The following is a 57,671-nucleotide window of genomic DNA, read 5'->3' on the forward strand; positions in this document are numbered from 1 at the left end:
CCCGGTTTGCCGCGCCGCAGGCAGAAGTTTTAAAGCCTGCGGCGCCTTGAGTTGAGCAGGTGGCCAGTCTGGGCGACGCGATACGGCACCACCGCCCTGGCGTCGGAAGACGTTATGGGAGCGCGAGGGGGTAACCCCCTCGCATTGTCTTTTGCCTGCTTAATTCGCCCAAGGCTCCAAAACGCACCCGGCCCCCGGCTTCAACGTCGCCGTCTGGCGCGACAGCACCAACACCCGCGCCGTCACGCTTTTGGCCGTTTCGTCGCTGGAGATGGTGACCATCCCCATGCCCGACTCGAAATCGTCGCGGCACTGGTTCAGCGGACGCCCCTCGATAAAGTGGCACGCGCAGGCCACCCGCGCCCCCACCGATGCCCCCGCCACCGCATTGCCGTGAACGGAGGGCCAGAACCAAGCCAGCACCGCCAGACCGATCACCAGAAGCAGGCCGATGATTCGCCCCGTCCAGCCGCGCCACAGCTTCGTGACATCGGGGCGCCATTGGCTCAGGCGGCGCAGGATACGGGCGATCTGGGCCATCGGGGTGATATGTCTGGGCTTTATGGTTGCCATTGGCTCTGGCCTTGCGCATGGGGTGGGGCCCATGGTGATGCGCCCTCGATCTTGGATGTCCCTTATCGCGCCGCTGGCGCTGCTGCCAGCCCTGATGGCATGCCATTCACAGGGCCAGCCCCCCTTGCCGCCCGAAGCGCTTGCGGCGGTGAACGATCACCCCGGCGCCCCGCGCGAGCCGCTGGCCCGCGCCGTGGACGCCTTGTTCACCGAGCGCGATCTGGGCGAAACCCGCGCGTTGCTGGTGATGTACAAGGGCCGCATCGTGGCGGAGCGCTATGCCCCCGGCTATGGTCCGGACACCCGGCTGATCGGCTGGTCGATGTCGAAAAGCGTGACGGGCGTGCTGGTCGGCCTGCTGGTGGCCGATGGGCGGCTGCGGCTGGATGAGGCGATTCCCGTGCCCGCATGGCAACGCCCCGGCGACCCGCGCGGCGAGATCACCTTGCGCCAGCTGCTGCAGATGCGTTCCGGCCTGCGCCATCGCGAATCGGGCGATCCGGTGCGCGATACCGACACCGTCCGCATGCTCTTCACCGATGGGCGCGACGATATGGCCGCCTATGCCGAGGCCCAGCCGCTGGAGCATGAGCCCGGCAGCACATGGGTCTATTCCACCGCGACGGCGATCATCCTCTCCGACATCGCCACCCGCGCCCTGACCGACAGCCGCGATCCGCGCATCCGCCGCGAGACCATGGCCGATTACCTCCACACCCGCCTGTTCGAGCCTTTGGGCATGCGCTCGGCGGTGGCCGAGTACGACGCGGCGGGCACGCTGGAGGGCGGCAGCATGATCCACGCCACCGCGCGCGACTGGGCCAAGTTCGGCGAGTTCCTGCGTCTGGGCGGCACCGTGCAGGGCGCCCGCATCGTGCCCAGCGACTGGGTGAGCTTCATGACCACGCCTTCGCCGCGCAATCCGGGCTATGGCGCGCAGATCTGGCTGAACCGCCCGCAGGTGGATGGGCATAGCGAGCTGCTTCCCGGCCGCGCGCCCAAGAGCATGTTCGCGGCGATCGGGCATCTGGGGCAGTATATTCTCGTCTTGCCCGATCAGCAGCTGACGGTGGTGCGGCTGGGCAAATCCTCCACTCAGGAGCGGGTGCCCCTGATGTCCCGGTTGGGGGATATCGTGGCGCTTTATGTCGGGTCTGAGGGTTGAAGAAGGTCTGAAGGGTAGAATGCGAGGGTCATAACCCTCGCGCTCCCTTTCATGTCTGCGTTGCGCTTCGGGTTCGGCGGCAGAGCAAGGTTGCTGCGCCGCAGGCATGAAGGTTAAAGCCTGCTGCGCTTTCGGTGGCGCAGGTGGAGAGCCTGAGCGCAAGGATCGGGTGCCGTTGCCGTTTCGTCGGAAGACGTTCTGGGAGCGCGAGGGGGTAACCCCCTCGCATTTCTGCCTTCAAATCCCCTTCAAAATATCCTCGGCCATCTCTCCCTCTTCATCCACATGCCCTTCCGGATCGGGATGAATCAGGATTTCCACATCGGGGAAATGCGCTTTCAGCTTGGCCTCGATCTCGTCCATCACCTTATGGGCGTGAGTCACCGTCATCTGGCCATCCACCCACACATGGAACTGCACGAAATCCTGATTGCCGCTGGTGCGGGTGCGCAGATCATGGACGCCGCGCAGCTCGGGATGCATGGCCAGCACCTCGACGAAGCGGGCCTTTTTGTCCTCGGGCCATTCGTGGTCCATCAGCTGCTCGATGGCTTCCTGACTGGCTTTCCATGCGCCCCAGCCCAGCCACAGGGCGATGCCGAGGCCGAACAGCGGATCGGCGCGGGTGAAACCGGCATATTGGTCCAGCGCCAGCGCGACGATCACCGCGATGTTGAGGATCAGGTCCGACTGATAGTGCAGATGGTCGGTGGCAATCGCGATGGAGCGGGTTTGGGCCAGCACATGGCGCTGCCACGCCAGCAGGGCCAGCGTGCCGACAATCGCCACCGCCGAAACGAGGATGCCCTCTCCGGCCTCTCCGGTTCGCCCGCCCGCGATCAGCTGCTGCACCGAATGAATCGCCAGCACCACGGCGGACACGCCGATCAGCACCACCTGAAACAGGGCGGAAAGCGCCTCGGCCTTGCCATGGCCGAAGCGGTGGTTGTCGTCCGCCGGTTGCCCGGCCACCCAGACGCCGGCCAGCGTCGCCACCGAAGCCACCAGATCGAGCGCCGTATCGGCCAGACTGCCCAGCATCGCCGCGGAGCCGGTGCTCCATGCGCCATAGCCCTTGATCGCCACCAGCACGCTGGCCATGGTGATCGAGGCCAGCGCGGCGCTGCGGTTCAGCGCTGCGGAATCATGCGTGCCGCTCACGGATAGAGCAGCGTGCTGGTCCAGCCGGTTCCCACACGGGTGAAGCGGCGGCGTTCGTGGAGGCGGAAGGCGCGGTCCATCCAGAATTCGATCGCGGTGGGGGCCAGGCAGAAGCCGGTCCAGTGGGGCGGGCGGGGCACGGGGCCGATCAGATGGCGCGCGGTCACCTTGGCGATGTCGGCAAGGAAGGTGGCGCGCGAGGGCAGCGGCGCGGACTGGTCGCTGGCCAGCGCGCCCAGCTGCGAATCGCGGCTGCGGCTGGCGAAATAGGCGTCGGCCATGGCGTCTGGCACCTGGGTGATGGTGCCCTCGATGCGGATCTGGCGGCGCAGGCTCTTCCAGTGGAACAGCATCGCGGCCTTGGGGTTGGCCAGCAGCTCGCCGCCCTTGCGGCTGTGGGTGTTGGTGTAGAAGACGAAGCCGCCATCCGGCCCCAGCAGGTCCGGCCCGTGATCCTTCAGCAGCACCATGCGCACAGAGGGAAAGCCATCGGGCGTGGCGGTGGCCAGCGCCACGGCTTCGGGATCGGCGGGTTCGCGCTCCGCGGCCAGGGCGAACCACTGGTCGAACAGGGCGAAGGGGTTGTCCTGCGCGATTTCCTCGTGCTGCTGGCTGGCGTCCACGCTGTGTCTTCCTGTTGCGGCGGAGCCCCCGGCGCCCACCTGTAGGGCGGGTTCCCCGCCCTTGAAGCCTCGCATTAAACGGGTGGCCCCGGCATGAAAAGGCAGAAAGGCCCATTCCTGAACGCACTATCTTGCAGCTTGGCGCTCACGCTCCTAGCTAGGGCTTTATGGCAAAAGACCCTTACGCAACGCTGGGCGTGGCCCGCAACGCCAGCGAGAAGGACATCAAGTCCGCCTATCGCAAGCTGGCCAAAGAGCTGCACCCGGACACCAACAAGGACAATCCGCGCGCCGCGGAGCGGTTCAGTGACGTCACCTCCGCCTATGATCTGCTGTCCGACAAGGACAAGCGCGCCCGTTTCGACCGGGGCGAGATCGATGGCGACGGCAATCCGGCCTATGGCGGCTTCGGCGGCGGCGGTGGCGGCGGCCATGGCGGTTTCCGCCCCGAGGACTTTGGCGGCTTCGGTGGTTTCGGCGCCGGGGCCGAAGGCGTCGATCTGGGCAGCATGTTCGATGGGCTGTTCGGCGGGCGCGGTGGTTTCGGTGGTGGCGGGGCCGGTTTCGGCGGGGCGCAGCAGCGTCAGGCGCCGCGCGGCGGGAATATGGCCTATCGTCTGGCCGTTTCGCTGCCCGATGCCGCGCTGGGCACCAGCCAGCGGCTGACGCTGTCGGACGGCAAGCCCATCGATGTGAAGCTGCCCAAGGGCGTGGAAGAAGGGATGCAGATCCGCCTTGCGGGCAAGGGCCAGCAGGGCCCGGGCGGCTATGGCGACGCCATCATCACCGTCACCATCCAGCCCCACCCCTGGTTCAAGCGCGATGGCGATAATGTGCTGCTCGACCTGCCTGTGTCGCTGGCCGAGGCCATCGCGGGCGCCAAGGTGAAGGTGCCCACGGTGGAGGGCGCGGTGGTGCTGACGGTGGCGCCCGGTTCTTCCTCGGGCCGCGTGCTGCGCCTGAAGGGCAAGGGCTTCACCCGCAAGGATGGCACGCGTGGCGATCAGCTGGTGCGACTGGACATCGCCCTGCCCGCCGCCGACAGCCCGGCGGCGCAGGATCTGGCCGCAAGGCTGGAAGGCTGGGCCGACCCGCAGGAACCGCGAGCCCGCTTCGGGCTTTAAAACCGGTATGACCCCGCGCAACGACACCTCCGATACCGGCAGCGATGTTCGTGGTGGGGGCGGTAACGGGGCCAGTAACGGGGGGCGCTCGCTGTCGGATCACCTGCAATCGGTGGAGCGTCGCGTCGGCCCCACCGGCATGGAGGTGATCCGCCGCGTGGTGACCGGCGTGTGGAATGACGGCTTCATCCATGCCGGCAATCTTGCCTATATGACGATGCTGACGCTGTTCCCCTTCTTCATCGTCATGTCCGCCGTCTTCTCGATGATCGGCGAGCAGCGGGAACGGGCCGCCTCCGTCCATGCCTTCATGACCGCTCTGCCCCATGTGGTGCGTCAGGCGCTGGAGCCGGTGGCCAGCGGCGTGATCGAGGCGCGCAAGGGCTGGCTGCTGTGGGCGGGCGGTCTGGTGGCGCTGTGGACCGTCTCCAGCCTGATCGAGACCATCCGCGATATTCTGCGCCGCGCCTATGGCATGCAGGCCACGCAGCCCTTCTGGCGCTATCGCCTGTTGGGTGGAGGGCTGGTGATGCTGGCGGTGGTGCTGCTGCTGGTCTCGCTCTATCTGCAGGTGGCGATGGATGCCAGCGCCTCCATCGTGACCGAGCGGCTTACCCCGCTGGCGCAGCATGGGCTCCGGCTGGTGCAGATGCCGATTGCCCGTCTGCTGCCCGCCGTCATCCTCTTCGGCGCGATGTATCTGCTGTTCTACATGCTGGCGCCCGGCCATTACCGCCGCAGCACCTATCCCAAATGGCCCGGCGCCGCGCTGGTCACCCTGTGGTGGGGCGTGGTCAGCACCGTGCTGCCCGTGCTGCTGCGAGTGTTGCTTAAATACGACCTTACCTACGGCAGCCTTGCCGGCGTGATGATCTCGCTTTTCTTTTTCTGGCTCGTCGGCTTAGGGATCGTTACAGGAGCCGAGTTGAACGCGGCGCTGGCCTTGCCGGCAGAGCGCGACATGATCGGACAGTCAGACGACCGCGCCCGGCGCGGCCAATAGAATGCAGGGAAGATTAAGAATGAGCGGATTGATGCAGGGCAAGCGCGGCCTGATCATGGGGCTGGCCAATGACAAGTCGCTGGCATGGGGCATCGCCAAGAAGCTGCACGAACAAGGGGCCGATCTGGCCTTCTCCTACCAGGGCGATGCCCTGGCCAAGCGCGTGCGCCCGCTGGCCGAACAGCTGGGCAGCGATTTCCTGATCGATTGCGACGTGGCCGACATGGACGCGCTGGACACGGCCTTCGACGAGCTGAAGGCCCGCTGGGAGACGATCGATTTCGTCGTCCACGCCATCGGCTTCTCGGACAAGACCCAGCTGCGCGGGCGTTACTATGACACCACGCTCGACAACTTCCTGATGACGATGAACATCTCGGCCTACTCGCTGGTCGCCGTGACCAAGCGCGCGCGTGAGATGATGCCCAATGGCGGCTCGATCCTGACGCTGACCTATTACGGCGCCGAGAAGGTCGTGCCCCACTACAATGTGATGGGCGTGGCCAAGGCCGCTCTGGAAACCAGCGTGAAGTATCTGGCCAATGATTGCGGGCCGGAGAACATCCGCGTCAACGCGATTTCCGCCGGGCCGATCCAGACGCTGGCCGCGCGCGGCATCGGCGATTTCTCCTACATCATGAAGTGGAATGAGCTGAACTCGCCGCTGCGTCGCAATGTGACGATCGAGGATGTGGGTGGATCGGCGCTGTATTTCCTGTCGGATCTGGCCTCGGGCGTGACCGGCGAGATCCATCATGTCGACGCCGGATACAATCTGGTGGGCATGAAGCAGGAAGATGCTCCGGATATTTCGCTGATTTAAAGCGTTTAAGGGAAGGTGCGAGGGGGTTACCCCCTCGCGCTCCCATGACGTCTCCCGACGAAAAGGCAGCGGTTCCCCATTGTTGCACCACGGCTCTTCGGCAGCAACATTATGTCGCTTTCCGTCGCTATGGTTCCTGCTACAATTTAACGCGATGACCACGCCCTATCATCCGCCGGTGAAGCGCTCGGTCGAGATTGCCGGGCACAAGACCTCGATCAGCCTCGAGCCCCTGTTCTGGGAATGGCTGCGCCGCGAAGCCCATGATCTGGGCCTGCCCCTCAACGCTCTGGTCGCCCGCATCGATGCCGAACGCATCGCCGCGCCCCGACCCCCCGGCCTCGCCGGAGCCGTGCGCCTGTGGCTGGCGCAACGCGCCGTTGCGAAGATGAGCGATAGCGCCGTGCCTGATTTCAACCCCGTTCAGTTGATCGACGGCACATAGCGCCTCATCAGGCGTTGCCTCACAAAGCATTCGCCCCGCACGATATTTTTGAGGAGGAGAAACCCCATGAAGTCTCTGGTTCCCGCCCTTGCCGCCGCCGTGCTGATCCTGCCCGTCCTTGCCACGGACGCCGATGCGCGCCCAGCGCACCGCCAGCGCGTCTACAAGGTCTGCCGCCATTCGAGCGGCACCACCGGTCTGGTCGCGGGCGGCGTGGCTGGCGCCGTGGTGGGCGGCAAGGTGATCGGCGGTGGTGTGGCCGGGCCGCTGGTTGGCGCGGCAGCGGGCGCTCTGGGTGGCCGCGCCATCGACCGTTCGATGACGGCCAAGAAGCGTTGCCGTTATTATCGTCGATAACGGTTTGAGGATTATTAAGGTGCGAGGGGGTTACCCCCTCGCGCTCCCATAACGTCTTCCGACGAGAGGGCAGCGGCATACGATTGGCGCGCCCAGCCTCTCCACCTGCGTAACGAAAAGGCGCCGCAGGCATGAAGCCCCCGGCGCCTTTATCTCGTTTGAAAGCCTGCGGCGCAGCGACCTCAGCGCTTCGGCCGAACCCTTGGCGCAACGCAGACATGAAAGGGAGCGCGAGGGTTATGACCCTCGCACTGATCCTTTTATCCCTTAATCGCTGCCAACCCGCTCGATATCCGCGCCGAGCAGGGCCAGCTTCTCCTCCAACCGCTCATAACCGCGATCAAGGTGATAGATGCGCGACACCTGCGTCTCGCCCTCGGCGGCGAGGCCGGCGATGATCAGGCTCATGGAGGCGCGCAGATCGGTGGCCATCACCTGGGCACCGGTCAGCTTGGGCACGCCCTGCACGATGGCGGTGCGGCCCTGCGTCGAGATGTTGGCGCCCATGCGGGCCAGTTCGGGCACATGCATGTAGCGATTCTCGAAGATGGTCTCGGTCAGCACGCTGGTGCCTTCGGCGCGGCAGAGCATGGCCATCAGCTGCGCCTGCATATCGGTGGCGAAGCCGGGATAGGGCGCGGTGGAAAGCGTAACGGGCCGCAGCGGACCATCGGCGGCGACCTTGATGCCCCCGGCCACGCCCTCGACATGCACGCCGGCATCGCGCAGGGCCTGAAGGGTGCTTTCCATCTCCTCGATGCGGGCGCCCTTCAGCTCCACCTCACCGCCGGTGATGGCGGCGGCGCAGGCGTAGGAGCCGGCCTCGATGCGGTCCGGCATCACCATATAGGTTGCGCCATGCAGGCGGCTGACACCATGGATGGTGAGGTCCGAGCTGCCGATGCCCTCGATCTGCGCGCCCATGGCGACCAGCAGGTTGCAGAGGTCGACGATCTCGGGCTCACGCGCGGCATTGTGCAGGATGCAGGTGCCGCTGGCCAGCGCGGCGGCCATCAGCGCGTTCTCGGTGGCGCCCACGGAGACCACGGGGAAGGTGTAGCGCCCGCCGGGCAACCCGCCATCGGGGGCGATCGCGCGGACGTAGCCGGCGGTCAATTCGATCGTCGCGCCAAAGGCTTCCAGCGCTTTCAGGTGCAAATCGATGGGGCGGTTGCCGATGGCGCAGCCACCGGGCAGCGAAACCGTCGCCTCACCGGCGCGGGCCAGCAGCGGGCCCAGCACCAGAATCGAGGCGCGCATCTTGCGGACCAGCTCATAGGGCGCGGTGGTGGCGGTCAGGCGCGTGGCGGCCAGGGTCATCACCCGCCCGAAATCCTCGGGGCGGCTGCCCGCGATGGTGGTGGAGACACCGAACTGGTTCAGCAGATGCTGGAACGAATCGATGTCCGCCAGACGCGGCAGATTGCGCAGCGTCAGCGGTTCGTCCGTCAGCAGCGCGCAGGGCAGCAGGGTCAGAGCCGAATTCTTGGCGCCCGAAACGGGCACCGCGCCCGACAGGCGTTTTTGCCCGTGAATGATGATCTTGTCCATTTCGGCCCTTTAGCTTGTTTGCTTGCCGCCCGCAAATGCCCAACAACCATCGCAAGCCAGACACATCTTCGCGCTGAAATGCTTGCGCTGCATCGCAGCATCCGATTTAACACGTAATACACATTCATGTGGCAGCAGGGGTTTCATGACCAGCCAAGCATCGATCAAGCCCGTACGCAAAGCCGTTTTTCCGGTCGCAGGACTGGGCACGCGCTTTCTTCCCGCCACCAAGGCAATCCCGAAGGAAATGCTGCCGATCATCGATCGCCCGCTGATCCAATACGCCGTCGATGAGGCGCGCGAGGCGGGCATCGAGCAACTGATCTTCGTGACCGGCCGCGGCAAGACCGCCATCGTCGAGCATTTCGATACCGCTTTCGAACTCGAAGCCACCATGACCGGTCGCGGCAAGTCGCTGACGCCGCTGGAGCCTTCGCGCATTCAGCCGGGCAACCTCGTCACCGTGCGCCAGCAGGTGCCGCTGGGCCTGGGCCATGCCATCTGGTGCGCGCGCGCCATCATCGGCAACGATCCCTTCGCCATCTTCCTGCCCGACGAGCTGATGATCGGCGAGCCGGGCTGCATGAAGCAGATGGTCGATGCCTATAACAAGGTCGGCGGCAACTTCGTCAGCGTGCTGGAAGTGCCGCATGACGAGGTGTCCTCCTATGGCGTGATCGCCCCGGGCGCCAAGCCCGAAGGCTTCGATGGCGCGCTGACCGAGGTGAAGGGCCTCGTCGAGAAGCCCAAGAAGGAAGAGGCGCCCTCGAACCTGATCGTTTCGGGCCGCTACATCCTGCAGCCCGAGGTGATCGACATCCTCACCACGCAGGAAAAGGGCGCGGGCGGCGAGATCCAGCTGACCGACGCCATGGCCAAGCTGATCGGTAACCAGGCCTTCCATGCCGTGACCTTCGGCGGCAAGCGCTACGACTGCGGTTCGAAGACGGGCTTTGTCGAGGCGACGCTGGCTCTGGCCCTTGAGCGCCCGGATATGGCCGATGAGGTCCGCGCTGTGGCGAAGCGGTTGCTGGGGCTGTAATCGCCCTTTCGGCTTTGCAGCATCGATACGGAAAAGGGGGGGCTTCGGCTCCCCTTTTTGGTTTTGGGGTTCCGTTAAAAAGGACGGTTGAAGGGAAGTAAGAAAATGCGAGGGGGTTACCCCCTCGCGCTCCCATAACGTCTTCCGACGAGAGGGTAGGGGCGCCGAAGCGGTGGCGCCCAGCTTCTCCACCTGCACAAGGCGCCGCAGGCAGTGGAATCGTTGCGGAGGGCTGTGCCGGGGATTTTCAAGCCTGCGGCGCAGCGACATTAGTTCTGTGGCCGAACCCGAAGCGCGCCGAGGACATTAAAGGGAGCGCGAGGGTTATGACCCTCGCATTTTCCCTTCTTGAGAACCCCACAAAAACAAAGAGCGACTGTTTCCAGCCGCTCTTTGCCGCATCCTCTCCAAGATGCTGTTGCCTTGGGGGCTCTTGCCCCTTCTCAGGCCGTTTTATTCGTCGTCAGCTTCGTCGTGAGCGCCATGGTCCGCGATCTTCTCGGCGGAGGCCAGCGTGGTCATGTCGGCCACGCCGCCCTGCATGAAGGGGATCGGGTTCACGGCAGAACCTTCGACGCGCACTTCGTAATGCAGGTGGGGGCCGGTCGAGCGACCGGTGGTGCCCACGAAACCAATGATATCGCCCTTGTGAACGGCCTGCCCGGCCACCACGTTCAGGCGCGAAAGGTGGCCATAGCGCGTTTCGATCGAGCCGCCATGCTCCAGATCGATGCACAGGCCATAGCCGCCGAACCAGTCGGCGCGGCCCACAACGCCGTCAGCCGTGGCGTGAACGGGGGTGCCGACGGGGTTGGCCAGATCGACGCCGGTGTGAGCGCGGCGACCGCCCAGAACGGGGTGCCAGCGCAGGCCAAAGTTGCTGGTCATGCGCAGATTGTCGACGGGCATGCGCGAGGGGATCGAAACCTTGTGGTTCATGCCGACAAGGTTGTTGCTGCCGAAACCGGGGATCGAGGTCGAGGTGGCGACGGCGGGGCGGGCGAATTCGGTGGTCTGGCCGCTGCGGTCCATCTGGCGCCAGCTGGCGAAGAGCTGGCGGAATTCGGTGTCGCCCTTGTCGGCCTGAGCCGTGACGGGCTGTGCGGTGCGGAGGGGAGCGGCGATATCGGCGTTGGCGCTGTTGGCCAAGGCGGGCGTCGCCAGCAGAGATGCGATGGAGGCGGCGGTAAGCGCGCCAGAACGCATCGTCTTGAGAACCATTTTAGCGATCACCCGTCACACACCTTGAACTGCTTTGGCACGCCGATCCCGTTTGGCGCGACAAAAATGACCCATACCGCAAGCCGAACACCTGCGGCGCTGTTTCTTGGAGTTTGGTCGGAACCCCCCGCCAACTCGTTTGTATGGTTAGCGTGACCGATTCCTAAACCGCAAGCGCCATATACATTTCGCGCGGTAAACCGGCAGCATCGCGCGCCGAGTCGTTGAACGGTGGCTTAACGGAACCCCGGAAATAGCGCCCAACCAGCATCTGCCAGCATGATTCGAGCCCCATGCCTTGTGCGTCGCACCATGCCTTGAGGTGAATCACCCCACAGCGCACATGGCGAATTTCATCCGCAAGAATACGTGTAAGGATGCGCGCGCCGGTCAAATCGCCGCTGGCCGCCACGCGCTCCAGCGTCGCCGGAGTCACATCCAGCCCACGCGCTTCAAGCACCATCGGCACCACCGCCAGCCGCGCCGCAACATCGTGCCGCGTGGCATCCGCCGCTTCCCACAGGCCATCATGCGCGGGCAGATCGCCATAGGTCGCGCCCATGCTGGCCAGATGGCGCTGGATGATCGCGAAATGCAGCGCTTCGTCAGCGGCCACGCGCAGAAAGTCTGAGGTGAAGGCCTCGCCCATCTGCGCGCCGAACCGGCCCGCCATATCCAGAGCCAGATCGATCGCCACAAATTCGATATGCGCAATGGCGTGCCACAGCGCGATCCGGCCCTTTTCGGACCCGCCCTTGCGGCGCTTGGGCATGCGGCCCGGGGGCAGCAGTTCGGGCTGGTCAGGCCGGGCCGGGCGTTCCGGCATTGCGTTTGGAAACTCGAACGCCAGCCGCCCCAGGCGCCAGTCGCGCGCCACCTTGCGCGTCGCCATCAATTTGGCGCGCGGGTCGGCGGTGGACAGGGCGGCGTGGATCGCATCGCCTAGAGTGGGTTGAGTCATGGTTTTGCGGGTAGAGGGAAGAAACAGGAAAAGAAAGATGCGAGGGTCATCACCCTCGCGCTCCCTTTACTGTCTACGTTGCGCATCGGGTTCGGCCTTGCGCCCGGATTGCCGCGCCGCAGGCTTTCAATCACCAGCGCAGTCCGGCGTTCAAATCATGCCTGCCTGCGGCGCTTTGGCGGTGCAGGTGGAGAGGCTGGACGCCACGATGCGGAACCACGACCGCATCGTCGGGAGACGTAAAGGGAGCGCGAGGGGGTAACCCCCTCGCATCTTCCCTTCTTACTTCCCCTGCACGGCCTTCAAAACTTCTTCCGCATGGCCTTTGACCTTCACCTTGTTCCAGACCTGCTCGATCCGGCCATCAGACCCTACCAGATAGGTGGTGCGAACCATGCCCATATAGGTGCGGCCATAGTTCACCTTCTCGGTCCAGATCCCCAGCGCATCGGACAAGCCGCCCTCTTCCGCATCGCTGGCCAGAGGCGCCGTCAGCCCGTGCTTTTCGGCGAACTTCACATGCTTCTTGGGCGGATCCTTGGAAACGCCCAGCAGCGCCGCGCCCGCCGCCTCGAACTGGGCGGCCAGCTCCGAGAAATCCTTGTTCTCGGTGGTGCAGCCGGGGGTATCGTCCTTGGGGTAGAAGAAGACGACCAGCTTGCGTCCGGCGAAATCCGAGGGACGCAGGGTGGAGCCATCGGGGGCGGTCAGGGCGATATCGGGGAAGGCGTCGCCGGGGCCGGGCAGATCAGTCATGGGGTTCGATCTCCAGAGTTTCGCCAAAGATGCCGCGCCAGGCGGCGGCGGTGTCGCTGCGCGCCTGTTGCATGGCTTCGGTCAACGCCTGCCAATCGCGCAGGTTGCAGGCTGTGGCAAGCGCCATGCGGGCGGCCTCGCCGGGGAGCTGGGCATCCGGCGCGATCAGGCGAGAGGCCACCAGCAGCCGCGCCATGGCGGCATGGGCCTGCGCCAGTTCGGGGGGCAGCAGGCCGGCCTCGATCAGCCCGGCCAACGCCTCGCCAAGGCGCGGCGTCAGGGCCTTGCCCTCCCGCAATTGCAGCGTGTGGATCAGGAACTCCACATCGACCAGACCGCCGCGCAGCAGCTTCATATCGACGGGCCCGCGCGGCTGCTTGTGCTCGGCCATCTTCTGGCGCATCGCCAGAATATCGGCGGTCAGCGTCGGCGCGGGCGGGCGGGTCAGCACGCCATGGATGATGCCGGAAAGCCTTGCGCGCGCTTCGTCCGATCCGAACAATGGCCGGGCGCGACACAGGGCCATATGCTCCCAGGTCCAGGCCTGTTCGCGCTGATAGATCGCGAAACTCTCGAAGCTGACGGCGAGCGGGCCTTGGGTGCCTTGCGGGCGCAGGCGGGTGTCCACCTCATAGAGCGCGCCTTCCGCCGTGGGCACGGAGAGCGCCGCGCTGATCCGCTGCGCCAGCCGGTTGAAATAGAGCGTGGCGCCCAGTGGGCGGCGCCCGTCGCTTTCGGCGGCATAATCGCCGGTGAAGAGATAGACGATGTCGAGATCGCTGGCGTGAGTCAGTGCCTCGCCGCCCAGACGGCCAAGGCCGAGAATCACCAGTTCGGCCCCGGCGATGCGGCCATGGACAGCCTCGAACTCGGCGATGGTGGCGTCGGCCAGCACCTGAATCGCGGCCTGCGCTACATGGGAGAGCGAGGCGGCGATGGCGAAGGGATCATGCGCGCCCTCGATCAGCTGCACGCCAAGCGCGAAGCGGCGCTCGCCCACCTTGCGGCGCACGCGGTCGAGGATGCGCTGGTAATCGTCGCCCGCCTCGCTGGAGGAGAAGTCGGCGATCAGCGAGTCCACCCCGCCGGGCAGGTTGAGCGCGCTGGCATCGATCAGCGTGTCGAGCAGATCGGCGCGGCGCGCCAGCTCCTCGGCCAGCGGCGGGGCCAGCGCCAGAATCCGCGCCAGCGCATCGAGCAGGGCGGGCCGCGCCTCCAGCAGGCGGAAGAGATTGACCGCGCTGGGCAGGCTGGCGATCAGGCGCTCCCAGCGGTTAAAGGCCTTGTCGGGCTCAGGCGCCTTGGCCAGAGCGGAGAGCAAACGCGGCTGCACCGCATCGAGCGCCGCCAGCGCGGCCTCGGAGCGCAGGGCGCGCATCGTCCCGCCGCGCCAGCCGTCGATCCGCGCGGCGAGGCCTGCCGGATCGCTGAAGCCCAGCGCGGCAAGGCTGGATTCCAGCGCCAGACCGATGGGGGCCTCCACCGCGCCGCCGCCACCGCCGAGGCCTCGGCCAACCGGGCTGCCCGCCTCGATCAGGGCATCGTAGCGGGTGCCGACGGTTTCGGTGATGTCGCGCAGTTCCGCGATCAGCGCCGCGCCATCGGGCAGGCCATCCAGCTTTGCCACGGCATCGATGGCGGCCATATCGCGCGGCAGGGCATGGGTCTGCAGATCGCTGACCATCTGCAGGCGATGCTCGATGGTGCGCAGGCGATCATAAGAATCGCCCAGAATTTGTGCATCGCCCGAATCGATGATCCCCGCCGCCGCCAGAGCATCCAGCGCCGCGCGCGTGCCCCTTTCCCGCAGCGCGGGATTGCGGCCGCCGTGAATCAGCTGATGGCCCTGCGCGAAGAACTCCACCTCGCGGATGCCGCCGCGCGCGCGCTTCAGATCGAAGCCGGGGCCCACGATCGAAACCTTGCCATGTTCGGCGCGGATGCGGCGGGTGAGGCGGCCGATCTCGGCAATGGCGCCGAAATCGAGGCTCTTGCGCCAGACGAAGGGGCGGATTTGCGCCAGAAACTGCTCGCCCAGCGGCACATCGCCCGAGGCCGAGCGCGCGCGGATAAAGGCGGCGCGCTCCCACGCCAGCGCGCTGCTCTCATAATGGCTGAGCGCGGCATCGGCGGAGATCGCCAGCGGGCTGACCTCGCTGGCCGGGCGCAGCCGCAGATCGACACGGAAGACATAACCCTCGCCATCCATATGCGAGAGGATGCGCACGATCTGCCGCGCATAATTCTGCGCCGCCTCGCCGGGGTCTTCACGCGGGCGGCGGGGCAGGGTCTCGGGATCGAAGAGCAGAATCGGATCGATATCGGAGGAATAGTTCAGTTCCTTCGCGCCATGCTTGCCCAGCGCCAGCGCGAACATGCCCGCAGGCCGCGCATCGGGCACGCGGGTGGTGATCGCATGGTTGATCGCCGCATCCAGCGACAGGTCGGCCAGAGCGGATAGCTCCCCCGTCACCCGGGCCAGCGGGAACGCTCCGGCCAGATCGCCGATTCCCAACGCCAGGGCCGTCGCCAGCCGCCGCCGCCGTAGCGCTGCCGGCACATCGGGCGCGCCTTCTCCGGCCAGTGCCGCCGCCGCCAGAGCGCCTTCGCCATCTCCGGCTTCAAGCAGCGCGGCAATATCGGGCAGGCGGTCCAAGGCGCGGGAAAGAAAGGGGCTGAAGGCTTGGGCGCGCTCAAGGGCGCCGGTCCAGTCAGGGGAAAATTCAGGCATTCACGCATCCACTCTCAATCGCTTTGCCCGGTTCATGCTCCGCCCTGTCTCCACGTGCAAGGGTCTGGCATGGGATGCGATCAGCGGCTATGGGCCCGCCCATGACCCAATGGCGCTTCCCCCCCGAATGGCACATGCAGGACTGGCTGTGGATCGGCTTCCCGCATGATGGCGATGAATGGCCCGGCTTCCTTGAGCAGGCCCAGGTGCAGATGGCGGCCTTCGCCAGCGCGGTGGCCGAAAGCGGCCAGCAGGTCCGCCTGCTGGTCCGCAACGAGGCCAATGAGGCCCGCGCCCGCGCCCTGTGCAGCGAAAAGGTGCAGATCGAGCGCCGCACCTATGGCGACGTCTGGCTGCGTGACACCGGCCCGCTGGTGATGACCAATTCCGCTGGCGGCCGCATCGCCAAGCGCTTTGGCTTCAACGGCTGGGGCGGCAAATATCTGATGGACGGCGACCAGACCATCGGCGCCGAAATCGCCGCCGACGCCGGGCTGGAGATCGAAACCGCCGACTGGATCCTTGAAGGCGGCGCCATCGATGCGGACGGCACCGGTCTGGTCGTCACCACCGAGCAGTGCCTGCTCAACCCCAATCGCAACCCGCATCTGTCGCGCGAAGACCTTGAAATGCGCCTGCAGCGTGACCTCGGCTTCAACCGCGTGCTGTGGCTGGGCGAAGGCCTGATCAACGATCACACCGACGGCCATGTCGACAACCTTGCCCGCTTCGTGGCCCACAATGTGCTGGCCCTGCCCAAGGCCACCGGCGAGAATGACCCCAACGCCCATATCTACGCCGATGCCCGCGCCCGCGCGGAAGGCGCCGGCGTGGTGGTGAAGAGCATCCCCTCGCCGGGCCGCGTCGAGCGCGATGGCCGCATCGAGCCCGCCAGCTATATGAACTTCGCCATCACCTCGCGCCTTGTTGTGGTGCCCATCTACGGCACGCCGCATGACGCGGACGGCGTGGCCGCCATCGCGGAACTCTTCCCCGGCCGCGACACGGTGGGCATCATGGCCGATGCGATTCTGGCGGGCGGCGGCTCCTTCCACTGCTCCAGCCAGCAGATGCCGCGCATTTAACGCTTTCTTATCAGGTCGAGGCCCATGGTGATCCCATGAGCTTCAACCTCTCACGCCTCAACGCCGACGCCCTGATCGAGGGCCTGCGCGCTGCTGTCGTGCTGGGTTGCGCCGCCGCCCTGGCCTTTGCCGGGCTGGCCGCGCACGCCTGAAGCCGCAGACTTAGACGGAGGGCCAGCGCGGAAGCTCCCACATTTTCCGCGCTGGCCTGATTTTTTCAGAAATTAAGGAAAATGCGAGGGGGTTACCCCCTCGCGCTCCCATGCCGTCTTCCGACGCAAGGGCGGTTGTGCCCTATCGTGGTGCGCGAACTCTCCACCAGCGCAGCGAAAAGGCGCCGCAGGCAGGAAGCCCCGGCGCCTTTCCTATCGTTTATGCCTGCGGCGCAGCGACCTGGCTCTATGGCCGAACCCGATGCGCAACGCAGACATGTAAAGGGAGCGCGAGGGTGATGACCCTCGCACTTAACCCTTTTGACCCCTTAATACATATGCTGCCCGCCATTGAGCGACAGGGTGGAGCCGGTCACGAACCCGGCATCCTCGGCGCAGAGGAACGCCACGGCGCGCGCGATTTCCTTGGCCTGCCCCAGACGCCCAACCGGAATCTTGGCGACGATCTTTTCCAGCACGGCCTCAGGCACGGCGGCAACCATATCGGTGTCGATATAGCCCGGCGCGATGGCGTTGACGGTGACGCCGAACTTGGCGCCTTCCTGCGCTAGGGCCTTGGTGAAGCCATGGATGCCCGATTTGGCAGCGGCATAGTTGACCTGACCGTACTGCCCGGCCTGACCGTTGATCGAGCCGATGTTGACGATGCGGCCCCATTTGCGATCACGCATGCCGGGGAAGGTGGCCTTGGCCATGTTGAAGCAACCGCCGAGGTTGATGCGCATCACCTCGTTCCAGTCGTCGAAGCTCATCTTGTGCAGCACGGCGTCGCGGGTGATGCCGGCGTTGTTGACCACCACATCGACGGGGCCGAGGTCGGCCTCCACCTTCTTCACGCCTTCCAGCGTGGCGTCATGATCGCCCACGTCCCATTTGTAAGCCGCGATGCCGGTGGCGTCGGTGAAGGCCTTGGCCTTCTCGTCATTGCCTGCGTAATTGGCTGCGACCGTGTAACCCAGATCCTTGAGCGCGAGGCTGATTGCCTTGCCGATGCCGCGCGTGCCGCCCGTGACGATGGCGATTCTGGTCATAAAGTCTCCCAATGCGTGAAGCGTGATCGACGTCCCGGCCCAGGGCGAGTGAGGTGGGCGGGCGGGCGACAGAGGGTCGCCTCATCTGTGATCCTAGATCAGTGGCGCGGTGAATCAATAACCGATTCACGCCGGGAAACAAATTGTTGAATATTGCAACTATTTGACATTGCAGTGCAAAATAAAGAACTTCGCACCTGCAGCATGGGGATGTGTGTTCCCATCCGGTTTGTTTTAAAACCGGAATTGCGTTCCGACATAGACGGCCTGGCTGTCAGACTTGCCGTCGGGCGACATGCTTTTTATCCGGTCGCGATCCTGCGAGTAGCGCACGCCTGCTGTCACATCGAAATTGCGGGAGACGCGGTAGCTGCCGCCGACATCCACGCTCTGCTCGCCAAGCGTTTCCAGCGTGCGGGGCGCGCGCCCGGCCCGCTCCTTGTCGTCCAGCTGCACGTGAGGGGCCAGACGCGAGACGGTGGCCGCCGCCGAATTGTCCGCCTGCGTATAGGCGGAGAGGTCGGGCATCTCGGCGCCGCGCCGGGAATCGCGCGCGATATCCTTGGGCAGATCCTTGGGCAGGGTGAAATTGGCGCTGGCCGGGGTGAAGCCCTGATAGCCATGCGCCAGACCCAGATTGTAGGCGGTGGAGGCCAGATGCAGCACCGGCGGCGTGGGCGCGGAATAGGCCGGGCTGCGGATGGCGGGCCCGCGCACCACGATGGCATGGGCGGTGGCTTCATCCACGCGCACCGCCACCGTCACCGAGCGGTCGGGGCGGGCGGAGAGGCCTGCGGGCGTATAACGGAACAGCGGCGGGCCGCCGGAACGCGATGCCAGCGCACGGGTCAGATGCGGGTCGGTCTGCGCCGGGGCAAAGCCGCCGCCGCTCTGTTTCAGCACGCTCTGGTTGATGCCCAGGCCGGGCAGGGCGGCTTCCAGCTTGCTGGAATAGGCCAGCACGGCGCTGGGCAGCGCCAGCACGAAGACGGCGATGCCCATCACCAGCGCGGGAGACGAGCTGTTGCCCTCCAGCCTGCTGCCTGCGGGGAGTCGTGTCTGCATGGTGGCCATGGACGAGGGGCCCGAACCTTCTTTCATGAAAACGAAAGGCGAATCTTGAACGTAAAAGCGCGTGCTGCGCGCGATGCCGTAGATCTGCGCTATAGCTGCACATCATGGCATCGCCAAGCTGAACCCATGATGGCCGGGAAAGGTCCACAGGGCCGATATTCAGCACAGGTTCACGGCTGGAAAGGCGAGAAGGCGGTGCGGCCCCCGCTGCCGGGGCTTGCCGCCGGGGCGGGGGCAGCTATAGAGGCCAGAACGCCTGCGCGCTGACATGACGCAAATGTCGGCGCGTTCGGCATGTATGGCGGGCGGGTCTACGGCCGGTTGCAAGGATTTGGTATGACGACGGGATTGGTGGAAGTGAAGAAAGCTGGTCGCGCGTCGCGTGCGGGCCTGCGCGCCGCAGTTGTGGCGCTGGGCGTTCTGGCGCTGGCTGGTTGCAGCCATGGTCCGCTGCATATCAAGCATCACCGTGCCCGTCCGGGCCGTCTGGCCCTGCCGCCCACGAATGTGACGACGATCGGCGTCAACAGCTTCCTGTGGCGCGCCAGCCTCGACGTGCTCAGCTTCATGCCGCTGGTGCAGACCGACAGCAATGGCGGCGTGATCGTGACCGACTGGTATTCCAACCCCAGCAACCCCGGTGAGCGCATGAAGGTCACCGTGACCATTCTGGACAAGGATCTGCGGTCTGACGCGCTGCGCGTGGCCGCCAGCCGTCAGGTCAACCAGGGCGGGGCCTGGGTGGATGCGCCGGTGAAGGCCGCCACCGTGCAGCAGCTGGAAGATGTGATCCTGACCAAGGCGCGCGATCTGCGCCGTGGCACCATTCAGCAGTAATTTCGCCGGTTACCGCCTCTTCCCCGCCCGTCGCTGTTTCGCGTGAGGCGGAAAGGGGCGGGCGGCATGAAGGAAGAAGCAGTTACCATGAGCGAGCGTTTCGAAGCCAACACCGCTGACACCCATTGGCAGCGCGTGTGGGACGAGGCCCAGTCCTTCAAGGCCGACGACAGCTCGCCCAAGCCGCGCAGCTATGTGCTTGAGATGTTTCCCTATCCTTCGGGGCGCATCCATATCGGCCATGTGCGCAACTACACGATGGGCGATGTGCTGGCCCGTTACAAGCGGATGCAGGGCTTCGAGGTGCTGCACCCCATGGGCTGGGATGCTTTCGGCATGCCCGCCGAGAATGCCGCCATGGAAAAGGGCGTCCACCCCGGCGGTTGGACCCGCGACAACATCGCCAACATGAAGGCGCAGTTGAAGCGCCTGGGCTTCGCGCTCGACTGGAGCCGCGAGCTGGCGACCTGTGAGCCCGACTATTACGGGCAGGAGCAGGCGCTGTTCCTCGATCTCTACGCTGCTGGTTTGGTCTACCGCAAGGAATCGACGGTCAACTGGGACCCGATCGACCAGACCGTGCTGGCCAACGAACAGGTGATCGACGGGCGCGGCTGGCGCAGCGGCGCGATGGTCGAGAAGCGCAAGCTGTCGCAGTGGTTCCTGAAGATCACTGATTTCGCCGATGAACTGCTCGAAGGTCTGGGCTCGCTGGAGCATTGGCCCGAGAAGGTGAAGCTGATGCAGGAGAACTGGATCGGCAAATCGCAGGGCCTGCAGTTCAGCTTCCACCTCTCGAATGGCGCCGGGCTGGATGTTTACACCACCCGCCCGGACACAATCTTTGGCGCCAGCTTTGTCGCCGTGGCCGCCGATCACCCGGTGGCGCAGGGCGTGGCCGAGCATAATGCCGAAGCCGCCGCCTTCATCGAGCTGTGCAAGCAGGGCGGCACCACCGCCGCCGAGCTGGAAACCGCCGAAAAGCTGGGCTTCGACACCGGCATCACCGCGCGCCATCCCTTCACCGGGGCCGAGCTGCCGGTCTTCATCGCCAATTTCGTGCTGATGGAATATGGCACCGGCGCCGTGATGGCCGTGCCGGGCCATGACCAGCGCGATTTCGAATTCGCCACCAAATACAGCCTGCCGATCCTGCGCGTCGTCGCCGCCAGGGCCGAGGAGGCCGACAAGCCCTTCGGTAAGGAAGCCGAGGCCGGTGACGGCATTCTGGTGAACTCGGACTTCCTCAACGGCCTGTCGGTGGCCGAAGCCAAGAAGGCGATCATCGCGCGCATCGAGGCCAATGGCTCGGGCGAGGGCAAGACTGTGTGGCGCCTGCGCGACTGGGGCGTTTCGCGCCAGCGCTATTGGGGCACGCCGATCCCCTTCATCCATTGCGAGATCTGCGGCGTGGTCCCCGTGCCCAAGAAGCAGCTGCCCGTGGTGCTGCCCGAGGATGTGGATTTCGCCACGCCCGGCAATCCGCTGGCGCGTCACGCCACCTGGAAGCATGTCGATTGCCCGCAATGCGGCCATGCGGCGCGGCGCGAGACCGATACGCTGGACACCTTCGTGGACTCCAGCTGGTACTTCCTGCGCTTCGCCAGCCAGCCGAGCGATGCGCCCTTCGATCCGGCCGAGATCGCCCGCTGGTTGCCGGTCGGCCAGTATATCGGCGGTATCGAGCATGCGATCCTGCATCTGCTCTACGCCCGTTTCTGGACTCGCGCCCTCTCGCGCATCAGCAAGATCGAGGTGAAGGAGCCCTTCGCCAGCCTGTTCACGCAGGGCATGGTGACGCATGAGACCTACAGCCGCGTCGATCCCGCCAATGGCCAGCCCGTGTGGTTCAGCCCCCGCGAGGTGGAGCGCAGCGGCGAGGGCGCCACGCTGAAATCCGATGGCGGCGCGGTGGAGATTGGCCGCGTCATCAAGATGTCGAAGTCGAAGAAGAACGTGGTCGATCCCGATGAGATCGTCGCCACTTACGGCGCCGATGCGATCCGCTGGTTCATGCTCTCCGACAGCCCGCCCGAGCGCGATCTGCCCTGGAGCGAGGCCGGCATCGAGGGCTGCGCCCGCTTCGTGCAGCGCCTGTGGCGACTGTTCGGCCAGTATGACGCCAGCGCCTCGGGCGAGGACAAGGCGGTGGAGCGCAAGATCCACCAGACCGTCCATGCCGCCGCGCAGGACATTGAATCGCTGGGCTTCAACAAGGCCGTGGCGCGCATCTACGAGCTGACCGGCGCGGTGGAAAAGGCGGCGCCCAGCGCCAGCCGCAACAATGGCATCAAGGCCGTGCTGCTGCTGATCGCCCCGATGATGCCGCATCTGGCCGAAGAGGCCTGGGCCAAGATTGGCGAGGGCCTGATTGCCGATGCCGCCTGGCCCGAAGTCGATCCGGCGCTGCTGGTCGATGATGAGGTCACCGTGGCCATTCAGGTCAAGGGCAAGCTGCGCGACACCGTCACCGTCGCCAAGGGCACCTCCAAGGAGGAGCTGGAAAGGCTGGCGCGGGCGTCGGAAAAGGTGCAGCGTGCGCTGGAAGGCGCCGAGATCAAGAAGGTGATCGTGGTGCCCGACCGTCTCGTCAATCTGGTGGCCTGAACCTTATGAAGCGCTTTCTGGCTCTCGCCCTGATCGCCGCGCCGCTGCTTAGCGGCTGCGGGCTGCATCCGCTCTATGAGGGGGGCAGCCATGCGGCGGTCTCGCAGGGGCTCGACGATGTCGATGTGCCGGCGATTCCGGGGCAGAAGGGCTGGCTGATGCGCAACGCGCTTGAGGACCGGATGCACCCCACCGGCAACCGTGAGGGCGCCAAGCGCTTCCGCCTCGATGTGCGGCTGGATGACAAGCTGGAGGGCCTTGGCCTGCTGGCCAACGATTCGGTGGGCCGCGAAAGGCGCACCCTGCGCGCGCGCTATCAGCTGGTGGACACCGCCACGGGCGAGATCCTGCTCGATGCCACCGCCGGTTCGGATGCGGGCATCGATGTGGTTTCCAGCGAATATGCCACCGTGGCCGCCGAGCAGAGCGCTTTGGAGAACCTGACCCGCGTGGTGGCCGATCGTATCGTCACCTCGCTGGCGGTGCGGCTGCGCAAGGGCGATATCGAGGCTGATCCCAAGCCCGCCAACAACGCTTCAGACCCCAAGCGCTGAGCGCGCGATGAAGCTGACGCAGAAGGATTTTCCTGCTCAAGCCGCCCGCGCGGTGCGTGATTGCAGCGTGTTCTTCTTCTGCGGTTCGGATGAAGCGAGCGTGCAGGATGCCGCCACGCGCATCCTGCACCTGCTGCCCGACCCCGGCGAAAGGGTGGAGTTCACCGGCGCGGAGCTGCGCCGCGACACCGCGCGGCTGGGGGACGAGGCTCGTTCCACCTCTTTGTTCGGAGACCGGCGCTACCTCTGGGTCCGCGCCTCGGGCGATGAGGCGCATGATGCGCTGGAGGTGCTGGTGGGCGGCGAGCGGCTCTGGCCGGTGATCGTTCAGGCACCTGGCGCCACCGACAAGGGCAAATGCGCGAAGCTGCTGGAAAAGCGCGACGACGCCGTGGTGGCCATGTTCTATCCGCCCGATCTGCGTTCCGTCACCGCATCGGTACGCGGCATGGCCAGCGCGGCGGGTCTGCGCATGGCCAATGACCTTGCCGAGCGAATCGCCGCCGCCAGCGGGCTGGATACGCGCCTTGCTCAGTCCGAAGTCACCAAACTGGCACTTTTTCTCGACGCCAGCCCGGAAAGGCCGCGTGACGCCGATATGGCCTCCTTCGCCGCCATTGGCGCTACCACCGAGGATGACGGGCTTAATCCCATCGTCAACGCCGTGCTGGGCGGCGATGTGGCGCGGCTGGGTGGCGAACTGAAGCGCATGGGTGAGATCGGTCTTAACCCCGTTGGTGTATTGCTGGCGGTGGAGCGCCGCGCTTCGCAATTGGCGGGCCTTGCCGCCCGCATGGGGCCGCAGGGTGATGCCCGCAGCTTTATCGAGGGTGAAAAGGCCGCCCGCCGCGTCTTCTGGAAGGATGCTGATGATTTAACGCGACAATTATCGCGCTGGCATGGTCCCACTTTGGAACGTTTGGTCGACAGGCTGCTGATTCTTCACCGCCAATTGTTAACGAACAGTCAGCAAGCAGATCTGCTTTTGGCCCAGGGTTTGGCTGAAATAACAAGGGCTGCCGCGCGAAAGCGATGAATTGCTTTGTAGCTGCGACATGAGTTTACAACTCTGTCAGATGCGTCTTGCTGCAGCGCAATGAAACCAGTAGTGTTCCTTATGAGCAGCCGGGGGGCAAGTTCACCCTTATCTTTCAGCTGCCGACATGCTTTCCCCCTACCGGCAGGAGCGATCATGTCTGGAGCCACGATCAAGATGAACGCACCTGTCGCACGTCTGGGAGGTTCGCTGCGCAAGCGGGCGAAGGCGCGTGCCCGCGCCGCCCGCATGCCCTTGATGCCATCGCTCCAGCGCCGCCGCCTGCAATGCTACGGCCTGCTGATGGTGGCCGATATGGCCGCGCTCTTCGTGGGCTTCGCGCTCACCGGCTTTGCCTATAACGCGCGCGCCGGGCTGATCGAATCGCTGATGCTGGCCCAGCTGGTGCTGCCCGTCTTCCTGACCGTGGCGCTCTACAACGACGGCTATTCGATCAAGTCGCTGCGCAGCACCGAAAGAAGCGTGACCTCCGCGCTGATGGCGCTGATGGTCTCGGCGGCGGTGGTGCTGTTCATCACCTTCTATGCGCGCAGCACGGCGGATTATTCGCGAACCGGCTTTACGCTCGGCGTGCTGGCCAGCGTGCTGACTCTGGGCTGGGAGCGTCTGCAGATGCGCCGCGTGGTGCGCTGGCGCTGCGGCTCCTCGGTCATCAACGAGCTGGTGATCGACGACGATGGCCCCGCCATAAGCGTGCCCGGCGCCTATCACGTCTCCGCCCGCAGCTTCAACCTCGAGCCCTCGCTGAGCGACCCCGCCGCGCTGGACCGCATCGGTCTGGTGATGCGCAACGCCGACCGCGTGATCGTCAGCGCCCCGGCCGAGCGCCGCGTGGAATGGAGCATCATCCTGAAAGGCGCCAATGTCGCGGGCGAGGTCATCGATGACAGCGTGATGCGTCTGGGCGCCAATGGCGCGCGCATCGCCGCCGGTCATGGGGTGTTGCAGGTCTCGGTGGGCCCGCTGGGGCTGCGCAGCCGCATCACGAAGCGCCTGCTGGACCTTTCCATCGCCGGTGCGGCTGTGCTGGCGCTTTCGCCCCTGCTGCTGGCCGTGGCGCTGGCGATCAAGCTGGAGGACGGCGGCCCGGTCTTCTTCTTCCAGCGCCGTGTGGGGCGCGGCAACCGCTTCTTCCCGATCATGAAGTTCCGCTCGATGACGGAGAACAAGGTCGGCAAGGATGGCGGGCAGTCGGCCTCCAAGGATGACAAGCGCATCACCCGCATCGGCAAGCTGATCCGCTCGACCTCGATCGACGAGCTGCCCCAGCTGTTCAACGTGCTGCGCGGGGACATGAGCCTTGTCGGCCCGCGTCCCCACGCCACCGGCTCGCTGGCGGGCGACAAGCTGTTCTGGGAAGTGGACGTGCGCTACTGGCAGCGCCATGCGCTGAAGCCGGGCCTGACCGGGCTGGCGCAGATCCGCGGCCTGCGCGGGGCGACGGACCGGGAAGAAGATCTCTCCGGCCGGTTGAACGCCGACCTTGAGTATCTGGCGGGCTGGTCGCTGTGGCGCGATATGTGGATCATCGTGGCGACCTTCCGGGTGTTGGTGCACGATAAGGCTTATTGAGCTTTTTCCGGATTTAAGAAGAAGAGAAGATGCGAGGGCCATCGCCCTCGCGCTCCCTTTCGTGTCTGCGTTGCGTTTTGACCTATCGGTTGTGCGCGCATTGACAGGGGGGGCTGGGGTTTGGAGCGCCACGGCAGCGTATTTCTCTGGATCGGTTGCCTGCGGCGCTTCTGGATGCGCGGGCTTCGCGTGATGGCTGCGGCTTATCAGCAACTCCAGAAGCGGCCATTCCGGATCCGACAACATTGCGGACATGGGCGAAGCGTTTTAACCTGTAGCTATGCAACTAAAACACTTCGTTTTCGCCATTATCGGACTGGCCGTAGTTTCGACCGGCAGCATAGTTGGCTATCAGAACGGTTATCGGTGGGGGCTGCATAAAGGGCAAATAGAGGGCCTTCAAGCTGGCAGGGATCGTTTTGACCAAGAATGGAGCGGCAGCAAAGGTGATCCTTATTTTGCTACTCAGATCAAAGACGCCAAGGCTCGGTGGAATGCCAAAAATGGCGTTCCGTCAAATCGTGCAGATGGGGGGCGGGTGCCGATCCTCATGGCTTTCCCTGACCAAAACTGTATTCAGTTGAAACTGGCTTCAGGCAGTGTCGGAGGCGAGCCTATTTACTGCTATAAAGGAAATTCCACGGACTTGATGAAAGAATATAGCGACGTGGAATGACGTCCGCTTCCCTCAACTTAACGGCCATACACCGCTGCGAAGCAGCTTTAACAACGCCACGCCGCGTCCTGACCTAAGGTTGATGCTTCAGCGCAACGCCGACAATAAAGGGATCGCAAAGGGCGATGGCCCTTTGCCCGCCGGAGGCATCAAACCCCTTCCAAAAAATCAAACCAAAGCCAACCGGTCCCCATCCGCACGCTGGAAGCTGTCGACATCGGCGGCCTCCCACCAGCGGCGCAGTTGGGGGTCTTCGCTGCCCGCCACGAGTTCTCCGGGCCGGGCGAAGGCGTAGATTTCGTCCAGCTGGCGCATTTCGGCGACATTGATCCTCTGTCGCAGATGCGAGGGGCGCAGATCGGAAGGGCTGTTGAGCCCGCTCGCCACGATGATCTCGTGCAGGGCCCGTAACGTGGTGCCGTGGAAGCGTGCCACACGCTCGGCCTTTTCGGGCACCACCAGCCCGCGCTGGCGGGCTGCCGACTGCGTGGCGATCCCGGTCGGGCAATTGCCGGTGTGGCACTTCAGTGACTGGATGCAGCCGATCGAGAACATGAAGGCACGCGCGGCGTTGCACCAGTCGGCGCCCAGCGCGGCGTTCACCGCGATGGAGGCGCCGGAGGTGACCTTGCCGCTGGCCGCCAGCCTCACCTGTCCCTTCAATCCCGCGCCGACCAATGCGTTGCGGGCCAGTACCAGCCCCTCACGCAAGGGCATGCCCATCTTGTCGGAGAGTTCCTTGGGGGCGGCGCCGGTGCCACCCTCGGCGCCGTCGATCACCATGAAGTCCAGCGTGATGCCGGTGGCCAGCATCGCCTTGGAAATGGCGAACAGCTCATGCGGCAGGCCGACGCACAGCTTGATCCCCACCGGCTTGCCGCCGGAGAGGTCACGCAGTTTCGCGGCGAATTCCACCAGTTCGCGCGGGGTGGAAAAGGCGCTGTGGCGGGGGGGCGAGACGCAATCCTCGCCCATGGGCACGCCGCGCGTGCTGGCGATTTCGGGCGTCACCTTGGCGGCGGGCAGCACGCCGCCATGGCCGGGCTTGGCGCCTTGGGAAAGCTTCAGCTCGATCATCTTGACGGAGGGATGCGCCGCATGGTCGGCGAACATCACCGGGTCGAAATGGCCGGATTTGTCGCGGCAGCCGAAATAGCCCGAGGCCACCTGCCAGCACACATCCCCGCCATGCTTCAAATGATAGGGCGACATCGAACCTTCGCCCGTATCATGATAGCAGCCCGCCAGCTTGGCCCCGAGATTCAAAGCCTCAATGGCATGGGCGCCAAGGGCCCCGAAGCTCATCGCCGAAACATTCAGGCGCGAGGCGGAATAGGGCACTTTGCACTGATCGGAGCCCACCATCACCCGCATATCGGGATTGGCATCGGGGTTGGGGGCCATGGAGTGGGCCAGCCATTCGTACTCGTCGGAATAAACGTCCAGCTGGGTGCCGAAGGGGTGGGCGTCCGCCGTGCCATGGGCGCGGGCATAGACCAGATCGCGCTCCTCATGGGTGAAGGGGCGGCCATCGAGGTCACCCTCGACCAGATAGGCGCGCGAGAAGGGGCGCAGCGATTCAAACAGCCAGCGGAAGCGCGCCGCGCCGGGATAGTTGCGCCGCAGGCTGTGCGAGCGCTGGGTCAGATCCGCCAGCGCCAGAGCCAGCATCGGCAGGCCCGCCACCAGCAACCACAGCCAGTCGTTCGATCCCGAAACGATCTTGCCGGTTACGCCGCCAGCGCACAGCACAGCCCCGGCCCATAGCACGACATTGCGCCGCCATGGCTCATCACGAAACAGCGCCATGGCGAGCGGAATCGGGGCACGGCCTGGGGTTGGCGTGGCGGCATCGGTCATCGCAGTCTCCACCCCCGGCGGGTTTGGAGCGGGTCGCCGGGTTTAGGCGGTTAGGTCGCGCTTGTGCCGTGCCATGTAAAGCAAAATTGGCCCCCTCTCCGACCATGGGATGGGGAGGGGAACAAAGGTCCAGAGATCAGAATCCGACATGCAGCCGCGCGCCCAGCACATTGGCGGGGCCACGGTCGCGGTTGTAGCCGGGATTGGCGATATGCTGGAAATCGATCGTCGCGCTGGCCCAGCTGACGGGGCGATAGGTGTAATAAGCTTCCAGAATGCGCTCGTCGCCGGGGTGAGGCAGGGCGCCATCGCCCACCAGCACGCCGATGCCGCCCGCCGCCAGATAACGCTGGAAATCACGCGAGATGCCGTTGTTCACAAAGGCCAGCGCGACATTGTCCTGCGCGCGGCCCCAGCCCTTGCCCTTCAGCGAACCACCCACGGCGATTGTGCGATCGATATCGGTGAAATCATAGGTCTCGATGGCGCCATTGGTGGTGCCTGCGCGCAGAAAGACGCCCAGATTGGCGGTGAGGCTCTGCTCGGCATTCATCGAGACGCCTGCGCGGTTCTGCATGCGCCGCACCGGGGCCAGATCGACATCGCCGCCGGTGGCGCGGGCCAGCGCCACGGCATCGTTGTACCGCGCGAACATGCCCCGGTTGCGGAAGCCCGTCACGCGGATCACGCCGGGCTGGCCCAGCAGCGTGTGGCGATGCTCGATCTCGGCCACGATCTCGTTCTGGCGCAGGTTGGTGCCCAGCTCTTCGCCATTGGGAATCTTCGAGAGGGTGAAGAGACCGCCACGCAGCGTCCAGTCGCCCTGATACCACTCGACAGCCGCGCCATAGGTGTAGCCCCAGGCGTTGGCGGCGTAATCGAAGCTGCCGGTGTCCACCACCGACCAGTTGAGGAAATCGCCGCGCGGATCATGGGCGTAGCTGTTGGTGTCGAACACATCGCCCACGCCGATCTTGCCCGCCGTGATGACGATGCGATTCTGCGTGGTGGTGGTGCGCAGCTGGTTGGCGGCGGCATCCAGCGTCAACGCCTTGCCGCCGAGCGCGATGGTCTGGCGCAGGAACAGGCGCTGCAGCTTGAAGTAAGGGTTGCTCTTGCCGACCTTATAGGCCTCGGCGCTGGGGAAGCCGCCCGCGCCCAGCGTGTTGGAGAGGCCGAAACCCTGATCGATCTCCGGGTTCACCCAGAGTTCCGCGCCCTTCCATGGGCGCACGCCCAGATAGAGCGTGGCGTCCACGGTTTCCTCGGTGTCGTGCGGGTGCAGGCTGTTGTCGCCGGTGTAGGGCGAGGCAAAGCCCTTCACGCCCTGCACCACCAGAGTCGACTGGGCATGCACGGCATAGGTCTGATCGGGCTTGGCGTCAGCTGACTGGTCCGAAGCGGCGGCATCGGCCGTTTGAGCAGCGGCAAAAGGCACCGGCAGCGCGCCCAGAAGGCCGAGCGAAACAAGAGGACGCAGGATCGAAAAGGCCATGGAAATCTCCCCCAGCGGCGCTTGGCATGAAAATATGACAGTTCCGACAGCAGCCTCACCGTGGATTTGCAGGGAAGCAGCGTAAGGGCCCATCTGATCGGCGTCGCCATATACCCTAGGGGAGTATAGTATCAACTCTCTTGTCGGCTCTTTCGTCGCGGCAAGGCGGATGCCGCCGGCGAGCCGGAGTCTGGCTCCGTTCCGGTGGCATCACCATGCGGCGCAGGCGCGGCGCCTGCTCTATGCTGCGCGCGGAAAGGGGCGGCATGTATGGTGATGGCGATCTTCTGGCTGCTGTGGGGCATCGCGGCGGTGGGCTCCCTGCGCTGGATCATCTATCTGTTCTTCGCCGGCATCGCCTTTGGCGCCACCAACACGCTGCCCGGCGGGGTGAATCTGCTGCCCGCCACGGCCTGCGTGCCGTTGCTGGTGTGGCGCGTGCTGCGGGCGGGGGATCGGTTGGGGGGCCAGCCGGGGCAGGTGGTGGACGCCATGCTCAACTGGCGGGTGCTGGGCCTGCTGACGGCCTACAGCCTGATCGCGCTGGTGGTGACCTGCACCGCGCCGCGCCTGTTTGCGGGCGTGCCCATTGTGGAGCTGAACACGCTGCGTCCCGGGCGGCTGCATTTTGGCCCCACCAACATCACCCAGATCTGCTACATGCTCGGCAGCTATGGCATCACTTTGGCCACCTGCGTCATGGTGCAGAGCCGCGAAGGCCGCCGCCTGCTGGCCGAGGGGCTGCAGGTCGGCGCGCTGGCGCTGATCGTCACCGGCACGGCGGACGCCACGGTGGGCAGCGCGCCGCTCTCCGTGTTCAAGACGGCGAAATACGGCCTGATCCTCGATGCTTCCTTCGACGATATCGGCATGCGCCGCGTGGTCGGCGTTTTCAGCGAGGCTTCGGCCTATGGCGCGGCGACTCTCGCGCTCGCCGCCTGCCTGATCTTTATCCGCCCCGCGCGCGAGTTCGGCGGTCTGCTGGCCATGCTGGATATCGTGCTGGGGCTGGGGCTGGAGTTGATGACCTATCTCTCCACCTCCAGCGGCGCGGTGGCGGGGCTGGGGCTGATGGTGGCGGCGCAGCTGTGGTTCATGCTCTCCTCCTCCATCGCCAGCGCCGACCGGGGCGAGCGCGGGCAGGCCCAGATCGAGGTGCTGGCCGCGCTGGTGGTGATGGCGGCGGTGGCGGCCTATCTGATCATGGCGCCTGATATTCTGGGCAAGCTCTATGATGTGATCGACCGGCTGGTGCTCAAGAAGGGGGAGAGCGCCTCCTACATCGAGCGCAGCGGCTGGACGCGCGACACCTTCCGCGCCGTGATGCTGACATGGGGCTATGGGATCGGCGCCGGGGCTTCGCGCGCGTCGAACTGGGGGGTGGCGGTGCTGGCGGCATCGGGCGCGGTGGGGGCGGCAATGATGGGCGGTTTCTTTATGCGCTGCATGCTGGCGCGGCTTCCCGTTGCCGGGTCGGGCGTGCCATTGGCGACGATGGGGCGGGGCGGGCGCTACGCGCTGGCGGTGGCGATGATCCCGGCGATGGGATCGGCCACCACCGCCGATTATGGCGCGGTGATCGCGGTGATTCTGGCGGTGGCCGCCGCCGCGCCGCTGGCGGCGGAAGAGGGCGATGAACTGCCCCGGTTTCCGCATCCCCGCATGGGGCCTGCGGGGGCGCCTGCCGGACCGGGGCGATGGCGTTCTGCCCCGGTCTTTTTGAATGGGGCGGTGCTTCCGGCGCCTGACTTTGCGGCTTCATCCTCTCAACCGGCGCTGCCCCTGCCCGCCGGGGCCGAGCCTGCTGTCATGCAGGAGATCATCGCTCCTGAACAGGCAGCCTCGGTCGATCAGCCCTTGCGCTTGTCCTGACAGCCGCCGCTCCCGCCTGCGCCTGCTCGCAATGCATAGACATGGACATAGCTCACCCGCAGCAAGGAAGGGTCAGGCGTATGATCGATTGGATAGCCTGATCCCAGCGCCAGATTGACCAGCGGGAACATCGGCCTTGTCAATTCGGGGGGCGTGGGTTGCTGCCAGACGGGCCGACGATCGAGGTAATAGGTGACCGTCTCGGGCAAAACAGCGATGCCATAGGTGTGAAAGCCTTGCTCCAGCGCCCCCTCCGGCACCGGAATCGCCTTGTTGCCTCCCATCGGCTTGTTGCCATGCCAGACCAGCAGCCCCGTCTGAAACGCCTTGGGGTTGTGTCCGTAATATTCGATGGCATCCAGCTCCACCGAAGCCGTGCCGTCATCGACCTTATGCAGCGTCTGCAACCAGAAGGCGGGCCATGTGCCCGGCCCCTTCGGCAACTGCATCCGCGCCTCAAAATAGCCATAGCGCACGCCATGCCCGCGCCCCTGAGCATCCCCCGCCGCGATCAGCCCTGAGTGCCAACGCCCATCCTTGCCTTTGCGCGCCGTGATCTTCAACTCGCCCTTATCGACGGAGAACGGTCCCTCTGGCCCGGGATCGCTGAAAGCGGCATCGCCGAAGTCGCCGTTCCATGGCGTATGCGCGATCCAGTCGGCTTGCTCCAGACTGCGCGGGGCGATGCGGAGGTTCCGGAAATCCTCCATGAAGAAGGGGCAGAACTGCGAGAGGTCCAGCGCCCGAATGTCGGCAGCGGGCGCCGGGGCGATGAGTGCGGAGCCCGCCAGTGCGATTCCCAATGCGCGGATCATGATCGCCTTACCTCCGTCGCGATCATAGGACAGAGAAGAAGGGGAGGGTGAGGATCTGGGTCGGTTTTGGAGGAAGTCAGGAAGAGGAAAAAGCGAGGGGGTTACCCCCTCGCGCTCCCGGAACGTCTTCCGACGAGAGGGCAGGAGTGCCGAATTGTAGCGCCCAGCCTCTCCACCTGCGCAAGGGATAGCGCCGCAGGCAGGCTCCCTATGATCCCAAAGCCGCGCCGGGCGTTTTCAAGCCTGCGGCGCTGCAAGCTTAGCCCTATGGTCGAACCCGAAGCGCAAGGTAGACACTCAAGGGAGCGCGAGGGTTATGACCCTCGTATTTCTCCTTTTTCATCCCCTTCAAACCCCCAAAACAAACCCATTCCACCCCTTCACCGTGCGAATCACGAAGCTGGAATGCATCGCGCTCACCCCCGGAAGCCGCGCCAGACATTCCCGATGCAGTCGATCGAAATCCGCCATATCGCGCGCCGCTGTGCGCAGGCGATAATCCGCCGTGCCCGACAGCAGATGGCATTCAAGGATATCGGGAAAATCATCCACGGCGCGCTCGAAACGCTCCATGGCCTCGCGGCTCTGGCTGACGAGGGTGATGTCGATCAGCACATGCAGGCCGATGCCGACCTTGGCCGCATCCACCCGCGCCCCATAGCCGCGGATGATGCCTGAATCCTCCAGCGCCTTGATGCGGCGGTGGCAGGCGGAGGGGGAAAGGCCGATCTTTTCCGCCAGCACGGCGATGGAGGCCTGGGAGTCGGCCTGAAGCGCCTCCAGCAGGCGGCTATCGATACGATCCATGGTGAAAAATCCTGCCTAACGCTACAGGCAAGGATAAAATCCCGGAATTTACCCTGCAATGGGAAAAATTTCGGAAAACATGGCGGGGTGGGGCGTTTAGTCTGGGCTCAACAGACAGCTTGGGAGAGCACCATGATCGTCGGCACCGTCAAGGAAATCAAAAACCACGAATATCGCGTCGGCCTCACGCCCGAGAGCGTGCATGAGCTGACCGCGCATGGCCATCGCGTGCTGGTGGAAAGCGGAGCGGGTCTGGGCATCGGCGCCAGCGATGAGGCCTACGGGGAGGCGGGGGCCGAACTGCTCGCCAGCGCCGCCGACATCTTCGCCACGGCGGAGATGATCGTGAAGGTCAAGGAGCCTCAGCCCGTCGAGCGCACCATGCTGCGCGAGGGACAGATCCTATACACCTATCTCCATCTCGCCCCCGATCCCGAGCAGACCAAGGATCTGGTCAGGTCGGGCGCGGTGTGCATCGCCTATGAAACCGTGACGGATGAGTTTGGCGGCCTGCCGCTGCTGAAACCCATGAGTCAGGTGGCCGGGCGCATGTCGATCCAGGCCGGGGCCACCGCGCTGGAGAAGGCCCATGGCGGTCGCGGCGTGCTGCTGGGCGGCGTGCCGGGCGTGCTGCCGGGCAAGGTTGTGGTGATCGGCGGCGGTGTCGTGGGCTTCAACGCGGCGCAGATGGCGGTCGGCATGGGCGCGGATGTGACGATCCTCGACCGCAGCACGGTGGTGCTGGAGAAGCTGGCCACGCATTTCGGGGCCAGCGCCAAGACGCTCTATGCCAGCCGCGCCAATCTGGCGGCTTCTGTGGCTCAGGCCGATCTGGTGATCGGCGCGGTGCTGGTGCCCGGCGCCGCCGCGCCCAAGCTGGTGAGCCGCGCCATGCTCTCCACCATGCAGAGCGGCGCGGTGCTGGTGGATGTGGCCATCGATCAGGGCGGCTGTTTCGAGACCAGCCACGCCACCACCCATGCCGAGCCGACCTATGTCGTCGATGGCATCGTGCATTATGCCGTGGCCAACATGCCGGGCGCCGTGGCGCGCACCAGCACCTATGCGCTCAACAACGCCACGCTGCCGCATGCGCTTTCCATTGCCAACCTTGGCTGGAAGGAAGCGTTGAAGCGCGACAGGCATCTGCTGGCGGGCCTGAACGTCTGGGCCGGCAAGGTCACCTATGAGGCCGTCGCGCGCGATCTGGGCTATGAGCCCACCGCGCCGGAAGCCGCTTTGGCCTGAAACCACTGTCATTCGGGGTTGATGCGTGCAGCATTGGCCCCCATCTTGGGCGCGGGGCATGACAGGCCCCGCGCTTTGGAAAGATGACCGAATGACCGCTGCCAATCCCCTGCTCGCCCAGACTGACCTGCCCGCTTACTGCGATATCCGGCCCGAGCATGTCGTCCCCGCTGTCGAGCAGGCGATTGCCGATCACAAACAGGCCATGGCCGATCTGGCGGCGAAAGCGGGCGATCCCGGCCTGCTGGCGGCCAAGGCGCAGGCTGATATCGCGCTGGGCCGGGTGTGGGGCGTGGTCGAGCATCTGCTGATGGTCGCCAACACGCCCGAACTGCGCGCCGCCCATGCCGAGGGCCAGCCGCTGATCGATGCCCATTACACCGCCGTCGGGCAGGATCGCGGGCTTTACGAGGCGCTGGCCGCTATCGATCCCGATGCGCTGGACAGCGGCGAGCAGCGCGCCCTGAAGCTGGCCCTGCAGGCGTTTGAACTCTCCGGCGTGGCGCTGGAAGGGCAGGCGCGCGAGGATTTCGCCGCCAACCGCGTCGAGCAGGGGCGGCTGGAAACCGAATTTTCCAACGCCGTGCTGGATGCCACTCAGGCGTGGCATCTCGAAATCCACGATGAGGCCCGTCTGGCCGGCCTTGCCGAGGCCGATCGCGCCGGGATGGAAGCCGCCGCCCGCGCCGCCGGGCAGGAGGCTGGCTGGCGCGTCACCTTGCATGCACCCAGCGTGATGGCGGTGTTGTCGCACGCCGATGATCGCGCGCTGCGTCAGGAGGTCTACACCGCCTGGAACACCCGCGCCTCCGATCAGGGCCCCAATGCGGGCCAGTTCGACAACAGCCCGCGCATCGCCGAAATCCTTGAGCGGCGCGGGCGTTCCGCGCTGGCGCTGGGCTTTGCCGATCCGGTGGCGGTTTCGCTCTCCACCAAGATGGCGCGCGATGCCGATGAGGTGGAGCAGTTCCTCTCCGGTCTGGCGGGCGCGGCGCGCCCCCGCGCGAAAGCCGAACTGGACGATCTGGCCGCCTTCGCGCGCGATCATCTGGGGCTGCCGGATCTGCAGCCCTGGGATGTGTCATGGGTGGGCGAGGCGGTGCGTAAGCAGCGCCACGCCCTCGATACTGCCGAGATTCGCCGCTACCTGCCGCTGCCCCGCGTGCTGGAGGCGCTGTTCGGACTGGTGCATGAGCTGTTCGGGGTGGAGGTGCGCGCCGCCGATGGGGCGCCGGTCTGGCATCCCGATGTGCGGCACTTCACATTGCATCGCGCCAATAATCCTGGGGGCGTGGAGCAGCCCGTCGCCGCGCTCTACGCCGATTTCTACGCGCGTGAGGGCAAGCGCGGCGGGGCGTGGATGGATGTCTGCCGGGTGCGCCGCCGTGAGGGTGGCGCTCTGGTGACGCCGGTGGCCTATCTCATCACCAATTTCGCGCCGCCGGTGGGGGGCAAGCCCGCCACCTTGCAGCACAATGATATGGTCACGCTGTTCCACGAGATGGGCCACTGCCTGCACCACCTGCTGAGCGAGGTCGATCTGGCCAGCATCGGCGGCATTTCCGGCGTCGAATGGGATGCTGTCGAGCTGCCCAGCCAGTTCCTCGAAAACTTCGCCTGGGAACCGGCGACGCTCAAGGCCGCCAGCAGCCATGACGAAACTGGCGAGCCGCTGAGCGACGCTTGGATCACCCGCATGCTGGGCGCGCGCAAGTTCCTCGGCGCGATGGGTCTGGTGCGTCAGGTGGAGTTCGCCCTCTTCGATCTGGCGATCCACCGCGCGGCGGGCGGCGACAATGCTCCCGATCCGATGGCGGTGCTGAAAGATGTGCGCAGCCGCGTCTCGGTGATCGATTTCCCGGCATGGCACCGCTTCCCCAACAGCTTCACGCATATTTTCGCGGGCGGCTATGCTTCGGGTTACTACTCCTATCTCTGGGCCGAGCGCCTCTCCGCCGACGCCTATGCCGCCTTCGAGGAAGCGCCCGAGAACCGCCACGCGCTGGGCGAGAAATTCCGCCTGCAGGTGCTGTCGCGCGGGGGCACGCGCGATGCGCTGGTCAACTTCATCGCCTTCCGCGGCCGCGAGCCCGACAATGAGGCCCTGCTGGAAAGCTGGGGCGTGGCCGCCTGACCGCTTAAGGGACACGGGGGACAGAATGGACGAGGCGCGGATCGTCTCGGTGGTGCAGGCCTCTTCGGCGCTGCTGCCCTATCTCGATATGGGCGGGTTGGCGGTGTTCGCCGCATCCGGCGCCCTGACAGCGGCCAAGGCGCGCCAGACGCTGGTGACGGCGATGTATTTCGCCGCTGTCACCGGCGTGGGCGGCGGCACCTTGCGCGATCTGCTGATCGGCGCGCCGGTGTTCTGGATGCATGCCTCCTTGCCGATCAGCATCTGCCTGTTCACGGCGCTGGCGGTCTGGTTCACGCCCTATCGCTGGTGGCCGATCCAGGCGCTGGACTGGCTCGATGGCTTCGGGCTGGCGGCCTACGCCGTGTTCGGCGCGGCCAAGGCGCTGGCATGGGGGATTTCGCCCTTGCCTGCCGCGATCATGGGGGTCGTTTCGGCCTCGATGGGCGGGATTTTCCGCGATCTGCTGGCGGGCGTGCCCTCGATCGTCATCAGGCCGGAGATCTATGTGACAGCGGCGGCCTGCGCGGCGGGTGGCTATGTGGTGCTGATCTGGGCGGGGGTGGATGGCAAGCTGGCCTCCGGGCTGGCCTTTGCGGCGGGCGTGGGCCTGCGCGGCGCGGCGATCCACTGGAAACTGGCGTTGCCTGCTTATCGCAGGTGAGAAGATAAAGGGACAATGCGAGGGTGTTACACCCTCGCGCTCCCATCAATGTCTGCGTCGCGCGTGAACGAAGCCTCTGTTGCGTGTTCAAAAAGCCGCAGGCTGTAACATTTTCATCACATCTCTTGCCTTCAGATCGCCTGCCTGCGGCGCACCATGTTGCGCAGGTGGAGAGGCTGGGCGCTGCGTTTCGCAGCCACTGCCGCTGCGTCGGAAGACGTTTCAGGAGTGCGAGGGGATAACCCTCTCGTCCTTAATTTCCTTGGATTTTTCTGCCCACATTCTTCCTGCAAGCCAGCCTTCCTCCCACCCTAGAGAAAATATCTACCAATTCACTAGACAAACTTCGTCACGCCGCTCTACGACCTCATCCCGACGCACCCCTTGCGCGAATTCCGTATTGTAAACGCTGTTACGATTTGGAAAGCGAAAGCTCCTAGGGCATTTAAGCAGGAATTGGTCGCAAATCAGAGATAAAAAGCAGCAATCGAACATCGGGCCAGGGAGGCCTGAACCAGATGGTCGGCCCCATAACCACCGGGCGGCCCCTATCATGAGGTTGACACGACAATGACATCCACCCGCTATCTCACCTCCATCAGCCTTGCGGCGCTGGCGCTGGGCGCCCCCGCTCTGGCTTTCGCGCAGGACACCGCCGCCGACGCCAACGATACCGCCAAGGACATCGTCGTGACCGGCACGCGCGTCGCAGGCCGCACCAAGCTCGATTCCACCGCGCCCGTCGATGTGTTCAGCGGCGCCAGCCTGCAGCAGCAGGCCACGCCGCAGCTGGCCACCGCCATCGCCAACATCGCCCCATCGATCGACTTCCCGCGCCCGTCGAACACCGACGGCACCGACGCCATCCGCCCCGCCACGCTGCGCGGCATGTCGCCTGATCAGACGCTGGTGCTGGTCAATGGCGTGCGCGCTCACGCTTCGGCGCTGGTCAATCTGAATGGCTCGGTGGGCCGCGGTTCGCAGGCGGTCGATCTCAACACCTTCCCCACCGTCGCGTTGGACGGCCTTGAGGTGCTGCGTGACGGCGCTTCGGCCCAGTATGGTTCGGACGCGATCGCGGGCGTGGTCAATCTGAAGCTGCGTCAGGCCGATCACGGCGGCGGCGCCAATGTCAGCTATGGCCTGTTCGCCACCAACTTCACCGGCATCTACGGCAAGCATACGGTGACGGGCGAGCCCAGCATCGACGTGTCCGGCTGGCAGGGTTTCAAGCTGGGCGAGGGCGGCTTCCTGACCGTTTCGGGCGACTATCAGCACACCAGCGCCACCAACCGCGCCGACAATGATCCGCGCGTCGCGGGCAATCCTGTCACCGCGCGCACGGGCGATCCGAACGTGTATCAGGGCAGCGGCTTCGCCAATTTCGGCAAGCAGCTGAGCGATGTGTGGAGCCTTTATGGCTGGGCCGGTTATCAGTATCGCAACACCAGCTCGGCGGCCTCGCCACGCCTGCTCAGCGCTTATTCCAGCGCTGCCTATTCGGGCATCAGCTCGATCTATCCCAATGGCTTCCTTCCGCTGATCAACACGCATTCCAAGGATCTGAACACGGCCCTTGGCGTGAAGGGCGAGGTTGCCGGCTGGTCGGTTGACGCCAAGGTCAGCTATGGCCGCAACAAGATCGATTTCTGGACCCGCAATTCGGTCAACTACACCTATGGCGCGGGCAGCCAGACCAACTTCTACGACGGCTCGCTGACCTATGATCAGTGGGTGGGTGGCGTCGATGTCGCCAAGAAGTTCGATGTTCTCAATGGCCTGAACGTGGCCTGGGGCGTCGAGGGCCGCCGCGAGGGTTACAAGATCGGCCAGGGCGAGCCTGCTTCCTACAACTCGGGCGGGGTGAACAACACCGTGGGCCTGGGGGCGCAGGGCTTCTCGGGCTTCAAGAACACCGATCAGGTCAATGCCCATCGCTCGAACGTGTCGGGTTACATCGATCTGGACCAGCAGGTGAGCGAGAAGCTGCGTCTGGGCGCCGCCGGCCGCTTCGAGCATTATTCGGACTTCGGCGACACGGCCACGTGGAAGGCCTCGGGCCGCTATGACTTCAGCCATGCCTTTGCGCTGCGCAGCACGATTTCATCCGGTTTCCGCGCGCCCTCGCTGGGCCAGCAGTATTTCACCTCGACCGCCTATGTGCTTTCGACCGGCCCGGTGACCATCGGCGGCGTGACCTATCCGATCAACACGCCGCTGCCCACGGGCACCTATTCCTCCACCAGCGCGATCGGCAAGGCGCTGGGCGGCCAGCCGCTGCGTCCGGAAAAGTCGATCAACTATTCGGCGGGCGCGGTCTTCCGCCTCGGCGGGCTTGACCTGACGGTGGACGGCTACCTGATCAAGGTGCGCGACGCGATCACCCTGTCGGAGAATCTGAGCATCAGCAATCCGGCTGTCGCCGCTGTTCTGGCGGGCACGGGTGTCAGCTCGGCGCGCTTCTTCATCAATGGCGTTCACACCACCACGCAGGGCATCGATGCCATTGCGCATTACAAGCATCGCACCGAAAGCTTCGGCATCTTCGACCTGACGGTGGCGGGCAACGTCAACAAGATCAACGTCGATTCGATCCCCACCAACACGGCGACGCTGACCAATCCGCCCCCGCTGCTGCTGCGCAACCGCATCCAGACCATCACGCGCGGCACGCCGGGCGAGAAGATCAGCGGCACGCTGGACTGGAGCAAGGGCAAGATCGGCGCCACGGCGCGCGTGACCTATTACGGCAATGTGGTGAACCCCAGCTCGAGCGACGCCTCGCTTGACGCGCCGACCGGCCCCCGCGCGATCACCGATCTGGAGCTGCGTTACCAGCCCACCGATACGGCGCTCAACCTGGCGATCGGCGCGAACAATCTGTTCGACGTCTATCCCCGCATCAATCCGGCCACGGTCAACACCAATGGTTCGGCCACCTACTCGGCCTACACCCCCTGGGGCGTGAACGGGCGTTACCTCTATGTGCGTGCCAGCGTGAAGTGGTGATCTGAACCCTTCGCTTCGGCGTGAAAAGAAGGCGGCGGGGCTGAAAGGCTCCGCCGCTTTTTTGCATCTGCGTTATGAGCGGTGCGAATAGGCCAGCTTTGCGGCGCCACAGATTTCCTGATTAACTCTACTTCTAAGGTTGAGAATAGACAGGTGCCGAGGGGTGCAACGGGGAATCGCCGGAAAGCGCCCGTTTCGCACAGATGCAACAGGGAGCCTTTCATGAAGTTTCGAGCGAGCCTGCTGGCTGGCGGCGTTGTGGCCGCGCTGATCGCCACACCCGTTCTGGCCGATGACGCCGCCGCGCCAGCCGGGGCCAAGGCCGGTGAACCCCAGACCACCTCGGCGGGCACGGGGGCAAGCGATGGCAGCGAGATCCTCGTCACCGCGCGCCACCGCAGCGAAAGCAGCCAGGCGATTCCCTTGGCGATCTCGGTGGTGGGCGGCGACCATATCGACAACACCGGCGCCTTCAATGTGGGCCGCCTGCAGCAGCTGACGCCGACGCTTCAGTTCTATTCGTCCAACCCGCGCAATTCGGCGGCCAATGTGCGCGGCCTTGGCGCGCCGTTCGGCCTCACCAATGACGGCATCGAGCAGGGCGTGGGCATCTACATCGACGATGTCTACTACAGCCGCGCGGCGTCGAGCACCTTCGACTTCCTCGACGTGCAGCAGATCGAGGTGCTGCGCGGCCCGCAGGGCACGCTCTATGGCAAGAACACCACCGCGGGCGCGATCAGCATCACCAGCCGCGCGCCCACCTTCAATCTGGAAGGGCGCGGCGAGGTCTCGATCGGCAATTACGGCTTCAAGCAGGCCAAGGCGGCGATCTCCGGGCCTCTGTCGGACACGCTGGCCGCGCGCATCGCCATTTCCGAAACCAGCCGCAACGGCACGGTTTACAATGTGAAGACCCAGCAGGGCATCGATTCGCAAGACAACCTTGGCCTGCGCGCGCAGCTGCTGTGGCGCCCCTCCAGCCGCGTCGATGTGACTCTGGCGGGCGATTTCAACCGGCAGAACCCGATCTGCTGCTCCACCGTCTATTACGGCTATGGGCCCACGCAGCGCGCCACCGCGCGCCAGTTCCCGGCGCTGGCCAAGGCGCTGAACTACACGCCGCCCTCGACCAACCCCTATGACCGCCTGACCGATCTCGACAGTCCGCTGTTCGCCAAGAACAAGACCGGCGGCGTCTCGCTGCGCGTCAAGGCGCAGCTGGGTGACGGCACGCTGACCAGCATCACCGCCTGGCGCTTCTGGGACTGGAACCCCTCGAACGACCGCGACTACACCGGCCTGCCGATCACCACGCTGAGCCAGAACCCCAGCCAGCAGAACCAGTACACGCAGGAGGTGCGCTACGGTCTGCAAAAGCGCAAATATGACGTGCAGATCGGCGTCTTCGCCTTCAACCAGGCGATCCATACCGAGGGCACGCAGCAGCAGGGCAGCGCTGCCAGCACCTATCTGCTGTCTTCGGCGCAGATCGCGGCGGCCTGCCCCACCGGCTCGGCGGCGGGTTGCTCGACGGCGATCCTCAATGGCCTCACCTCCAGCAATGACATCCGCCTGAACAACACCAGCCTTGCGCTTTACGGCCAGGCGACCTGGCATGTGACCGACCGCTTCGACATTCAGCCGGGCGCGCGCCTCAATTACGACAAGAAGAACGGCTGGTACAACGCCACCGTCACCAATGGCGCGGGGCAGCCGGTGGTCTATTCCGCCACGCCCACGGCCACGCAATCGGCCCAGCTGGGCGTGCTGGCGCCCCAGCAGTTCGCGCCGCGCTTTTCCGCGTGGAACTTCAGCTATGACATCACCGCCACTTACCGCGTGGCGCAGGACATCCGCGTCTACGCCACCTATGCCAAGAGCTTCAAATCGGGCGGCATCAATCTGAACGGCGTGCCGGCGGACGCCAATGGCAACCCGCTGCTGGCCGCCGCCACGGTGAAGCCGGAATCGGTCCATCATCTGGAAGCGGGCATCAAGACCCAGTTCCTCGACCGCAAGGCGACGGTCAATCTGGCCGCCTTCCGCACCACCATCGACAATTATCAGGCCCAGGTGACCAATGGCGCGCTGGGCGTGCTGCGCGGCTATCTCGCCAATGCCGAGCAGGTGCGCACGCAGGGCTTCGAGGCCGATGCCTCCTATCGCCCCAGCGCGCGCTTCAACGTCTATGGCAATAGCGCCTTCACCGATGCCAAATACACCAAGTTCACCGCCGCGCCCTGCCCGCCCGAGCTGTCGGGCGGCACCACGGTGGCGGCGGGGCAGGTGGCAGGTGCGCCGGGTGTGGCCGGTGCTTTGAGCCCGGCCTCGTGCAATATTTCGGGGCAGCGCCTGCCGGGCGTGTCGCGCTGGTCCTTCAGTTGGGGCGGGGAATACAATGTGCCCGCCAAGCTGCTGGGCAAGGATGGCGAGGTGTACTTCGGTTATGACGGGTCGTACCGCTCGAACTTCTCGTCCAACCCCTCGGCTTCGATCTACACCTGGGTGAATGGCTATTCGCTGCACAATTTCCGCGTCGGTTTCCGCGTGCAGCACGGGCTGGATATCTCGGGCTGGGTGCGCAACGCCACCGGCACCAACTATATCCAGCAGCTGACCGTCACCAGCGGCAACACCGGGCTGATCGCGGCGCAGCTGGGCGATCCGCGCACCTATGGCGGCACGATCCGCGTGCAATTCTGATTTTTGAAAATCCGGCGAAAGAGCCGGCACCGCAGCAGCGATGTGCAGAGAACCGGGCGCGGCGTGAAAACACGCCGTGCCCTTTCCATTTCCAGCTTGCTGGCCTACATTGCCCCAATGGCTGTTTATTTTCATGAAGAAGACCTGCCCGCCGACGTGTTGAAGCCGGGCATCATCGCTGTCGACACCGAGACCATGGGCCTTATCACCCGTCGCGATCGCCTCTGCCTGGTGCAGATCAGCGACGGCGGCGGTGACGAGCATCTGGTGCGCTTCGGCCCGAACAGCAGCTATGACGCGCCCAATCTCAAGGCCGTGCTGGCCGATCCGGAACGCCTGAAGCTCTATCACTTCGCCCGTTTCGACATTGCCGCCATCCAGCACTACCTTGGCGTGAATGCCGCGCCCGCCTTCTGCACCAAGATCGCCAGCAAGCTGGTGCGCACCTACACCGACCGCCATGGCCTGAAGGATCTGGTGCGCGAGCTGCTGGGCAAGGAAATCTCCAAGCAGCAGCAGTCGAGCGACTGGGGCGGCGCCGAGCTGTCGGACGCGCAGCGTGACTATGCCGCCAGCGACGTGCGCTATCTGCACGCCTGCCACACCATTCTGGTCGAGCGTCTGGCGCGCGAGAACCGCACCGCCATCGCCCAGGCCTGTTTCGACTTCCTGCCCGCGCGCGCCGCGCTCGATCTGGCGGGCTGGGAAGATCACGACATCTTCAGCCACGAAGCCGCCTGAGCGCAGCCATGACCCTCTCCAAGCGCCAGATTCATGACAAAAGGCGGGCCATGGCGCTGCCCGGCTGCAAGCGAGAGCTGCTGCTGGGCTCGCTGGGGCGCTTTCTGCCCGGCGCGGCGGGGGTGGTGGTGGCCGTCATGGTGATCTGGCCGATCTTCCCGCACAATTCGGTCAGCTTCCTGCTCGACCGTAACAAGGTGCAGGTGACCGAGAACCGCATGCTGATCCAGCGCGCGGCCTATCGCGGCAATGACAATCGCGGGCGGCCTTTCGAGCTCTCCGCCGCTGACGCCGTGCAGCATTCGGCGCAGGATTCGCTGGTGCGGATGAATGAGCTGATCGGCACCATCGCGCTGACCGACGGCCCGGCAAGGCTGGAGGCCAGGCAGGGCAATTTCGACATCTCGCGCGATCAGCTGAGCGTGCCGGGGCAGGTCCGCTTCCAGCATCAGGGCGGCTATGACATGCACGCCAATCAGGTGCTGATCGATGTGCGCCACCAGACGGTGGAGAGCAAGGGCAAGGCGGAGGGCCTCATTCCCTCGGGCAATTTCTCGGGCGACAAGCTCTATGCCGATCTCGATCAGCACACGATCCGGCTGGAAGGCCATGCCCGCCTGCGCATGACGCCGGGCAAGACGATGCAGAGCGCTCAGTCCGATCTGAAGGGGCCTTCCCAGAACGCGCCGCAGCCCCTGCCCCCGCAATCCACGCCCACACCGGGCAACCAGCACTGATGCCAGCACTGATCGCCGCCCGTTTCATAAATATCGCCGCGCGCCGCTTCACGGCCCGGCACGGTTAGGCTAGACGGCCCCCATGCGCATGCCTTTGTCCGGATCGAATCTTTCCCGCTCTCTGATGCTCGGCGGTGCCGTTGCGGCCTGTCTGGCTGTCGGCACGGCGCATAGCGCCAGCGGGCTGGGCAGCCACAACAGCAACGCCCCGGTCAATTACGAGGCGGACCGCATCGATCTGGACGACAAGGCCAATCATGTCGTGCTGTCGGGCCATGTCATCATCACCCAGGCCGAACTGAAGATGACCGCGGCGCGCACGCTGGTGGATTACACCAACAACAATGGCTCGCTGAAGATCAAGCTGATCAACTCGACGGGCGGTGTCGTCGTCACGCGCAACAATGAGAGCGCGGTGGGCGATGTCGGCACCTATGATTTCGATCGCCGGGTGATCGTGATGTCGGGCAATGTCACGCTGCGCCGGGGCACCGATGTGTCGCATGGCGCGCGGCTGGTGGTGGACTTGAACACCGGCCTGTCGAACTTCGTGGGCGGCGCGGCGCGCCCCGGCGCGGTCAACGGGCCCACCCCGGGCCGTGTCACCGGCAGCTTCTCCGTGCCCGAGAAGAAGAAGGACGCCGCTTCTTCGGACAGCAGCCAGTAAGCCTTTTCAGACGGCTTCCTCTTCCACAGGCTCCACATCCGCCGAGACCGTCATGGTCTGGCCCGCGCCGCCGTGGAACACGCCGTCCAGCGGAGCGACATCGCCGTAATCACGGCCCATGGCCACCACGATATGGTCGGTGGTGGCCAAGGTGGCATTGGTGGGGTCCAGCCCCACCCAGCCCAGATCGGGGCCGCACCACAAAGCCACCCAGGCATGCATCATATCGGCGCCCACCAGCCGGGGCATGCCGGGCGGCGGAATGGTGCGCAGATAGCCGCTGACATAGGCGGCGGGCAGGCCGATGGCGCGCAAGGCGCAGATCATCACATGGGTGAAATCCTGGCACACGCCCCGCCGCGCCCGAAACGCCTCGATCGGCGGCAGATCGGGGCTGGTTGAGGCGGCATCGAAGGTGAACTCCTCATGCAGCGCCCGCATCAGCGCCATGGCGCCCTGCATCACCGGCGTGTCATCGGCCAGCCACTGGCGACCCCATGCGCCGATCTCGCCGGGCCAGATCGCGGCAATGGGCGAGGCGAAGAGATAGGACGCCGGGCTGCCCGGCCCCACCGCAGGCCAGTTCATCGCCATGGCCCGCACCTGCGCGATGGAAGGGCTGGGGGCCTGCGCCCGGTCGAAGGCGGGCGGCTGCACCCTTGCGCGAAAACGGCTGGTGATCGATAGCCTGGTGATCGGATCGCGCAGCGTCAGCCGGGTCTCATTGGCCAGCCATGGGCTGCTTTTCTGGCGAATGTCAGCGGGGGCGGGGCTGACATCCAGCCGATACTCGGTGATCGTCTGCCCCGGCCAGTCGATGGGGCGCAGCCGCAGGTTGAAGCGGGCGAGGCGCACCAGATTGCTGTAGAACAGCGTGGTGGTGTGAGTGACATTGTAGATCATGACAGCAGCGCCCCCTGCTGGCGCGGCGCGACCGTCTCATTGGGCAGGAAATAGCGTTCCGAAATCCGGTCCGACAGGCTGAGCAACTGGATCTCAATGGCATGCAGCGTGCCGCTGTCCACATCGGCGATGGCCTGCGCCTGCAAGGGCGCGAGGATGGCGCGGGCATCCAGCAAGGTCTGCTCGGGCAGATTGCGGTCATCGAGCGGCGGCAGGCCGGAGATGCGCTGCACCAAAGCCTCGACCTGAAAGGCCAGAGATCGCGGATTGTCCGGATCGAGCAGCACCAGATCCAGCACCTGCAAGGGCGCGGCCCCGCTCAGATAGCGCGAGCGATAGGTGATCTGGCTGTCGCACAGCTCCAGCAGCACATTGAGCCCCTCCTGCCCCGATGCCTGCAGGCCCCGTGTCACCCGGCAGATCGAAAGGGCCCGCTCGATCCGGCGGCCCATATCGATAAAGGCATGGGCGGGCCCGCGCATCATATTCTCCGCGATCAGGCCGGAGAGGGCGCTGAGGCGTTCCAGCAGCTCCTCGATCACCTCCAGCATGGTCTGGGGGTGATGATCGCGCAGGGCGGGCATGGGGCGGCTGGCGATCAGCCAGAAGTCACGCGCGAAGCGCTGGCGCAGGGCGCGGCCAGTGTTCTGCAACTGGCGGATCAGCGAGGGGATGCCGCCGGGCAGATCGCCTTCGGTCAGGGCGTCCGCGCAGATATCCAGCGTGGCCTCGCTCATGCCCTGAGCGCGCACCGCGCCGCCCGCATGCAGCAGGTTGATGAGCACGCCACCCACGCCTGCCTGATGGGCGCTGGCATCGGCCTCGATCGAGCCGCCCAGCAGGGCGCGCAGCAGGCGCAGGGTGAATTCGGTGCGTTCCGCATAGCGGGTGAACCAGAAGAGATTGTCCGCTGACTGGCTGGCCAGAATCGCGCCGCCGCGCACCACGCCGGGCGCATCCAGCATGGTGTGGCCGATGGAGGACTGTTTCTGCACGTCGGCGATGCAGACATCGGCGGAGAGATCCCCGGTGCCGATCAGCGCCGGGGTTTCATCATCGCCGGGCAGGATGCGGGCGAAACCGCCGGGCATCACCTTCCAGCGGCCCTGCCCGTCACGCGCGGCAAAGACGCGCAGCGAGAAGGGGCGCGGCACCAGTTGCTGTTCGACCAGCGTGGGCGTCTGCCCCAGCGCCAGCAGTGTCTGCACCACATAATCCATCGGGCGCTGGCGCATCGCCGCCAGCAGCGCGGCGCGGCGCTCCGGCGTCAGCGAGGCGCCCACCACCGGCTGGCGGCCCAGCCCTTCGGCGCTGCCAAAAGCCGGGGCGATCAGCAGATCGTCGAGGTGTTTTTTGGCATGGGCCAGCGCCCCATCCTGCCCGCACCACCAGCCCGGCACGCTTTTGAGCAGCGCGCTCTGCCCCAGCAGCAGCGGGCAGAGCCGCTCCATCTGCATGGCCATGGCGCGGCTTTCCACCACCTCGGCGCCGGGCCAGTTGGCCACCACCGCGCCGCCGGGCAGCGTCGCCATCAGATCGGGGACGCCCAGCGTGGAGCGCACATCGAAGCTGAGCGGATCGAGCGCATTGGTGTCGATCCAGCGCCACAGCGCGTCCACCCGCTTGGGCCCCGCGATGGTGCGCACGAAGAGACGGTCCTGATTGACCACCAGATCGCGGCCCTCCACCAGCGGAAAGCCCAGATAGCGTGCCAGATGGGCCTGCTCGGAATAGGACTGGTTGAGGCGGCCCGGCGTCAGCAAGGCGATGCGCGGGCGGTCGCGCTGGCAGTCACGCGCCAGGCCTTCACGCAGGGCGGAGAAGAACCCCGCCTGCCGCCGCGCATGGATATCGCCCAGCAGCGATCCGGTGGCGCGCGAAAAGGCCAGCCGGTTTTCAAGCGCGTAGCCGATGCCGGTGGCCAGCCGCACCCGGTCCGACAGCACGCACCATTGCCCATCCGGACCACGCGTCAGATCCATGGCGCAAACATGCAGCCAATGGCCCGAAGGCGGCGCCATCCCCGGCATCTTGCGCGCAAAGTAAGGGCTGCCGGTCAGGATCGGGGCGGGCAGATGGCGCTTGGCCACCAACTGGCCGTGCCCATAGATGTCGCCGATCAGCCGTTCGAGCAGATCGGCGCGCTGGATCACTCCCGCCTCGATGGCCCCCCATTCCTCGCCGCCGATGATCAGCGGCATGGGGGTGAGCGGCCAGTCCCGCTCGGCCTCGTCGCCCGCGACGCGGAAGGTGAGGCCCATATCGCGGATCTGGCGGGCGATCTGCTCCTGCACGCCTCCGCTCTGGTCGCCCAGCGCGGCAAGGCCTCGCGCCATCGTGTGCCAATGGGCAGCGGTCTGCGGCGAGGCAGCGGCATAAAGGTCGCTGGCCGCGCCGGAGGGCTGATAGGAACTCAGCCAATCCGGTGCGGCAGGCAGGGCGCGGCTGCGCGGCATTGCTAGAGCCCGGGCGCCGAACCCACCGGGCCGCGCCTCAGATCCAGCGAGAAGGGGAATTCGCCCGGCAATTCCTGAGGCGGCACGGGCAGCGGGCCGGGCGTGTGGCCATGCTCCCAGAAGCGGGCCTTGCGGCGCGCCTCGGCCTCATAGGCGTTGATCGGGGCGGTGTCGTAACTGCGCCCGCCCGGATGCGCGACATGATAGACGCAGCCGCCCAGAGAGCGTCCGTTCCACGTATCGAGCACATCGAAGGTGAGCGGGGCATGCGGCGGCATCAGCGGATGCAGGCAATCCGGCGGCCACCAGGCCTTGAAGCGCACGCCGCCCACTGCCTCGCCCGGCTGGCCGGTGGGGGCGAGCGGCACGCGGCGCCCGTTGCAGGTGATGACATGGCGGCCCGGCACCAGCCCGCTGGCCTTGACCTGAAGGCGTTCCGTGGAGCTGTCCACAAAGCGCACCGTGCCGCCGATGGCGCCGGTTTCGCCCAGCACATTCCATGGCTCCAGCGCGTGGGAAATGTCCACATGCACCCCGCCCGCATGGATCGAGCCATGGGTGGGGAAGCGGAACTGGCGCTGCGCCTCGAACCATGCCGGATCGAAATCATAGCCGCCCGCGCGCAGGTCATTCAAAACGTCGAGGAAATCCTCCCAGACGAAATGGGGCAGCATGAATTTGTCATGCAGCGTGGTGCCCCAGCGCACCAGAGCGCCCTCCACCGGCTGGCGCCAGAACATCGCGGCCAGCGCGCGGATCAGCAATTGCTGGGCGAGGCTCATGCGTGGTTCGGGCGGCATCTCGAAGCCGCGGAATTCGATCAGGCCAAGGCGCCCGGTGGGGCCATCGGGGCTGAAGAACTTGTCGATGCAGATTTCGGTGCGATGGGTGTTGCCCGTCACATCGACCAGACTGTTGCGCAGCAGGCGATCCGTCACCCAGGCCAAGGGCTGGGGCTGATCGGGGCCGGGGATCTGGGCGAGGGCGATCTCCAGCTCATAGAGGCCGTCATGACGCGCCTCATCGATGCGCGGGGCCTGACTCGTCGGGCCGATGAAGAGGCCGGAGAAGAGATAGGACAGCGCTGGATGCCGCTGCCAGTAGATCACGAAGCTTTTGAGCAGATCGGGGCGGCGGATAAAGGGCGAATCGAGCAAGGACGGCCCGCCCAGCACGATATGATTGCCCCCGCCGGTGCCCACCGCGCGGCCATCGACCATGAATTTGTCAGCCGTGAGGCCCACCTCGCGCGCGGCCTGATACAGCGTTTCGGTGATCTCCACCTGCTCGCGCCAGCTGGTGGCGGGGTGAATGTTGACCTCCACCACGCCGGGATCGGGGGTGATCTTGAGCACCACCAGACGCGGATCGGCAGGCGGGGGATAGCCCTCGATGCGGACGGGGGTGCGGGTTTCTTCCGCCACAGCCTCGATGGCCGCGATGAGGTCGAGATAATCCTCAAGGAAAGCCACCGGGGGCAGGAAGACAGAGACGTAATGGCCATCGGGGCCATTGTGCGGTTCCACCGTGATGGCGGTGCGCACCGTGCCCTCGATGTTGCTGATCGCCTGTTCGTTGCGATGCTGTGGCGGGGATGGCGTGGCCGAGGCGATCGAAGCCTGTGGCGCTCCGCGTTCCGCCACCCGCTCGGCCAGCCTGGCGCGGAAATCGGGCAGGGGCTCGCGTTCCTCGGCGGTGTCCTGCGGGTTGATGTAGGGATAGTTGGCGGCGGGCACGAAAGGCAGCGAGCCCAAAGGCAGGCGGTAGCCCAGCGAGGAATCGCCCGGCACCGCGTAAAGCACCCCGCGCCTCAGGCGCCAATGCTCGCTCATCCAGCGGGGGGCGGTGTTCTGCGACTGCCAGCGCTGGATCGGCAGGGCATGGCCGATGGCTGTGGTCAGCCCGCGCTGGAAGGTGCGCATGAAACGGGCGCGGGCCTCGGGATCGTCGATCTCGGGCGAGAGGGGATCGGTGTTGTCGGGCAATTGCGCTTCCCGCACGATCCATTCGACGGCATCCTCATAAACCGGCATGGCGTAATCGGGCGAGACGCCCAGCTTGCGCGCCGTGGCCGAGAGGAAATCCCGCGCGGTTTCGACCGTGATCGGATTGTCGGCCTTCTCGCCCGGCAGGGGCTGCCCGGCGATCAGGCTGGCATCGCGCCACACCGGCTGGCCGTCGCGCCGCCAATAGAGCGAATAGCCCCAGCGCGGCAGGCTCTCCCCGGGATACCATTTGCCCTGGCCGTGATGCAGCAGCGAGGTGGGCGCGAAAGCCTCGCGCAGCTTGCGGATCAGCCGGTCGGCATAGCCCGCCTTGGTGGGGCCCACGGCATCGGCGTTCCATTCCGGCGCGTCGAAATCGCTGTCGGCGATAAAGGTCGGCTCGCCGCCCATGGTGAGGCGCATGTCCTGCGCGCTGATATCGGCATCCACCCGGTCGCCCAGCGCCAGCAGCGCCTCCCAGCGGGCATCGGTGAAGGGCTTGGTGATGCGCACCGCTTCCTGAATGCGGTGGACGCTCATCTCGAAATGGAAATCGACCTCGGCGGGCTCGGCCATGCCCACCACCGGCGCGGCGGAGCGGTAATGCGGCGTGGCGGCCAGCGGAATATGGCCCTCTCCGGCCAGCATGCCCGAGGTGGCGTCCATGCCGATCCAGCCCGCGCCGGGCACATAGACTTCGGCCCAGGCGTGCAGATCGCAGACATCCTGAGCGACGCCCTTCGGCCCTTCCACCGGAATCACATCGGGGGTCAGCTGGATCGAATAGCCCGAGACGAAACGCGCGGCAAAGCCCAGGCGGCGCAGCAATTGCACCAGCAGCCAGGCCGAATCCCGACATGACCCGCTGGCTTCCTTCAGCGTTTCCTCTGGCGTCTGCACGCCCGGCTCCATGCGGATGACGTAATTGACGGCGGCGTTCACCGCCTGATTGACCGCCACCAGAAAATCGATGGTGCGCTCATCCTTCACCGTGGCGAAGCGCTGGTAGAGCGTATCGAACAGCTTGCCCTGCGGTTCGATCTCGAAATAGGCGGCCAGATCCTCGGCAAGGTCCTCGGCATAGGTGAAGGGGAAGGTTTCGGCATACTCCTCGACGAAGAAGTCGAAGGGGTTGATGACGGCCAGCTCGGCCAGCAGGTCCACCTCCACCCCGAAATGATCGACCGGATCGGGGAAGACGATGCGCGCCTGCCAGTTGCCGTGCGGGTCCTGCTGCCAGTTGAGGAAGTGGTTGGCCGGGCTGATCTTCAGCGAGTAATTCGGCACTGCCGTGCGGCTGTGCGGCGCCGGTCTCAGCCGGATGACCTGCGGCCCCAGCCGGATCGGGCGATCGTAATTGTAGCGGGTGAGGTGGTGGAGCCCTGCTTTAATCATACCGCGAGTGTGCGGCAATCAATGGTGCATCGCAACACGGAAATTGGAGGACAAGGGGCGGTGTTCCGCCCCTTGTCTTACGCCAGCGCGAGGGGCACAGTCCCGGGCTTCGCGTCACCGTCATCGCCATCATCCGGCGTCGCCACCACATCGACCGGCGGCGCCTGAAAATAGCCGCGCGCGGCCATGGCGGCGCCGGTCTTTTCGCAAGAGGTGATGCTGATGAGCCATGGCGCGGTGAGCAGCCCGAGGGTCAGCGGCGAGAGCCACAAGGCCGTCACCGGGTCGATCCAGGCTGTGGCGGCAAACAGAATGCCCAGCAGGATATGGTCGCGCAGATCGGGCAGGATGGTGCGCAGGGGGATGCGCTGTGCCTCGCGGTTCTGGGTGTGCCAGCCGCTCGGGATGCCCAGCACCAGACTGACCAGCGCCTTGACCTGCATCACCATCGAGACCGGCGCCAGCAGCATGGCCAGCAGAATATCCAGCAGCACCGATTTGATGCTGCGCCCCGCCCCGCCAAAGCTGGCGCGGCGCTCCCTGTCGGCCAGCATCCAGATCAGCCCCATCAGCTTGGGGCCGAACAGCAGCACCACCGTCAGCCACAGCACGCCCGGAGGCGCGGCCTGAGGCAGGCTCTGATCGCGCGAGGCGGTCACCTGCAGAATGGTGGTCAGCAGCAGCAGCAGCCAGCCCGGCGAGGTGAGATAGGCCGAAGCCCCGATCACCAGATGCAACCGGCTGGCCATGGAAAGCCCCGAGGCCCCCAGCAGCCGCAGATGCTGCAGGTTGCCCTGCATCCAGCGCCGGTCACGGATGGCGTGATCGACGATGGTGGGCGGAAATTCCTCATAGCTGCCCGCGATCATCACCATATGCACCGCCCAGCCGCGGCGGCGCAGCAGCGCCGATTCCACCATGTCATGGCTGAGGATATGGCCGCCGAAGGGGGGCTTGCCCGGCAGTTCGGGCAAGCCGCAGCTTTCGGCGAAGGCGCGGGTGCGCAAAATGGCGTTATGGCCCCAGAAATTGGCCTCCGATCCCGACCACCACAGCAGCCCCGCCGAGGCGATCGGCCCATAGGCCTCGCTGGCGAAACGCATCCAGCGCTGGAACAGGGTCTGGGCGTTGGTGATCATCGGCACGGTCTGCAGCAGGCCGAGCGAGGGCCGCGCCTCCATGATCGAGGCGAGGCCGACGATGGTCTCGCCGCTCATCAGGCTGTCGGCGTCGAGCACCAGCATCGATTCATAGGCCCCGCCGAAGCGGCGCACCCATTCGGCGATGTTGCCGGGCTTGCGCGCGATGTTCTTTTCGCGGCGGCGATAATAGAGCGGGATCGGCGATTTCGCGGCCATGGCGGCCCAGGCGGCCTCTTCGCGCTTGCCGTGCAATTCATTGGAATCGCTCAGCACGAAGAAATCGACAGCCTCGCCGCCGCCCGCCGCCGCGATGGAATGGACCATGGCGCGCACGCGGCCAAAAACGTCATCCACGCTCTCATTGTAGACCGGCATCAGCACGGCGGTGCGCTTGGTGAGCGGCGTCAGCACGCGGGGCACGGGAGCAAAGCCGGGATGCGCGCCGCTCATCAGTTGCAAAAAGCCGAAGGTGGAGGACACGAAACCGAAGGCGACCCAACTGAACAGCGGCACAAAGAACAGCAGCAACAGCACGTCGAACACATCCAGCCCGTCGCGCGAGAAGGCGGCGCGGATCTCGCTGGAGGCGGCCAGCGCCAGCACGGCGGTCAGCGCGATCAGCAGCAGGCGCTTGACCACCAGCCCCTGCGGGCGGGTGGCCACTTCACGCACGGCGGGCGGCACGCCGTCGAGCCGCTGGATCGGCATATCCAGCGGCGCCTCGGCGGGCAGGTTGGGGTGAAGCGTGGTCATGGCAATTTCGCCGTGGCGATCACCGTCTCGCTCAGGGCGCCGCCGGCGCGCTTGAGGAAGAGGCGGAACTCGGGATGCGGCAGATCGGCGTGGCGCACGTCCATCGTCACGCGCCAGATGTTCTTCTGGCCGCCCACCGGGCCGACAGACATCAGCAGCACGGCCTTGGCGGGAATGTCCGTCTGCGCCTCGACATGGCTGTCACGGGTGAGACCCGCAAGAATGTCGCCTTCAAAATCGAACACATAGCGGGTGACGCCCTTGATCTCGTCCTGACCCGGCACACCACCGGGTCCAACTCTAAACGCAGTACACAGGGCATTGTTTCCATGCGCCGGTTCCTGCGAGCTCCAGGTCAGGCGATAGGCCAGATCGCGGCGCTGCCCGGCCCTGGCGGGGGTGTCGCTCAGCCAATAGGCGCAGACATTGTCCACCGTCTCGGAAATCGAGGGGAAGGAATAGAGCGCCACCGCGCCCGGACCCCAGTCGCCCTTCGGCTCCACCCAGAGCGAGGGGCGGCGGTGGTAATAGCTCATATCATCCTGATAATGATCGAAGTCCTGATCGCGCTGCAACAGGCCGAAGCCCTTCACATGATCGGCGCGCATGGCATTGGTCACCGGGGGGGTGTGAGTCAGTTCCGGGTTGACCAGCGGGTGCCAGATATGCTCGCCGGTGCCCGTCACGATGGCCAGGCCATCGCTGTCATGCACCTCGGGGCGCCAGTCGCCGCGCTTGTCGCCCTCGCCATAGAGATACATGCTGGTCATGGGCGCCAGCCCCAGCCGCTCGATATCGCGGCGCAGGAAGAGCGTGGCGGTCACATCCTGAATACCCGCCTCCGCCGTGCGGGTGGTTTCGATGCGATAGGCGCCGGTCAGCGAGGGCCCATCGAGCAGGGCGTAGACGACGAGCCCGTCTTCGCCCTTGCCCTCGAACCAGAAGTCGGTGAACTCGGGGAATTCTTCCGGCCCGGCACCGCCAGTGTTGATGCTGATGCCGCGCGCCGAAAGGCCGAACTGATCATGCGCGCCCGCCGCGCGGAAGTAGGAGCCGCCCAGAAAGGCCAGCCAGTCGGCATGGCCATCGGCCCACATCACGCGGAAACCGGCCGCTTCGCCATCCGCACCGCCGCCGAACAGCCCCTTCATATCGGTGAGCGTGCGCGACTGCCCGTTCTCGACAATGCTGATCCCCACGGCCTGCGGGGCGATGCCGGTGCGGGTGGGCAGCAGGCGGACATGGCCGGGAAGCTCCTCGGCCTGACCATAGGTGAGGCGGACATGGGTGTCGAAATCGGGCACCGCCAGCTTCGAGGCGGGGCGTTCGACAAAGGGCCTGCGGGCATTGGCCTGCGCTCGGGCGACAAGGCGGTCCCAGGAGAAAGGCGTGGCAGGGCCGAAGCGTCCGGCAGGCGCGGCAAGCAGCGCACCCGGTGCAGTCAGAGCCGCGACAAAGGCGGAAATCAGGCCGGTCGCCTCGCGCCGAGAGAGGGAAGTCCGGGGCGAAAACGGGGGCTTGGTCATAATCGATATCATCCGCGTAACGCGCCCAAGGCGCGGCTCAAGGTTTCGCGGGCGATGTTGCTGTCGCCTGCGGTTTCCCCCCCGTTTGATTTTTTTCCGGTGCGTGGCGCCAGCCGGTGATGATCTGTTCGCCCGGTTGCAAGCCGGTGGCGATGACTTCGGTATGCTGGCCGTCGCTGACCCCAACGGCGACAGGCACCTGCCGGGGCTGCTGATGCTGCGCCAGCACATAGACGCTGCCGCCCGGACGCTTGCCCTCCGGCGCGAAGGTCAGCGCCGCATTGGGCACCAGCAGCACGCCCTGGCGCGCGGGCAGATCGATGTCCACCGTCACCGGCATGCCGGGTTTGAGCGGCGCGGCGGGCGCGTCCAGCGTGAAGACGGCGAATTGCTTGCCATCGCCCGGGCCCGGATCGAGCCGATCCAGCGTGGCGCTGCGGGGCCCGTCGCTGAGCGCCGGGGCCAGCACGCGGGCATGGGCATGGACGGCCAGACGCTGGGCCTGCGCGGCATCGAGCGACACGGCCACGGTCAGCCTGTCGATGTTGGGGGCCAGCGTGAAGAGCGGGGCGCCAGCCTGCACGCCCTGCCCGGGCGCGATCATGCGGGCCACCACGACCCCTGCGGCAGGCGCAGAGATCGCGCTGCCCGCCAGCTTGGCCTGCGCCACCTTGACCTTGGCCTGCGCCGCCGAGAGCGCGGATTGGGCCGTGCTCGCCGCGATGCTGGCGCGGCCCATATCGGCGCGAGCGCCCTGCATCTCGTTGAGCGAGGGCACGCGGCCCTGCGACTTGCGCCACACCGCCTCATAGCGCGCCAGCTTGATCTGGGCCTCGCTCAGCGAGAGCTTGGCGCGGTCGACATCGCCCTGCGCCTGCATCTTCTGCGCCTGAGCCGCGGTCTGCTCGGCCAGCAGCGAGGCATTGTCCATGGTGACCAGCAACTGCCCGGCGGCCACGGGGCCCTGCGCCGGGCCGGGCACGCTCTGCACCGCGCCGTCGCTGGTGGCGGTGATCGCCACCTCGCCCACGGCATGCAGCGTGCCCTCGCCCGAGATCACCGGGGTGATGTCCCCGCGCTCCACAGGCGAGCTGTAATAGGCCAGATCCGGCCCGTTGACGAAGCGCCCCAGCAGCACGAAGGCGACCGCCAGCGCCACCACGATGGCGCCGACGCTGAGCCAGTGATACAGCTCGCGATGGGGCCGGGCCCCCAGAAATGCGTCGAGTTCAGGGCTGGACACAGACCGTCACACCTTCAGTCGGCGCAGGGGCCAGATCGGCATCGTGCCAGCCCAGGCCCTGCGCGGACCACAGGCGGACGGCAGCGGCGGCGGCGGCGGCGCGGGCATCGATCTGCCCTTCCTGCGCGGCCAGCACGGCGGCTTCGGCGACATAGAGCATCGAAAAGGTCTCGGTTCCGCTGCGATAGCCCAGACGGGCATCGGTGACGGTGCGGGTGGCGGTCGCCTCCGCCTTGGCGAGCGGGGCGAGGCGCAGGGTGGCCGTATCCAGCGCGCCGCTGGCGTCATGAATTTCCGCATCGGCGCGGATCTGCGCGGCGCGCCAGGCTGCCACGGCGTTTTTTGCCCGCGCGTCGGCGGTGATCTTGGGATCGCCCTTCTTGCCAGCGGCCGGTTTGGCCGGGGCTTCGGGGGCGGGGCCGGTTGCATCTTCGGGCGCCTTGGCGGCGCTATCGATGGCGTCTTGCTCGACCTTGTGGCGGGTGAGATTGCTGGTCAGCCGCAGTTCGAGCCCGCGCAGATCGGCGCGATGGCTGCGATCATTGGCGGGCCTGGCGGCGAGGGCGGGCAGGTGGCCCTCATTGCCCAATTGTCCGCGCAGATCGTCGGGCAGGGCGTGAATCAGGCGGGCCAGCGTGCCGATGGCCTCGTTCAGCTTGTTGCGGGCCGCTTCCACCGAGGCAGTGTCCAGCCCGGTCATCACATCGGCCATATCGCCGTCCATCGCGGGGACGAGGCCGGCTTCCTTGCGGAAATGGGCGATCTCGCCATTGTCGCGCAGGGGATCGGTGGCCTTCACGCGCACGGCGAGGCGTTCCTGCCAGCGGCGGGCCTCGATGTAGGCAAGGGCAATCCGCTCGGCCAGATGGTTGCGGGCATCGGCATAGGCATAGGCCTGAGCGCGCCGCGCCGTGTCGTCATCCTGGGCGATCAGATGCGTCAGGCGGTTGCGCAGGCCGGGCGCATGGGCCTTGTCCACGCTCTGGGTGAGGTCGAAGGCCTGGCAGATCAGCACCGGATCATGCGCCAGACCCTGCTCGATCAGCTGGGCCAGCAGCGGATCGCCCGCGCCTTTCCACCAGGGCAGGGCCTCGTCGGGCATGGTCGGCGCGGTTTCGGAAACCAGGCGCAGCGGTGGGGATTCGGGGTGGCCGCTCATGCAACCGGCACAGGCAAAGGCCAGTGTGAGCACCAGGTTCCGCACAGCAAGGCGCGACCGATCCATGGGGGGGAAGGCTGTCGTCACAGGCCCCCTGCTAGCAAAAAAACGCGGCAAGGCAATCGCATCGCGTCATATTGATACAGTTGAGA

Annotated in this window: 44 protein-coding genes; 23 read left to right on the forward strand and 21 right to left on the reverse strand. The window is 65.8% G+C overall.

The annotated features are described in order from the left end of the window. Positions 1-159: 159 nt before the first annotated feature. Complete coding sequence (locus SR3_RS19015) at positions 160-573, reverse strand: hypothetical protein (protein ID WP_157098967.1); 414 nt, start codon at positions 571-573, stop codon at positions 160-162. Positions 574-628: 55 nt separating this feature from the next. Between SR3_RS19015 and SR3_RS19020 the strand changes: the two genes are divergently transcribed. Next, complete coding sequence (locus SR3_RS19020) at positions 629-1,738, forward strand: serine hydrolase domain-containing protein (RefSeq protein WP_245653991.1); 1,110 nt, start codon at positions 629-631, stop codon at positions 1,736-1,738. Between the two features lie 237 nt (positions 1,739-1,975). Here the strand turns inward: SR3_RS19020 and SR3_RS19025 are convergent, their stop codons facing one another. Beyond that, entirely contained in the window at positions 1,976-2,899 is a 924-nt protein-coding gene (locus SR3_RS19025; RefSeq protein WP_068089867.1) for a cation diffusion facilitator family transporter, read from the reverse strand. Further along, positions 2,896-3,522, reverse strand: a complete 627-nt coding sequence (gene pdxH, locus SR3_RS19030; protein ID WP_068089869.1) for a pyridoxamine 5'-phosphate oxidase — start codon at positions 3,520-3,522, stop codon at positions 2,896-2,898. The genes SR3_RS19025 and pdxH overlap by 4 nt, the downstream gene beginning before the upstream one ends. A gap of 167 nt (positions 3,523-3,689) precedes the next feature. Between pdxH and SR3_RS19035 the strand changes: the two genes are divergently transcribed. The 5 genes from SR3_RS19035 (at position 3,690) to SR3_RS19055 (ending at position 7,274) form a co-directional block, all read left to right on the forward strand. Then, positions 3,690-4,646 (forward strand): DnaJ C-terminal domain-containing protein, encoded by a 957-nt coding sequence (locus SR3_RS19035; RefSeq protein WP_068089870.1) that lies wholly within the window; start codon positions 3,690-3,692, stop codon positions 4,644-4,646. Positions 4,647-4,653: 7 nt separating this feature from the next. Next, on the forward strand, positions 4,654-5,649 hold the full coding sequence (locus SR3_RS19040; RefSeq protein WP_245653992.1) for a YihY/virulence factor BrkB family protein: 996 nt from the start codon (positions 4,654-4,656) through the stop codon (positions 5,647-5,649). Between the two features lie 19 nt (positions 5,650-5,668). Next, positions 5,669-6,472, forward strand: coding sequence for an enoyl-ACP reductase FabI (gene fabI, locus SR3_RS19045; RefSeq protein ID WP_068089873.1), 804 nt, complete (start codon positions 5,669-5,671; stop codon positions 6,470-6,472). Between the two features lie 154 nt (positions 6,473-6,626). Then, positions 6,627-6,917, forward strand: coding sequence for a ribbon-helix-helix domain-containing protein (locus tag SR3_RS19050; RefSeq protein WP_068089874.1), 291 nt, complete (start codon positions 6,627-6,629; stop codon positions 6,915-6,917). 66 nt (positions 6,918-6,983) lie between these two features. Then, entirely contained in the window at positions 6,984-7,274 is a 291-nt protein-coding gene (locus tag SR3_RS19055; protein WP_068089878.1) for a glycine zipper domain-containing protein, read from the forward strand. Between the two features lie 267 nt (positions 7,275-7,541). Here the strand turns inward: SR3_RS19055 and murA are convergent, their stop codons facing one another. Then, positions 7,542-8,825 carry a UDP-N-acetylglucosamine 1-carboxyvinyltransferase gene (murA, locus tag SR3_RS19060; RefSeq protein WP_068089880.1) on the reverse strand — a complete coding sequence of 428 codons (1,284 nt, stop codon included), beginning with the start codon at positions 8,823-8,825 and terminating at the stop codon, positions 7,542-7,544. Between the two features lie 145 nt (positions 8,826-8,970). On the opposite strand from murA, the gene galU reads away from it, so the two are divergent. Further along, positions 8,971-9,867 carry a UTP--glucose-1-phosphate uridylyltransferase GalU gene (galU, locus tag SR3_RS19065; RefSeq protein WP_068089882.1) on the forward strand — a complete coding sequence of 299 codons (897 nt, stop codon included), beginning with the start codon at positions 8,971-8,973 and terminating at the stop codon, positions 9,865-9,867. A gap of 453 nt (positions 9,868-10,320) precedes the next feature. On the opposite strand, the gene SR3_RS19070 is transcribed toward galU, so the two are convergent. From SR3_RS19070 to glnE, 4 genes are all read right to left on the reverse strand, one after another. After that, a complete protein-coding gene (locus SR3_RS19070) occupies positions 10,321-11,088 on the reverse strand; it encodes a M23 family metallopeptidase (protein ID WP_174549167.1) in 768 nt (255 codons plus the stop codon). A 163-nt stretch (positions 11,089-11,251) separates the two neighbouring features. Continuing rightward, positions 11,252-12,049 carry a ferritin-like domain-containing protein gene (locus SR3_RS19075; RefSeq protein ID WP_068089884.1) on the reverse strand — a complete coding sequence of 266 codons (798 nt, stop codon included), beginning with the start codon at positions 12,047-12,049 and terminating at the stop codon, positions 11,252-11,254. A gap of 282 nt (positions 12,050-12,331) precedes the next feature. Beyond that, complete coding sequence (locus SR3_RS19080) at positions 12,332-12,805, reverse strand: peroxiredoxin (protein ID WP_068089885.1); 474 nt, start codon at positions 12,803-12,805, stop codon at positions 12,332-12,334. Further along, entirely contained in the window at positions 12,798-15,536 is a 2,739-nt protein-coding gene (gene glnE / locus SR3_RS19085; RefSeq protein ID WP_068089886.1) for a bifunctional [glutamate--ammonia ligase]-adenylyl-L-tyrosine phosphorylase/[glutamate--ammonia-ligase] adenylyltransferase, read from the reverse strand. The genes SR3_RS19080 and glnE overlap by 8 nt, the downstream gene beginning before the upstream one ends. Before the next feature lie 101 nt (positions 15,537-15,637). On the opposite strand from glnE, the gene SR3_RS19090 reads away from it, so the two are divergent. Beyond that, positions 15,638-16,621, forward strand: a complete 984-nt coding sequence (locus SR3_RS19090; protein ID WP_084455721.1) for an agmatine deiminase family protein — start codon at positions 15,638-15,640, stop codon at positions 16,619-16,621. A 481-nt stretch (positions 16,622-17,102) separates the two neighbouring features. Here SR3_RS19090 and phbB read toward each other — a convergent pair whose 3' ends face one another. After that, entirely contained in the window at positions 17,103-17,825 is a 723-nt protein-coding gene (phbB, locus tag SR3_RS19095; protein WP_068089888.1) for an acetoacetyl-CoA reductase, read from the reverse strand. Positions 17,826-18,059: 234 nt separating this feature from the next. Further along, positions 18,060-18,926 (reverse strand): hypothetical protein, encoded by an 867-nt coding sequence (locus SR3_RS19100; protein ID WP_245653993.1) that lies wholly within the window; start codon positions 18,924-18,926, stop codon positions 18,060-18,062. A 309-nt stretch (positions 18,927-19,235) separates the two neighbouring features. On the opposite strand from SR3_RS19100, the gene SR3_RS19105 reads away from it, so the two are divergent. From SR3_RS19105 to SR3_RS31445, 6 genes are all read left to right on the forward strand, one after another. After that, on the forward strand, positions 19,236-19,736 hold the full coding sequence (locus SR3_RS19105; protein WP_084455720.1) for a DUF3576 domain-containing protein: 501 nt from the start codon (positions 19,236-19,238) through the stop codon (positions 19,734-19,736). An 87-nt stretch (positions 19,737-19,823) separates the two neighbouring features. Next, entirely contained in the window at positions 19,824-22,343 is a 2,520-nt protein-coding gene (gene leuS, locus SR3_RS19110; RefSeq protein WP_068089890.1) for a leucine--tRNA ligase, read from the forward strand. Positions 22,344-22,348: 5 nt separating this feature from the next. Next, the gene (gene lptE, locus SR3_RS19115) at positions 22,349-22,897 is read left to right on the forward strand and encodes an LPS assembly lipoprotein LptE (protein WP_068089891.1); all 549 of its coding nucleotides are present in this window, start codon (positions 22,349-22,351) and stop codon (positions 22,895-22,897) included. A gap of 7 nt (positions 22,898-22,904) precedes the next feature. Further along, positions 22,905-23,933 (forward strand): DNA polymerase III subunit delta, encoded by a 1,029-nt coding sequence (holA, locus tag SR3_RS19120; protein WP_068089892.1) that lies wholly within the window; start codon positions 22,905-22,907, stop codon positions 23,931-23,933. A 156-nt stretch (positions 23,934-24,089) separates the two neighbouring features. Next, on the forward strand, positions 24,090-25,526 hold the full coding sequence (locus SR3_RS32475) for a sugar transferase (RefSeq protein ID WP_245653994.1): 1,437 nt from the start codon (positions 24,090-24,092) through the stop codon (positions 25,524-25,526). A 280-nt stretch (positions 25,527-25,806) separates the two neighbouring features. Beyond that, positions 25,807-26,202, forward strand: a complete 396-nt coding sequence (locus SR3_RS31445; protein WP_157098968.1) for a hypothetical protein — start codon at positions 25,807-25,809, stop codon at positions 26,200-26,202. A 168-nt stretch (positions 26,203-26,370) separates the two neighbouring features. On the opposite strand, the gene SR3_RS19130 is transcribed toward SR3_RS31445, so the two are convergent. After that, a complete protein-coding gene (locus SR3_RS19130; protein ID WP_068089893.1) occupies positions 26,371-28,062 on the reverse strand; it encodes an FMN-binding glutamate synthase family protein in 1,692 nt (563 codons plus the stop codon). Between the two features lie 136 nt (positions 28,063-28,198). Next, complete coding sequence (locus SR3_RS19135) at positions 28,199-29,557, reverse strand: carbohydrate porin (RefSeq protein ID WP_068089894.1); 1,359 nt, start codon at positions 29,555-29,557, stop codon at positions 28,199-28,201. Between the two features lie 270 nt (positions 29,558-29,827). Here SR3_RS19135 and SR3_RS19140 point away from each other — a divergent pair, with 270 nt between their 5' ends. Next, positions 29,828-31,429 carry a hypothetical protein gene (locus SR3_RS19140; RefSeq protein ID WP_068089895.1) on the forward strand — a complete coding sequence of 534 codons (1,602 nt, stop codon included), beginning with the start codon at positions 29,828-29,830 and terminating at the stop codon, positions 31,427-31,429. Here SR3_RS19140 and SR3_RS19145 read toward each other — a convergent pair. Together SR3_RS19145 and SR3_RS19150 are read right to left on the reverse strand one after the other, a co-directional pair. Then, entirely contained in the window at positions 31,408-32,244 is an 837-nt protein-coding gene (locus tag SR3_RS19145; protein ID WP_068089896.1) for a glycoside hydrolase family 16 protein, read from the reverse strand. The genes SR3_RS19140 and SR3_RS19145 overlap by 22 nt on opposite strands. 348 nt (positions 32,245-32,592) lie before the next feature. Beyond that, positions 32,593-33,051, reverse strand: coding sequence for an Lrp/AsnC family transcriptional regulator (locus SR3_RS19150; protein ID WP_068089897.1), 459 nt, complete (start codon positions 33,049-33,051; stop codon positions 32,593-32,595). A gap of 132 nt (positions 33,052-33,183) precedes the next feature. Between SR3_RS19150 and ald the strand changes: the two genes are divergently transcribed. From ald to SR3_RS19190, 8 genes are all read left to right on the forward strand, one after another. Beyond that, positions 33,184-34,299 carry an alanine dehydrogenase gene (gene ald / locus SR3_RS19155; RefSeq protein ID WP_068089898.1) on the forward strand — a complete coding sequence of 372 codons (1,116 nt, stop codon included), beginning with the start codon at positions 33,184-33,186 and terminating at the stop codon, positions 34,297-34,299. Between the two features lie 91 nt (positions 34,300-34,390). Then, the gene (locus SR3_RS19160) at positions 34,391-36,433 is read left to right on the forward strand and encodes a M3 family metallopeptidase (protein WP_068089899.1); all 2,043 of its coding nucleotides are present in this window, start codon (positions 34,391-34,393) and stop codon (positions 36,431-36,433) included. 25 nt (positions 36,434-36,458) lie between these two features. Beyond that, positions 36,459-37,097, forward strand: coding sequence for a trimeric intracellular cation channel family protein (locus SR3_RS19165; RefSeq protein ID WP_068089900.1), 639 nt, complete (start codon positions 36,459-36,461; stop codon positions 37,095-37,097). 570 nt (positions 37,098-37,667) lie between these two features. Continuing rightward, positions 37,668-40,106, forward strand: coding sequence for a TonB-dependent receptor plug domain-containing protein (locus SR3_RS19170; protein ID WP_068089901.1), 2,439 nt, complete (start codon positions 37,668-37,670; stop codon positions 40,104-40,106). A gap of 222 nt (positions 40,107-40,328) precedes the next feature. Then, on the forward strand, positions 40,329-42,812 hold the full coding sequence (locus SR3_RS19175) for a TonB-dependent receptor (RefSeq protein WP_068089902.1): 2,484 nt from the start codon (positions 40,329-40,331) through the stop codon (positions 42,810-42,812). Positions 42,813-42,929: 117 nt separating this feature from the next. Continuing rightward, complete coding sequence (locus tag SR3_RS19180; RefSeq protein WP_068089921.1) at positions 42,930-43,553, forward strand: ribonuclease D; 624 nt, start codon at positions 42,930-42,932, stop codon at positions 43,551-43,553. Positions 43,554-43,561: 8 nt separating this feature from the next. After that, positions 43,562-44,290 carry an LPS export ABC transporter periplasmic protein LptC gene (gene lptC, locus SR3_RS19185; RefSeq protein WP_068089903.1) on the forward strand — a complete coding sequence of 243 codons (729 nt, stop codon included), beginning with the start codon at positions 43,562-43,564 and terminating at the stop codon, positions 44,288-44,290. A gap of 82 nt (positions 44,291-44,372) precedes the next feature. Continuing rightward, positions 44,373-44,957 carry an LptA/OstA family protein gene (locus tag SR3_RS19190; RefSeq protein ID WP_068089904.1) on the forward strand — a complete coding sequence of 195 codons (585 nt, stop codon included), beginning with the start codon at positions 44,373-44,375 and terminating at the stop codon, positions 44,955-44,957. Between the two features lie 6 nt (positions 44,958-44,963). Here the strand turns inward: SR3_RS19190 and SR3_RS19195 are convergent, their stop codons facing one another. The 7 genes from SR3_RS19195 to SR3_RS19225 all read right to left on the reverse strand — a co-directional run bounded on the left by SR3_RS19195 (position 44,964) and on the right by SR3_RS19225 (position 57,519). Beyond that, on the reverse strand, positions 44,964-45,860 hold the full coding sequence (locus tag SR3_RS19195; RefSeq protein ID WP_068089905.1) for a transglutaminase family protein: 897 nt from the start codon (positions 45,858-45,860) through the stop codon (positions 44,964-44,966). Next, entirely contained in the window at positions 45,857-48,316 is a 2,460-nt protein-coding gene (locus SR3_RS19200) for a circularly permuted type 2 ATP-grasp protein (RefSeq protein WP_068089906.1), read from the reverse strand. The genes SR3_RS19195 and SR3_RS19200 overlap by 4 nt, the downstream gene beginning before the upstream one ends. Before the next feature lie 2 nt (positions 48,317-48,318). Continuing rightward, the gene (locus tag SR3_RS19205; RefSeq protein WP_068089907.1) at positions 48,319-51,696 is read right to left on the reverse strand and encodes a transglutaminase family protein; all 3,378 of its coding nucleotides are present in this window, start codon (positions 51,694-51,696) and stop codon (positions 48,319-48,321) included. A 77-nt stretch (positions 51,697-51,773) separates the two neighbouring features. Beyond that, entirely contained in the window at positions 51,774-53,591 is a 1,818-nt protein-coding gene (gene mdoH, locus SR3_RS19210; RefSeq protein WP_068089908.1) for a glucans biosynthesis glucosyltransferase MdoH, read from the reverse strand. Continuing rightward, positions 53,588-55,117 (reverse strand): glucan biosynthesis protein, encoded by a 1,530-nt coding sequence (locus SR3_RS19215; RefSeq protein WP_068089909.1) that lies wholly within the window; start codon positions 55,115-55,117, stop codon positions 53,588-53,590. Before SR3_RS19215 ends, mdoH begins: the two co-directional genes overlap by 4 nt. 37 nt (positions 55,118-55,154) lie before the next feature. Further along, on the reverse strand, positions 55,155-56,360 hold the full coding sequence (locus SR3_RS19220) for an efflux RND transporter periplasmic adaptor subunit (protein ID WP_068089910.1): 1,206 nt from the start codon (positions 56,358-56,360) through the stop codon (positions 55,155-55,157). After that, the gene (locus SR3_RS19225; RefSeq protein WP_169805665.1) at positions 56,347-57,519 is read right to left on the reverse strand and encodes a TolC family protein; all 1,173 of its coding nucleotides are present in this window, start codon (positions 57,517-57,519) and stop codon (positions 56,347-56,349) included. Before SR3_RS19225 ends, SR3_RS19220 begins: the two co-directional genes overlap by 14 nt. Between the last annotated feature and the right edge of the window lie 152 nt (positions 57,520-57,671).

Source organism: Novosphingobium rosa NBRC 15208, from assembly GCF_001598555.1.
Taxonomy (GTDB): domain Bacteria; phylum Pseudomonadota; class Alphaproteobacteria; order Sphingomonadales; family Sphingomonadaceae; genus Novosphingobium; species Novosphingobium rosa.

Coding starts and splice junctions, on each gene's coding strand:
- SR3_RS19015 (WP_157098967.1), bottom strand. CDS start 573: ATGGCAACCATAAAGCCCAGACATATCACCCCGATGGCCCAGATCGCC.
- SR3_RS19020 (WP_245653991.1), top strand. CDS start 629: ATGTCCCTTATCGCGCCGCTGGCGCTGCTGCCAGCCCTGATGGCATGC.
- SR3_RS19035 (WP_068089870.1), top strand. CDS start 3,690: ATGGCAAAAGACCCTTACGCAACGCTGGGCGTGGCCCGCAACGCCAGC.
- SR3_RS19040 (WP_245653992.1), top strand. CDS start 4,654: ATGACCCCGCGCAACGACACCTCCGATACCGGCAGCGATGTTCGTGGT.
- fabI (WP_068089873.1), top strand. CDS start 5,669: ATGAGCGGATTGATGCAGGGCAAGCGCGGCCTGATCATGGGGCTGGCC.
- SR3_RS19050 (WP_068089874.1), top strand. CDS start 6,627: ATGACCACGCCCTATCATCCGCCGGTGAAGCGCTCGGTCGAGATTGCC.
- SR3_RS19055 (WP_068089878.1), top strand. CDS start 6,984: ATGAAGTCTCTGGTTCCCGCCCTTGCCGCCGCCGTGCTGATCCTGCCC.
- murA (WP_068089880.1), bottom strand. CDS start 8,825: ATGGACAAGATCATCATTCACGGGCAAAAACGCCTGTCGGGCGCGGTG.
- galU (WP_068089882.1), top strand. CDS start 8,971: ATGACCAGCCAAGCATCGATCAAGCCCGTACGCAAAGCCGTTTTTCCG.
- SR3_RS19070 (WP_174549167.1), bottom strand. CDS start 11,088: ATGGTTCTCAAGACGATGCGTTCTGGCGCGCTTACCGCCGCCTCCATC.
- SR3_RS19075 (WP_068089884.1), bottom strand. CDS start 12,049: ATGACTCAACCCACTCTAGGCGATGCGATCCACGCCGCCCTGTCCACC.
- SR3_RS19080 (WP_068089885.1), bottom strand. CDS start 12,805: ATGACTGATCTGCCCGGCCCCGGCGACGCCTTCCCCGATATCGCCCTG.
- glnE (WP_068089886.1), bottom strand. CDS start 15,536: ATGCCTGAATTTTCCCCTGACTGGACCGGCGCCCTTGAGCGCGCCCAA.
- SR3_RS19090 (WP_084455721.1), top strand. CDS start 15,638: ATGACCCAATGGCGCTTCCCCCCCGAATGGCACATGCAGGACTGGCTG.
- phbB (WP_068089888.1), bottom strand. CDS start 17,825: ATGACCAGAATCGCCATCGTCACGGGCGGCACGCGCGGCATCGGCAAG.
- SR3_RS19100 (WP_245653993.1), bottom strand. CDS start 18,926: ATGAAAGAAGGTTCGGGCCCCTCGTCCATGGCCACCATGCAGACACGA.
- SR3_RS19105 (WP_084455720.1), top strand. CDS start 19,236: ATGACGACGGGATTGGTGGAAGTGAAGAAAGCTGGTCGCGCGTCGCGT.
- leuS (WP_068089890.1), top strand. CDS start 19,824: ATGAGCGAGCGTTTCGAAGCCAACACCGCTGACACCCATTGGCAGCGC.
- lptE (WP_068089891.1), top strand. CDS start 22,349: ATGAAGCGCTTTCTGGCTCTCGCCCTGATCGCCGCGCCGCTGCTTAGC.
- holA (WP_068089892.1), top strand. CDS start 22,905: ATGAAGCTGACGCAGAAGGATTTTCCTGCTCAAGCCGCCCGCGCGGTG.
- SR3_RS32475 (WP_245653994.1), top strand. CDS start 24,090: ATGTCTGGAGCCACGATCAAGATGAACGCACCTGTCGCACGTCTGGGA.
- SR3_RS31445 (WP_157098968.1), top strand. CDS start 25,807: ATGCAACTAAAACACTTCGTTTTCGCCATTATCGGACTGGCCGTAGTT.
- SR3_RS19130 (WP_068089893.1), bottom strand. CDS start 28,062: ATGACCGATGCCGCCACGCCAACCCCAGGCCGTGCCCCGATTCCGCTC.
- SR3_RS19135 (WP_068089894.1), bottom strand. CDS start 29,557: ATGGCCTTTTCGATCCTGCGTCCTCTTGTTTCGCTCGGCCTTCTGGGC.
- SR3_RS19140 (WP_068089895.1), top strand. CDS start 29,828: ATGGTGATGGCGATCTTCTGGCTGCTGTGGGGCATCGCGGCGGTGGGC.
- SR3_RS19145 (WP_068089896.1), bottom strand. CDS start 32,244: ATGATCCGCGCATTGGGAATCGCACTGGCGGGCTCCGCACTCATCGCC.
- SR3_RS19150 (WP_068089897.1), bottom strand. CDS start 33,051: ATGGATCGTATCGATAGCCGCCTGCTGGAGGCGCTTCAGGCCGACTCC.
- ald (WP_068089898.1), top strand. CDS start 33,184: ATGATCGTCGGCACCGTCAAGGAAATCAAAAACCACGAATATCGCGTC.
- SR3_RS19160 (WP_068089899.1), top strand. CDS start 34,391: ATGACCGCTGCCAATCCCCTGCTCGCCCAGACTGACCTGCCCGCTTAC.
- SR3_RS19165 (WP_068089900.1), top strand. CDS start 36,459: ATGGACGAGGCGCGGATCGTCTCGGTGGTGCAGGCCTCTTCGGCGCTG.
- SR3_RS19170 (WP_068089901.1), top strand. CDS start 37,668: ATGACATCCACCCGCTATCTCACCTCCATCAGCCTTGCGGCGCTGGCG.
- SR3_RS19175 (WP_068089902.1), top strand. CDS start 40,329: ATGAAGTTTCGAGCGAGCCTGCTGGCTGGCGGCGTTGTGGCCGCGCTG.
- SR3_RS19180 (WP_068089921.1), top strand. CDS start 42,930: ATGGCTGTTTATTTTCATGAAGAAGACCTGCCCGCCGACGTGTTGAAG.
- lptC (WP_068089903.1), top strand. CDS start 43,562: ATGACCCTCTCCAAGCGCCAGATTCATGACAAAAGGCGGGCCATGGCG.
- SR3_RS19190 (WP_068089904.1), top strand. CDS start 44,373: ATGCGCATGCCTTTGTCCGGATCGAATCTTTCCCGCTCTCTGATGCTC.
- SR3_RS19195 (WP_068089905.1), bottom strand. CDS start 45,860: ATGATCTACAATGTCACTCACACCACCACGCTGTTCTACAGCAATCTG.
- SR3_RS19200 (WP_068089906.1), bottom strand. CDS start 48,316: ATGCCGCGCAGCCGCGCCCTGCCTGCCGCACCGGATTGGCTGAGTTCC.
- SR3_RS19205 (WP_068089907.1), bottom strand. CDS start 51,696: ATGATTAAAGCAGGGCTCCACCACCTCACCCGCTACAATTACGATCGC.
- mdoH (WP_068089908.1), bottom strand. CDS start 53,591: ATGACCACGCTTCACCCCAACCTGCCCGCCGAGGCGCCGCTGGATATG.
- SR3_RS19215 (WP_068089909.1), bottom strand. CDS start 55,117: ATGACCAAGCCCCCGTTTTCGCCCCGGACTTCCCTCTCTCGGCGCGAG.
- SR3_RS19225 (WP_169805665.1), bottom strand. CDS start 57,519: ATGAGCGGCCACCCCGAATCCCCACCGCTGCGCCTGGTTTCCGAAACC.